The organism is Enterococcus sp. DIV1206, assembly GCF_051712485.1.
GTDB lineage: Bacteria > Bacillota > Bacilli > Lactobacillales > Enterococcaceae > Enterococcus > Enterococcus faecalis.
Window position 1 is genome coordinate 2,205,344 of record NZ_JBIOOZ010000001.1, and the last position, 55,263, is coordinate 2,260,606.

Annotated in this window: 66 protein-coding genes, 1 tRNA gene, 4 pseudogenes, 1 riboswitch and 1 other annotated feature (2 of these 73 only partly in view); of the genes and pseudogenes, 18 read left to right on the forward strand and 53 right to left on the reverse strand. The window is 36.5% G+C overall.

The genetic code is table 11. The annotated features are described in order from the left end of the window. From IGK86_RS10785 to IGK86_RS10860, 16 genes and pseudogenes are all read right to left on the reverse strand, one after another. Positions 1-321 (reverse strand): annotated as a pseudogene (locus tag IGK86_RS10785) (hypothetical protein); it reaches 436 nt to the left of the window's first position. After that, positions 318-410: pseudogene (locus IGK86_RS10790) on the reverse strand (RusA family crossover junction endodeoxyribonuclease); the annotation flags it as partial. The pseudogenes IGK86_RS10785 and IGK86_RS10790, both read right to left, overlap by 4 nt. Further along, positions 409-918: an HNH endonuclease gene (locus IGK86_RS10795; RefSeq protein ID WP_057090219.1), complete on the reverse strand. Its 510-nt coding sequence runs from the start codon at positions 916-918 to the stop codon at positions 409-411. The pseudogene IGK86_RS10790 and the gene IGK86_RS10795, both read right to left, overlap by 2 nt. Continuing rightward, a complete protein-coding gene (locus IGK86_RS10800; RefSeq protein WP_438742434.1) occupies positions 899-1,351 on the reverse strand; it encodes a RusA family crossover junction endodeoxyribonuclease in 453 nt (150 codons plus the stop codon). Before IGK86_RS10800 ends, IGK86_RS10795 begins: the two co-directional genes overlap by 20 nt. 8 nt (positions 1,352-1,359) lie before the next feature. Beyond that, positions 1,360-1,659 carry a MazG-like family protein gene (locus IGK86_RS10805; protein WP_438742436.1) on the reverse strand — a complete coding sequence of 100 codons (300 nt, stop codon included), beginning with the start codon at positions 1,657-1,659 and terminating at the stop codon, positions 1,360-1,362. Between the two features lie 4 nt (positions 1,660-1,663). Beyond that, the gene (locus IGK86_RS10810) at positions 1,664-2,635 is read right to left on the reverse strand and encodes a DnaD domain protein (RefSeq protein WP_080390248.1); all 972 of its coding nucleotides are present in this window, start codon (positions 2,633-2,635) and stop codon (positions 1,664-1,666) included. Next, positions 2,628-3,089: an HNH endonuclease gene (locus tag IGK86_RS10815; protein ID WP_057086916.1), complete on the reverse strand. Its 462-nt coding sequence runs from the start codon at positions 3,087-3,089 to the stop codon at positions 2,628-2,630. Before IGK86_RS10815 ends, IGK86_RS10810 begins: the two co-directional genes overlap by 8 nt. A gap of 18 nt (positions 3,090-3,107) precedes the next feature. Further along, positions 3,108-3,998: a recombinase RecT gene (locus tag IGK86_RS10820; protein WP_438742439.1), complete on the reverse strand. Its 891-nt coding sequence runs from the start codon at positions 3,996-3,998 to the stop codon at positions 3,108-3,110. A gap of 98 nt (positions 3,999-4,096) precedes the next feature. Then, positions 4,097-5,038 carry a YqaJ viral recombinase family protein gene (locus IGK86_RS10825; protein WP_057086915.1) on the reverse strand — a complete coding sequence of 314 codons (942 nt, stop codon included), beginning with the start codon at positions 5,036-5,038 and terminating at the stop codon, positions 4,097-4,099. 97 nt (positions 5,039-5,135) lie between these two features. Further along, entirely contained in the window at positions 5,136-5,363 is a 228-nt protein-coding gene (locus IGK86_RS10830) for a hypothetical protein (protein ID WP_057086914.1), read from the reverse strand. Beyond that, entirely contained in the window at positions 5,360-5,698 is a 339-nt protein-coding gene (locus tag IGK86_RS10835) for a hypothetical protein (protein ID WP_438742441.1), read from the reverse strand. The genes IGK86_RS10830 and IGK86_RS10835 overlap by 4 nt, the downstream gene beginning before the upstream one ends. A gap of 64 nt (positions 5,699-5,762) precedes the next feature. Continuing rightward, positions 5,763-5,945: a hypothetical protein gene (locus IGK86_RS10840; protein WP_438742443.1), complete on the reverse strand. Its 183-nt coding sequence runs from the start codon at positions 5,943-5,945 to the stop codon at positions 5,763-5,765. A 55-nt stretch (positions 5,946-6,000) separates the two neighbouring features. Further along, positions 6,001-6,123 (reverse strand): hypothetical protein, encoded by a 123-nt coding sequence (locus IGK86_RS10845; protein WP_438742626.1) that lies wholly within the window; start codon positions 6,121-6,123, stop codon positions 6,001-6,003. Between the two features lie 10 nt (positions 6,124-6,133). Further along, positions 6,134-6,844, reverse strand: coding sequence for a Rha family transcriptional regulator (locus tag IGK86_RS10850; protein ID WP_438742445.1), 711 nt, complete (start codon positions 6,842-6,844; stop codon positions 6,134-6,136). Between the two features lie 13 nt (positions 6,845-6,857). Beyond that, positions 6,858-7,142, reverse strand: coding sequence for a hypothetical protein (locus tag IGK86_RS10855; protein ID WP_016619055.1), 285 nt, complete (start codon positions 7,140-7,142; stop codon positions 6,858-6,860). Positions 7,143-7,171: 29 nt separating this feature from the next. Next, positions 7,172-7,357 carry a helix-turn-helix domain-containing protein gene (locus tag IGK86_RS10860; protein ID WP_016619056.1) on the reverse strand — a complete coding sequence of 62 codons (186 nt, stop codon included), beginning with the start codon at positions 7,355-7,357 and terminating at the stop codon, positions 7,172-7,174. A gap of 276 nt (positions 7,358-7,633) precedes the next feature. Between IGK86_RS10860 and IGK86_RS10865 the strand changes: the two genes are divergently transcribed. The 5 genes from IGK86_RS10865 to IGK86_RS10885 all read left to right on the forward strand — a co-directional run bounded on the left by IGK86_RS10865 (position 7,634) and on the right by IGK86_RS10885 (position 11,151). Further along, positions 7,634-8,059, forward strand: coding sequence for a helix-turn-helix domain-containing protein (locus IGK86_RS10865; protein ID WP_438742447.1), 426 nt, complete (start codon positions 7,634-7,636; stop codon positions 8,057-8,059). Between the two features lie 20 nt (positions 8,060-8,079). After that, complete coding sequence (locus IGK86_RS10870; RefSeq protein WP_438742449.1) at positions 8,080-8,508, forward strand: ImmA/IrrE family metallo-endopeptidase; 429 nt, start codon at positions 8,080-8,082, stop codon at positions 8,506-8,508. A gap of 65 nt (positions 8,509-8,573) precedes the next feature. Beyond that, a complete protein-coding gene (locus IGK86_RS10875; RefSeq protein WP_192411231.1) occupies positions 8,574-9,035 on the forward strand; it encodes an SHOCT domain-containing protein in 462 nt (153 codons plus the stop codon). Between the two features lie 323 nt (positions 9,036-9,358). After that, positions 9,359-9,928: a DUF3221 domain-containing protein gene (locus tag IGK86_RS10880; RefSeq protein WP_002403734.1), complete on the forward strand. Its 570-nt coding sequence runs from the start codon at positions 9,359-9,361 to the stop codon at positions 9,926-9,928. Positions 9,929-9,996: 68 nt separating this feature from the next. Continuing rightward, the gene (locus IGK86_RS10885) at positions 9,997-11,151 is read left to right on the forward strand and encodes a site-specific integrase (protein ID WP_002406960.1); all 1,155 of its coding nucleotides are present in this window, start codon (positions 9,997-9,999) and stop codon (positions 11,149-11,151) included. Positions 11,152-11,238: 87 nt separating this feature from the next. Here the strand turns inward: IGK86_RS10885 and rpmA are convergent, their stop codons facing one another. From rpmA to rplU, 3 genes are read right to left on the reverse strand one after another with little or no spacing between them, the layout of a single operon-like run. Further along, positions 11,239-11,526, reverse strand: coding sequence for a 50S ribosomal protein L27 (gene rpmA, locus IGK86_RS10890; RefSeq protein ID WP_002355868.1), 288 nt, complete (start codon positions 11,524-11,526; stop codon positions 11,239-11,241). 12 nt (positions 11,527-11,538) lie between these two features. After that, a complete protein-coding gene (locus tag IGK86_RS10895; RefSeq protein WP_002355867.1) occupies positions 11,539-11,883 on the reverse strand; it encodes a ribosomal-processing cysteine protease Prp in 345 nt (114 codons plus the stop codon). A gap of 32 nt (positions 11,884-11,915) precedes the next feature. Continuing rightward, positions 11,916-12,224, reverse strand: a complete 309-nt coding sequence (rplU, locus tag IGK86_RS10900; RefSeq protein WP_002355866.1) for a 50S ribosomal protein L21 — start codon at positions 12,222-12,224, stop codon at positions 11,916-11,918. 19 nt (positions 12,225-12,243) lie between these two features. Then, positions 12,244-12,319, reverse strand: a sequence feature (ribosomal protein L21 leader region). 172 nt (positions 12,320-12,491) lie between these two features. On the opposite strand from rplU, the gene IGK86_RS10905 reads away from it, so the two are divergent. Next, a tRNA-Arg gene (locus IGK86_RS10905) sits at positions 12,492-12,565 on the forward strand. Between the two features lie 48 nt (positions 12,566-12,613). Here IGK86_RS10905 and IGK86_RS10910 read toward each other — a convergent pair. From IGK86_RS10910 to IGK86_RS10970, 13 genes and pseudogenes are all read right to left on the reverse strand, one after another. Then, entirely contained in the window at positions 12,614-12,919 is a 306-nt protein-coding gene (locus tag IGK86_RS10910) for a hypothetical protein (protein ID WP_002388873.1), read from the reverse strand. 7 nt (positions 12,920-12,926) lie between these two features. Further along, positions 12,927-13,211, reverse strand: a complete 285-nt coding sequence (locus IGK86_RS10915; RefSeq protein WP_016617455.1) for a hypothetical protein — start codon at positions 13,209-13,211, stop codon at positions 12,927-12,929. 19 nt (positions 13,212-13,230) lie between these two features. Next, positions 13,231-14,793, reverse strand: a complete 1,563-nt coding sequence (locus IGK86_RS10920; protein ID WP_033627784.1) for a cutinase family protein — start codon at positions 14,791-14,793, stop codon at positions 13,231-13,233. A gap of 1 nt (position 14,794) precedes the next feature. After that, the gene (locus IGK86_RS10925) at positions 14,795-15,208 is read right to left on the reverse strand and encodes a hypothetical protein (protein ID WP_002364695.1); all 414 of its coding nucleotides are present in this window, start codon (positions 15,206-15,208) and stop codon (positions 14,795-14,797) included. Between the two features lie 81 nt (positions 15,209-15,289). Beyond that, positions 15,290-15,565 (reverse strand): annotated as a pseudogene (locus IGK86_RS10930) (hypothetical protein); the annotation flags it as partial. Between the two features lie 18 nt (positions 15,566-15,583). Then, entirely contained in the window at positions 15,584-15,967 is a 384-nt protein-coding gene (locus tag IGK86_RS10935) for a hypothetical protein (RefSeq protein ID WP_104877075.1), read from the reverse strand. Positions 15,968-16,236: 269 nt separating this feature from the next. Beyond that, positions 16,237-16,638: a hypothetical protein gene (locus IGK86_RS10940; protein WP_104845354.1), complete on the reverse strand. Its 402-nt coding sequence runs from the start codon at positions 16,636-16,638 to the stop codon at positions 16,237-16,239. A gap of 81 nt (positions 16,639-16,719) precedes the next feature. Beyond that, positions 16,720-16,994, reverse strand: a pseudogene (locus IGK86_RS10945) (hypothetical protein); the annotation flags it as partial. A 12-nt stretch (positions 16,995-17,006) separates the two neighbouring features. Beyond that, complete coding sequence (locus tag IGK86_RS10950; protein WP_016617463.1) at positions 17,007-17,372, reverse strand: hypothetical protein; 366 nt, start codon at positions 17,370-17,372, stop codon at positions 17,007-17,009. A gap of 452 nt (positions 17,373-17,824) precedes the next feature. After that, on the reverse strand, positions 17,825-18,256 hold the full coding sequence (locus tag IGK86_RS10955) for a VOC family protein (protein ID WP_016617465.1): 432 nt from the start codon (positions 18,254-18,256) through the stop codon (positions 17,825-17,827). Positions 18,257-18,400: 144 nt separating this feature from the next. Further along, positions 18,401-18,718, reverse strand: a complete 318-nt coding sequence (locus IGK86_RS10960; RefSeq protein ID WP_002403727.1) for a nucleotide pyrophosphohydrolase — start codon at positions 18,716-18,718, stop codon at positions 18,401-18,403. Beyond that, positions 18,711-19,010 (reverse strand): hypothetical protein, encoded by a 300-nt coding sequence (locus tag IGK86_RS10965; RefSeq protein WP_002358867.1) that lies wholly within the window; start codon positions 19,008-19,010, stop codon positions 18,711-18,713. The genes IGK86_RS10960 and IGK86_RS10965 overlap by 8 nt, the downstream gene beginning before the upstream one ends. Continuing rightward, positions 18,991-19,953, reverse strand: a complete 963-nt coding sequence (locus tag IGK86_RS10970; RefSeq protein ID WP_002378118.1) for a helix-turn-helix domain-containing protein — start codon at positions 19,951-19,953, stop codon at positions 18,991-18,993. The genes IGK86_RS10965 and IGK86_RS10970 overlap by 20 nt, the downstream gene beginning before the upstream one ends. A 126-nt stretch (positions 19,954-20,079) precedes the next feature. Here IGK86_RS10970 and proC point away from each other — a divergent pair, with 126 nt between their 5' ends. After that, positions 20,080-20,895, forward strand: a complete 816-nt coding sequence (proC, locus tag IGK86_RS10975) for a pyrroline-5-carboxylate reductase (RefSeq protein WP_002355848.1) — start codon at positions 20,080-20,082, stop codon at positions 20,893-20,895. A 59-nt stretch (positions 20,896-20,954) separates the two neighbouring features. Here proC and mapP read toward each other — a convergent pair whose 3' ends face one another. Together mapP and IGK86_RS10985 are read right to left on the reverse strand one after the other, a co-directional pair. After that, on the reverse strand, positions 20,955-21,779 hold the full coding sequence (gene mapP / locus IGK86_RS10980; protein ID WP_016617467.1) for a maltose 6'-phosphate phosphatase: 825 nt from the start codon (positions 21,777-21,779) through the stop codon (positions 20,955-20,957). Between the two features lie 214 nt (positions 21,780-21,993). Further along, positions 21,994-24,162: a PTS transporter subunit IIBC gene (locus tag IGK86_RS10985; RefSeq protein ID WP_016617468.1), complete on the reverse strand. Its 2,169-nt coding sequence runs from the start codon at positions 24,160-24,162 to the stop codon at positions 21,994-21,996. A gap of 280 nt (positions 24,163-24,442) precedes the next feature. Between IGK86_RS10985 and IGK86_RS10990 the strand changes: the two genes are divergently transcribed. Genes IGK86_RS10990 through bopD form a run of 4 tightly spaced genes read left to right on the forward strand, consistent with a single transcriptional unit; the run spans position 24,443 to position 29,429 of the window. Further along, positions 24,443-26,737, forward strand: a complete 2,295-nt coding sequence (locus tag IGK86_RS10990; RefSeq protein WP_010707761.1) for a glycoside hydrolase family 65 protein — start codon at positions 24,443-24,445, stop codon at positions 26,735-26,737. Beyond that, entirely contained in the window at positions 26,730-27,398 is a 669-nt protein-coding gene (gene pgmB / locus IGK86_RS10995) for a beta-phosphoglucomutase (RefSeq protein WP_010828628.1), read from the forward strand. Before IGK86_RS10990 ends, pgmB begins: the two co-directional genes overlap by 8 nt. Continuing rightward, positions 27,388-28,395: an aldose epimerase family protein gene (locus IGK86_RS11000; protein ID WP_016617470.1), complete on the forward strand. Its 1,008-nt coding sequence runs from the start codon at positions 27,388-27,390 to the stop codon at positions 28,393-28,395. The genes pgmB and IGK86_RS11000 overlap by 11 nt, the downstream gene beginning before the upstream one ends. A 23-nt stretch (positions 28,396-28,418) precedes the next feature. Continuing rightward, a complete protein-coding gene (bopD, locus tag IGK86_RS11005) occupies positions 28,419-29,429 on the forward strand; it encodes a LacI family transcriptional regulator BopD (protein ID WP_002388885.1) in 1,011 nt (336 codons plus the stop codon). Between the two features lie 73 nt (positions 29,430-29,502). Here bopD and IGK86_RS11010 read toward each other — a convergent pair whose 3' ends face one another. From IGK86_RS11010 to IGK86_RS11030, 5 genes are all read right to left on the reverse strand, one after another. Further along, positions 29,503-29,712 carry a hypothetical protein gene (locus IGK86_RS11010; RefSeq protein WP_010828626.1) on the reverse strand — a complete coding sequence of 70 codons (210 nt, stop codon included), beginning with the start codon at positions 29,710-29,712 and terminating at the stop codon, positions 29,503-29,505. A 169-nt stretch (positions 29,713-29,881) separates the two neighbouring features. Next, positions 29,882-30,403 (reverse strand): GNAT family N-acetyltransferase, encoded by a 522-nt coding sequence (locus IGK86_RS11015; protein ID WP_002396468.1) that lies wholly within the window; start codon positions 30,401-30,403, stop codon positions 29,882-29,884. After that, complete coding sequence (gene tsaE, locus IGK86_RS11020) at positions 30,396-30,890, reverse strand: tRNA (adenosine(37)-N6)-threonylcarbamoyltransferase complex ATPase subunit type 1 TsaE (RefSeq protein WP_002387026.1); 495 nt, start codon at positions 30,888-30,890, stop codon at positions 30,396-30,398. The genes IGK86_RS11015 and tsaE overlap by 8 nt, the downstream gene beginning before the upstream one ends. 141 nt (positions 30,891-31,031) lie before the next feature. After that, positions 31,032-32,015, reverse strand: coding sequence for a phosphate acetyltransferase (pta, locus tag IGK86_RS11025; RefSeq protein WP_002355836.1), 984 nt, complete (start codon positions 32,013-32,015; stop codon positions 31,032-31,034). Positions 32,016-32,170: 155 nt separating this feature from the next. Next, positions 32,171-32,851 (reverse strand): uracil-DNA glycosylase, encoded by a 681-nt coding sequence (locus IGK86_RS11030; RefSeq protein WP_002363309.1) that lies wholly within the window; start codon positions 32,849-32,851, stop codon positions 32,171-32,173. 133 nt (positions 32,852-32,984) lie between these two features. Here IGK86_RS11030 and IGK86_RS11035 point away from each other — a divergent pair, with 133 nt between their 5' ends. Both IGK86_RS11035 and IGK86_RS11040 read left to right on the forward strand, forming a co-directional pair. Beyond that, complete coding sequence (locus IGK86_RS11035; protein WP_002383369.1) at positions 32,985-33,854, forward strand: Cof-type HAD-IIB family hydrolase; 870 nt, start codon at positions 32,985-32,987, stop codon at positions 33,852-33,854. Positions 33,855-33,905: 51 nt separating this feature from the next. Next, on the forward strand, positions 33,906-34,430 hold the full coding sequence (locus IGK86_RS11040) for an LURP-one-related/scramblase family protein (protein WP_002355833.1): 525 nt from the start codon (positions 33,906-33,908) through the stop codon (positions 34,428-34,430). A 184-nt stretch (positions 34,431-34,614) separates the two neighbouring features. On the opposite strand, the gene IGK86_RS11045 is transcribed toward IGK86_RS11040, so the two are convergent. The 3 genes from IGK86_RS11045 to IGK86_RS11055 form a co-directional block, all read right to left on the reverse strand. After that, positions 34,615-35,178 (reverse strand): GNAT family N-acetyltransferase, encoded by a 564-nt coding sequence (locus tag IGK86_RS11045; protein ID WP_002355832.1) that lies wholly within the window; start codon positions 35,176-35,178, stop codon positions 34,615-34,617. Positions 35,179-35,274: 96 nt separating this feature from the next. Beyond that, complete coding sequence (locus IGK86_RS11050) at positions 35,275-36,495, reverse strand: 3D domain-containing protein (RefSeq protein ID WP_016617472.1); 1,221 nt, start codon at positions 36,493-36,495, stop codon at positions 35,275-35,277. A 248-nt stretch (positions 36,496-36,743) separates the two neighbouring features. After that, positions 36,744-37,511, reverse strand: a complete 768-nt coding sequence (locus IGK86_RS11055; RefSeq protein ID WP_002387023.1) for a putative ABC transporter permease — start codon at positions 37,509-37,511, stop codon at positions 36,744-36,746. 125 nt (positions 37,512-37,636) lie between these two features. Here IGK86_RS11055 and IGK86_RS11060 point away from each other — a divergent pair, with 125 nt between their 5' ends. Further along, positions 37,637-39,364: an ABC transporter ATP-binding protein gene (locus tag IGK86_RS11060; RefSeq protein ID WP_002364705.1), complete on the forward strand. Its 1,728-nt coding sequence runs from the start codon at positions 37,637-37,639 to the stop codon at positions 39,362-39,364. Beyond that, complete coding sequence (locus IGK86_RS11065; RefSeq protein ID WP_002383364.1) at positions 39,354-41,120, forward strand: ABC transporter ATP-binding protein; 1,767 nt, start codon at positions 39,354-39,356, stop codon at positions 41,118-41,120. The genes IGK86_RS11060 and IGK86_RS11065 overlap by 11 nt, the downstream gene beginning before the upstream one ends. Before the next feature lie 51 nt (positions 41,121-41,171). Here the strand turns inward: IGK86_RS11065 and IGK86_RS11070 are convergent, their stop codons facing one another. Both IGK86_RS11070 and mgsA read right to left on the reverse strand, forming a co-directional pair. Further along, positions 41,172-41,720 (reverse strand): folate family ECF transporter S component, encoded by a 549-nt coding sequence (locus tag IGK86_RS11070; RefSeq protein WP_002385065.1) that lies wholly within the window; start codon positions 41,718-41,720, stop codon positions 41,172-41,174. Between the two features lie 30 nt (positions 41,721-41,750). Further along, positions 41,751-41,918: riboswitch (THF riboswitch) on the reverse strand. A 75-nt stretch (positions 41,919-41,993) separates the two neighbouring features. Next, complete coding sequence (gene mgsA, locus IGK86_RS11075) at positions 41,994-42,416, reverse strand: methylglyoxal synthase (RefSeq protein ID WP_002355823.1); 423 nt, start codon at positions 42,414-42,416, stop codon at positions 41,994-41,996. A gap of 185 nt (positions 42,417-42,601) precedes the next feature. Here mgsA and IGK86_RS11080 point away from each other — a divergent pair, with 185 nt between their 5' ends. Beyond that, positions 42,602-43,705 carry an ABC transporter ATP-binding protein gene (locus IGK86_RS11080; protein ID WP_002355822.1) on the forward strand — a complete coding sequence of 368 codons (1,104 nt, stop codon included), beginning with the start codon at positions 42,602-42,604 and terminating at the stop codon, positions 43,703-43,705. Between the two features lie 50 nt (positions 43,706-43,755). Here the strand turns inward: IGK86_RS11080 and IGK86_RS11085 are convergent, their stop codons facing one another. The 4 genes from IGK86_RS11085 to IGK86_RS11100 all read right to left on the reverse strand — a co-directional run bounded on the left by IGK86_RS11085 (position 43,756) and on the right by IGK86_RS11100 (position 46,757). Further along, entirely contained in the window at positions 43,756-44,373 is a 618-nt protein-coding gene (locus tag IGK86_RS11085; protein WP_016617474.1) for a hypothetical protein, read from the reverse strand. A gap of 126 nt (positions 44,374-44,499) precedes the next feature. Beyond that, complete coding sequence (gene rsmA, locus IGK86_RS11090) at positions 44,500-45,387, reverse strand: 16S rRNA (adenine(1518)-N(6)/adenine(1519)-N(6))-dimethyltransferase RsmA (protein WP_002358849.1); 888 nt, start codon at positions 45,385-45,387, stop codon at positions 44,500-44,502. Between the two features lie 18 nt (positions 45,388-45,405). Beyond that, a complete protein-coding gene (gene rnmV / locus IGK86_RS11095; RefSeq protein ID WP_438742457.1) occupies positions 45,406-45,990 on the reverse strand; it encodes a ribonuclease M5 in 585 nt (194 codons plus the stop codon). After that, positions 45,987-46,757, reverse strand: coding sequence for a TatD family hydrolase (locus IGK86_RS11100; RefSeq protein WP_002358846.1), 771 nt, complete (start codon positions 46,755-46,757; stop codon positions 45,987-45,989). Before IGK86_RS11100 ends, rnmV begins: the two co-directional genes overlap by 4 nt. Positions 46,758-46,891: 134 nt before the next feature. Here IGK86_RS11100 and IGK86_RS11105 point away from each other — a divergent pair, with 134 nt between their 5' ends. Continuing rightward, on the forward strand, positions 46,892-49,114 hold the full coding sequence (locus IGK86_RS11105) for a HelD family protein (RefSeq protein ID WP_016617475.1): 2,223 nt from the start codon (positions 46,892-46,894) through the stop codon (positions 49,112-49,114). A gap of 120 nt (positions 49,115-49,234) precedes the next feature. Next, entirely contained in the window at positions 49,235-49,840 is a 606-nt protein-coding gene (locus IGK86_RS11110; protein ID WP_002383359.1) for a hypothetical protein, read from the forward strand. Positions 49,841-49,898: 58 nt separating this feature from the next. On the opposite strand, the gene IGK86_RS11115 is transcribed toward IGK86_RS11110, so the two are convergent. The 5 genes from IGK86_RS11115 to sapS form a co-directional block, all read right to left on the reverse strand. Then, on the reverse strand, positions 49,899-50,174 hold the full coding sequence (locus IGK86_RS11115) for a hypothetical protein (RefSeq protein ID WP_002361374.1): 276 nt from the start codon (positions 50,172-50,174) through the stop codon (positions 49,899-49,901). A 98-nt stretch (positions 50,175-50,272) separates the two neighbouring features. Further along, positions 50,273-52,282: a methionine--tRNA ligase gene (gene metG / locus IGK86_RS11120; protein ID WP_025193970.1), complete on the reverse strand. Its 2,010-nt coding sequence runs from the start codon at positions 52,280-52,282 to the stop codon at positions 50,273-50,275. 186 nt (positions 52,283-52,468) lie between these two features. Next, positions 52,469-53,860: an amino acid permease gene (locus IGK86_RS11125; protein ID WP_002361373.1), complete on the reverse strand. Its 1,392-nt coding sequence runs from the start codon at positions 53,858-53,860 to the stop codon at positions 52,469-52,471. Positions 53,861-53,900: 40 nt separating this feature from the next. After that, the gene (locus IGK86_RS11130) at positions 53,901-54,764 is read right to left on the reverse strand and encodes a GRP family sugar transporter (RefSeq protein WP_002355811.1); all 864 of its coding nucleotides are present in this window, start codon (positions 54,762-54,764) and stop codon (positions 53,901-53,903) included. A gap of 147 nt (positions 54,765-54,911) precedes the next feature. After that, a protein-coding gene (gene sapS, locus IGK86_RS11135; RefSeq protein WP_085406493.1) for a two-component system sensor histidine kinase SapS crosses the window boundary here: on the reverse strand, positions 54,912-55,263 show its 3' portion. 674 nt of this gene lie beyond the right edge of the window; the window shows 352 of its 1,026 coding nt (coding positions 675-1,026); the start codon falls outside the window, past its right edge; its stop codon occupies positions 54,912-54,914.

Below are 55,263 nucleotides of genomic sequence, written 5' to 3' on the forward strand. Positions count from 1 at the left end.
TCGCTTAATTATGTTTTCTATGCCGTTTGCCTTTCGCCAGTTTTGAAATGTGGTTGTTCCAAGTCCGAGAGCTTTCTTAATATCGTTTACTTGATAACCTAAGTCTAATAAGTGCTGATATTCTTCTTTCGTCAGCTTGTCAGGCTCTAATTTTGGTAATGGCCGCTTATCGTTTATAAGGTTAGAATTCAATTGCTTTGATAATCTCTGGACCTCTTCCACGATTTCTGGATTATTCATCCATGATTCATCATCACCAGTCAAAAAAAGAATTCTCTGACGAATGGCTCTTTTTGTTTCTCTGAGTTTGTTTTTCGTCATTCCTTTTCCTCCAAACTCATAATTTCAATTTCTGTTCGTGGTCGCATACTGTACAACTTTTGGCAAATCATCACAGCAATTTGACCATCATAAATATCTTAAGTTTCCTTTATGAGGTGCAAATGCCCCAAAATATTTATTTTCTGCATTTATTCTTGCTTCTTTAGCTTCTTCAAAAGTATCAAAAGTTCCTAAAGCAATCTCTTGTCTATTAACCATGATTCTTGCTCTGTATCTCTTGTTTGGCTTCTGTGAAACTCCGGGATAACCTGTAGTATTGTTTTTACGTAAACGTGCATTCCTAGAATTTTCTTTTTGAGAAACTATTCGCAAATTAGCTTTTCTGTTATCTAAAATGTCGCCGTTTATATGATCGACTACATAACCTTTTGGGGCATTTATTAAAAGTCTGTGTAACCTAACAATTTTTCCTTTTCGTCTTGAAACTAGATATCCTCCACTTTTGTTTCTACACCAAGTTGATTCCAAGACAAGTTCTAAATCTTCACGATCAAATATAAATATGTCATTTTTAAAAGTTTCCATAATGACCATATCGCCTATAATCTTATATGGATTATTTTTCTTTTTCTTCATCGCCACTCTCTCCAATTTCGTATATCTCTATTTCAATTCTAGGATTGTAGCTATATTTTTTCTCAGTAATTATTTTTGCTACTTGGCCGTCATCAGAAAAAAGTATTTTGTTACTTGCATCAAGTATTGCTTTTAGGTAATTATCCAAGTCACTTTTCTTGTCGCAATATTTCCGCTCTAATTCCACTTCTAAGCGTTTCTGTTTATTGCTTAGAGCTGATTTAGGCGGATGGATATAAAACGTCACATGTGCAAAAATTGGCCCTTTTTCAATCAACTTTGCTCTTGATTTACGCAGATAATTCTTTACTTGATTTTTGTATTCTTTCATCGCTCGATCTTCGTAGGTTTGAACATAATTTCCACGCCTTGCGAATCTCGGGCGACTTTGTGGCTTTGGTTCAATCGGTAGAATAATTCGCATCTCTTCCACCTCGAACCTTACAAATCGGCTTCTTTGACGAATACTCCGTTTACCATTTTCCCTTGGCGATTTTTGATTTCGCTATATGCTTGATTTAAGCATTCGTGTAAGTCCATGTTATTTTGCATAGCGAGAATAATTAACGTCACAACCACATCCCCAATACCATCTCTTAGGTCGTTTTCGTTGTTTCTTGCTAATGCAGCGCCAACTTCTCCGACTTCCTCAATCACTTTTAGCATTTGCTTTTCAGGCTCTGCTTTATCTAAACGTTTTTCTTTCGCCCACTCTTCCACTAAATTAACTAATTCATCCATGTTTTTATCCTCCCAACAATTCTTGCATTTGTCTTTCAAATTCAGCTTGTTCTTCTGGTGATAGTTTTTCTTCTTCACCGTTCGCTTGATTCATCCATTCAGGCACCTTTTCTTGCCGAACAGGTTTATTTTGATATTGCTTATTTTGTGTTTTTTTATCTGCTCGTTCTCTCTCGTTATTTAGATAATCAGCATATGTTTTTACACCATTTGCTCGCCAATTTTTCAAAATACCAGCAAAATAGCTATATCTTCGTTCATTATTTCTAGCACAGATATTAACAGCCTCTTTCAATAACTCGAGGTCTCCGTCAAAATCAGCAAGATCATATTGTAAATCAGTGATATTAACAGGAGTAGCAGGACTTACATTCTGTGAATAATAGCGGATTAACTCCGTTAGCTTTTCTTCACCTAACGGCTCTTCAAAGAATGCTTTTTCAACCGACGTTTCAGGTGACGACGGATTGATGCAACTTTCTGTTTCTTTTTTGTTTACTTTACTTTTATTTACTTTACTTTCCTTTTCTTTCCTTTCCTTGCTATTTTTTTCTTTAGCAATCGCATTAGCATTTTTAGCAATGCTATTTTCATCTAATGGCATTGCTATAGCTTTGCTATTTTGTTGCCATCTTTTAGCTGCACCCTTTTTTCCTGCTTCTGATCGCTTTTTTGATTTTGCATCTTTATACTCCATGCGCTTGTTGAATCCTTCGGAGTAAAAACACTCACCATCTTCGGTGAAGGTAAATAACCCAAAATCTTCAACTATAGCCTTTATTTTTGAGGTATCTACACGAAGATCAAAGGCTAACGTATTGTAATCTCTGATACTCATGTAGTTCTTCTCTTCACGGAGTCTTTCTAAAATCATAAAATAGATGCCATATCCTTCTGCGCCATACTTCATTCTTACAGGAATTAATTTATCTGAATTTCTTGCATTGCTATCGTGAGGAAAGTAACTATCATTCATGTTTTTTCCTCCATCGTTCGAATTCTTCTAAAGTCTTATCCTTTTTTTGTCTATTGCATTTTCTGCAAGCACAAACTAAATTATCTAATTCATCAGAACCACCTTTAGAAAATGGAATAACATGATCTACTTCAAGTATTCCTCCAATTTTGCCACAATATTTACATGTATAAGCATCTCTTTCAAAAACTTCCTGTGATATTTTTTTCCATTTTTTAACATTAGTTTGATACATTCGCTTAAACTTAATATTAAAAAATGTTTCATTATCAAATTCTTTTTGAAGTTGTTCAATGTCTTGCCAGCCATAGTATTGCATTACAAGGTAACAAAATCTTTTAAAACTACTATAATTAGTTGAATATTTCTCCTCTAACTCTGGATGTTCAGCTAACTTCTTTTCTACAAAAAATTTATCCATCGCATCATACCAATATCGCGGAGCTTTTTTCATAATTAAACATCTCCTTCTTTACTCTAATGGTGGATTTTTAGTATCAAATAAATCTGTTTGATTCAATGAATCTGAATCAGCTTCATTAATTACTTCTGCTGTTTTCATCGTAGTATTTTCTTCTACTTCCGTTTCGGAAATAATATTTCCATCTTCTTGCATTTGTTGAACTTTTTCATCTGAAGTTGTCGCTTCTTGCATTTCTATGGATAAAATCCCCCATTTTGATAACATATTTCTTAATACTGTTTTACGAGCCATCGCATTATAATCTGTAGCCCAGACACCGCTCAATTTTGTTTTTTCTTTGTCTTTGCTATTTGCGATTCGATGAGCTTCAATTTCTTGTTTGGTCCAATAAACAGTTTTCTTGAATCCATTTAATAGTTCAAAATATCCAACATATCCGATTACATCGTCTGATTGTCTACCATTTGGATCAAATTCAAATTCTTCCGTTAACCTGTTCCAACTCAGTAACTCTCCTTCGTAGACTTCAATAACATTTAATGCTTTATATTTACCTGACCGTTGAGCCAATTGAATATACCCTTTATATCCTAAAATAAATTGGGCTTTCCTCTCCCATTTGCCAGTCTTCTTATTTTTAGTATTAAATGGTACGAGATAGGCATAACCTAGATTTTTATCTAATCCTAAATTTAATGTAGCAGCTGTTAAAGCCCCGCTTAAAATAGACATTGGCTCGCTTTCTGCCAAGTAGCTATCATTAGAAACTAAGGTCATGACATTTGACATAAAAGCATTAGCATTGTCATGAAGAACTTCCTCAAATTTCCGCTTCATAGTAGGAGTATTCATTAATCCTTTTAAACCTAATTGATTCGCAGGAACTTGTTTTTGATTTTGTTGTGATAATTGATTTTTTAAGGTTTCGTTTGTTGCCATTATTATTTTTCCTCCTTCAATTTCAAACCACAAATGGAACAATACTTCCAATTTTTATCTCTCACTTTACTTTTACATCTTGGGCATACTTTACACATCTACTTAATCTCCTTTTCTATTAATCTTCGTGGCGTAGTAACCATATATATTTCTTCATCTTCTGCAATTTGAGGATATTTTTCAGCAAACTTTTTACTGCTCAATCTTTTAGTAGGTATTTCCTTCCATTCAACAATATGTTTTTTGGTAATACCAATGCTTGCATTTCTTTTTCCCAATTCGCTTTTTATTTCATTTTCAATTTTTCTAATAGCTACATCCAACTCTTTTTTGGTTTTCTTCATTTCATTTTTTTGATCTATCAATTCGTCAAACGAAGCAGGTAAAGTAGTTTGCGTTTCTTCTATGTCGCTATACTTATCCTTTAAAAAGTCAGCTGTTGCCTTACTTCCGTCAATAATAGGTTCAACGCCTTTGATTACGTTATTTTCCCAAAAATCAACTAATTGCTCGGTCAGTACATCGATTAATTCCTGATCACGTTCTACTCGTTTCCAAATAAATTTCTGACCACCAATTAAAACTGCAATATAACAATAGTCTTTATTCAAAACATTCATATAGTGCTGAACTTGGCAAAGATAACTTAGCGGCACTTCGTCTCTTTCCCATTCCTTCGCTAAAAATTGATTTGCAGTTTTGCATTCTAGAATGGCATTTTCTCTAACCACTTCTCTATCAATATTTGCTCTTAAAAAAGGATGGAGCGAATGTTCGAAGACTTGATTTCTACGACGAACTTTTTTTCCTGTTCTTTCTTGGAACTCTTTCGCAACAACTTCTTCTAAAACATTCCCCCAATAGGCTGGCTCGCTTTCTGTATCTTTCAGCTCAACTTGACCTGTTTTCTCTAGCCATAATTGATAAGCTGATTTATATTGATTCAAGCCTAAGATTGTTGCAACGTCTGATCCTCCAATTCCTTTACGTCTATCCTCAAGCCATTCTTGATGGCTCATGGATAAAGTAGATTGAATCATCTTTCGTCTTCCTCCTCATCGTATTCCCACGTTGGCTCTAACACTTCTTTTTCTTCGGGTGGCTCTTGTCTTGCCCCTAGCGAATCAAATTCAGGCATTACAACCCCTCCCAAAATAGTTTTATTTTTTCATCTTCCAATTCGATATAATCGACACCTTGTATTTGTAATTGATCTAAAAATGGTTTTGTAGCTCCTTTACTGCTTACCACACAACTTGTATTGCCATAAGATGCAGATGTCCGAACAGATTGGACAATGTTATTATGTGCGTTTGCTAACATTAATTCGTAAATGTCGTTACCTAAACCTCTTACTTCAATCATTTCAACTCACCTCGAAAAATCTTCGATAATATATCCATCAAATCGTTTGGATCATCTGTGACAAAAGTATGTGTATTTTTAGTCGTAGTTTCTGTTGCAATACCGTACATCTCCTTTAATAAACGATGTTTTGGACAATCACAATCTGATTGTTCCAGTTTTTCTTTTGTTAGTGTATATTGGCTATGTGCAGCAATGGCTACTATCGTGCCTTTTCCAACTTGAGATATTGCCATCTCTCCTTCTAAATCGATAGCTGCCAAAGATAAACCTACATCTTCTTTCTGGCATTCTTTTGCTAGTTTTTTAATTAATTTTTGAATTTTATCGTTCATTTTGATATACTCTCCTTAGTTCATTTTGTATGTGTCCTAATCGTTGGCAGACGATTGGGGCTTTTTATTTTGTCTTTTTTTGAAAATGCTGATACTCCGCTTCATCCCAGTTGAAAAACCAACGGATAAAGAGGGGTACACTTAATGTTGCCAAAACTGGCACTGAAAAATGGCTTTTCAATAACACCCCTAGCGCAACCATCAATAAAAATGCGCCTACTAATCGTGTTTCTCGGATTGCTTTCATGTTGTTATCCTCCTATAAATGAATTCTATTTTGAATTTCTAAACCTCTTAAAAATTCAAGCTTTATTTTCCGTTAATTGTTCAGATTGTCTGAGTGCTGCTCTATCATCTTGAAGCTGTTTACGTTCTTTTTTGATTTGATTAAGTATCCAAGCTTCTTGATCAATCGTATAAGCCATAATATTCTCCTTATATTACGTCGTTTAAGTCTAAACTCATTTGTCTTACAACTGTTTTTGTTGCTGTGGACGGTTCCCAATCGTTGATATATTCAATTACGATTTCATAATGTTTTTCTCTTAATTGAGAGCGAGACCCTACACCAGTAATTTGCTTAATGCCTGAATTAATATCTTTGTATAGCTTGCTACGCTGTTCTTTTGTGATTTTTCCAAATCCTTTCGCCACTTCTGCAACTCTCTGATGAACTCGTCGTGATAAATAGCTATAATCACCCGCATCTATTTTTTGATTGTTTTTTAAGTCAGCTACTTCTTTTTCGATTACATCTACACGTTCGTTTGTTTCTTCGTTTGCTGATAAAGCTAGTAAAGCTAATTCTCGCTTTGAGGTTGGTAATTTAGGCTGTTGAATTTCTTTTTCCATTTGGTTAAAAGCTTCAATGTATTTCAGTTTAAATTTAAGAGCTTTTTGACCAGTGAATCCCATTGCTAACAGTGTGAATCCGTCACGGTTCATAATGATTTGTCTATATTTTTGTTTATTTTGTGGATGAATATAGCTATCTTCGTAAAATAGGTCTGCGTAATTTTCCGCAACCCCCTCTTTTAAATCATCAATCGCTGCTAAAACATCACGATGATTTTTATTAAACGTTTCTGCGACTTGTAAACTAGTTGTTACTGCTTGTTGGTTTTTCATAATTACTAGATTCTCCATTTTCTTTCCCCCTTTAAATTTCAAAAGTTTCTTTTAGAAATCTTTGTAATTCAGATCGTTCAATCCGAATATCCTGATTACTCCATTGTTGAATTTTTAAACCTTTTGAAATCCAATTATTCAATTTTTCATCGCCAATCTCTAAAATCTTTCTTACTTGCGATTTGTTAGGATATGGCGGTAATTCAATGGTTTTAGTCAATAAATTCAAACGATTTTCAATTTCTTTTAATACTATGAAAGTAATGTTATTTGCTAATTCGTTTTGAACCATTTCATCAGGAATGTTTAGCTGCATAAGTTACATCTCCTAAGCTAGTTGATTTGTTACTTTTCTATTTCTAAATTAATACCCAAAATCTCTTCAATTTGTTTTAATCTTTCAATCGGTTTACGATGTTCATTTAAAATATCTTGTAGATAAGCCATTGAAATTTTCATTCGACGTGCCAATTCTCGTTGGCTCCATTTCTTTTCAATAAGGGCAATTTGTACTTGTTGTTTTAAAGTCATTAGTAGCCACCTCCTTGAAGTTGAATATTTTACAATGTTTTTTTACATTTCCATTGACTTTGAATGCAAAATATTGCATAATGTAAGCATAAGAAATACAGCACACAAAAAGTGAGCTTTACTTATGTCTGGGGAGACGATTTAGTTTTTATTTCACTTTTTGTATGCCATAAATAACTTGCTTACAAACATAGTATAATGCAAAATTTTACACAAGTCAATAAATAATCTAAAATTTTGCATCGTTTTGTTTTGTCAGCATTTCGGAGGTATAAAATGCTTTTAGATAGAGTTGATTTATTAATAAACGAGAAAAAAATGACTCGAGCAGAACTCGAAAGAAAACTAAATTTTAGTGCTGGTAGTCTAAGAAATTGGAATAAAAATATGCCATCTGTTGACAAAATTCAAAAAGTAGCTGATTTTTTCGATGTCAGCGCAGATTATCTTCTAGGTCGTACAGATAAACGTCGATATTACGATTTAACAGAAAAAGATGAAAAAGACATCCAAAGAGAATTAGAATTGATTATTGAAGATATGAAAAATTCTGAAGCAATTGCTTTCTCTAAAGATACAGAAGAACTTTCTCCCGAAGCACGTGCTGCAATTCTTTCTTCAATTGAAGAATCTTTACGTATTGGAAAAGCTCTTGCCAAGAAGAAGTTCACTCCTAAAAAATATCGTGATAATCAACAGTAACAAACAGGAGGATTTGTCATATGCTTTTATCAGAAGTGCCGTATAAAATTGAGAAACTAAAAAAACAATATGGGACCAATGATCCATTCAAAATAGCTGAAAAGAGAGGCATTACTATTCTATATGGCTATTTTGGTGATGAAGTATATGGTTTTTACACCAAAAATCATCGATGTAAATTTATCCATTTAAATGCAGAATTACCTTATCAAAAAATGCTTTTTGTTTGTGGCCATGAACTGTCTCATGCTATTTTCCATCCAAATGACAATACAGCACAAATGACTGCAGACAGTTTTTCTTCTACTTCTAAAATAGAAGCTCAAGCAAATTGCGGAGCTACACACCTTTTAATAGATGGTTCACATTTAAACGAATTATACTATCCTACTAAATTAGATATTTTAAATTACTATGGATTACCATTAGAAATGGGAATATATTTGTAAAAATAAAAATCAGTTTTGTAGATGATTTTTATATAAATATTTTTAAGAAACGAGGAATTATTTTTATGAACAAAGAAATTATTATTAAATCTCCTGGAAAAACTATTATTAAAGTTGGAAATGAGTCATTAACAATTTGTAGAAAAGGCTTTTTAAATTTTTCAAATATGGGATTAAAAGGAGATAAAACCATTTCCTTTCGTAATATTTCTGCAATTCAACTAAAAAAACCTGGTGTTACTAATGGTTATATTCAATTTACTATATTAGGCGGACGAGAAAGTCGTGCAGGTATTTTTGCAGCAACAAAAGACGAAAATACAGTGATGTTTGCCAGAAAATATTATAAAGAGATGCTTAATTTAAAAAATTATATTGAATACCAACAAAAAACAATATTTGACAATTCTGCTTCTAACCAACTTTCTCCTGCAGATGAAATTTTAAAATTAAAAACATTACTTGATTCCAATATTATTACTCAAGAAGAATTTGAAGCGAAAAAAAGAGAATTATTAAATTTATGATATTCTGTAAAAAAATTTTAACTAGAATTTGATGAATAAAAGATGGATGAGTATGGCTACGATAAAAAATATACAAAGAAAAACAAATTTCAAATAATGGATTATCTAGGTTTACCTCCTGAACTTAGAAGATATTTGTAATTAGATTTAATAATAAAAAAATATCTTCTATATTCAGACAACAAACCTATTGTTTAAACTAACACATAAACACGAATTTAGAGTCGTTGGAAAAGTGGTTTTATAAATTAGAAAAGAACCACCCAACCATTTTGGCTAGGTGGTTTTTATATAAATATTTTTTAGAAATGAGGAATTATTAAATGAAAAAAGTTTCTTTAGTATTTTTATCATTATTACTTCTTACTGCATGTTCTGGAAACAAAGAAGAGGAAAAAAATTCTAGTAGCTCATCTACTAAAATAAGTTCTGTAAAAAAAGAAGCAACTATAAAAGAAAAACATACTAGTAGCTCGAATATTAATAATACCAATATTACAAAATTCCAGGAGTACCTTCAAACAAATCCACAAGATTTTGAAAGCTTTGTGGATCAGTATTATTCAATTACTCCAACTACAGACCAATCGAAAGTATTTTCAGAATTAATTAAAGGAAAATCTTTTACATTCACAGGTACCGTAATTGAACCTATGGGCAAAAGAGTTGCCGTTATTGCTAATAATAAATTTTCTAATGAAACATGGACTAATTCAATTTCTTCTAGCCCTTTAGCTTCTTATGTAATATTTGTAAAAGATCTAAATAATACAAAAGATTTTAAAACTGGTGATAAGGTAAAATTCACTGGAATAATGAGTTCTGCTGGTGCAAATCTTAATTCTGTTCATGCTCAATGGGATATGAATAACGGAACAATGGAAAAAATATAAAGACTAGCCTCCGGGCTTTTCTTAAAAAAATAAAAACGAACGCACGTTCTTGAAAAGAGGTTTTGTAAATGGCAATGATAAAACAATATCAAAAGAAAAATGGTGAAAAAGCATGGTACTTCAAAACATATCTTGGTACCGATCCGCTAACTGGAAAAAAGAAGTATACAACTAAGAGAGGATTTCGCACTCAAAAAGAGGCTAAAATTGCATTAGCAAGGTTAGAAATGGAAATTCAAAAAAATGGCATTCCCTCTTCCACTAATATAACATTCCAAGAAGTAGCATTTATGTGGCTAGAAAATTATAAAAATACCGTAAAAGAAAGTAGCTACTCTCGAACAGAAATAATCTTCAGAAAACACATACTACCTTCATTTGGAAAAATTGAAATATCAAAAATTTCAACTGCTTATTGTCAGAAAATCGTGAATACATGGCATTCAAAAGGTAGTTCAAAACAATATCCCCTTTTTATAAATTATATTAATCAAGTCTTCAAATTTGCTATTAACATAGGAGTTACCAATCAAAACCCAGTGATTAATGTAATAGTTCCTAAAAATCAAGATATTATTACATCAGAAAAGAAAATTAAATTCTATACAAAAGATCAACTTCAAATATTTTTAAAAAGTATTGAACAAAGCGAAAGTACCTACATTACAATAAGAGATTATACATTATTCAGATTATTAGCTTTTAGTGGATGTAGGATAGGGGAGTTGTTAGCTCTTACTTGGGACGATTTAAACATTAAAACTGGTGAACTACAAATCAACAAAACAATTGCTAAATCTGACCATTATTATGTATCAAATACTCCAAAAACAAAGAAATCAAACAGAACACTAATATTAGATGCAAAAACAATAACTATCTTAAAAAAATGGAAATTAGAGCAAAAAAAATATCTTCTTAAACTTGGTTATACACAACCCTCACGTATTTTCACCAATGAAGAAAATGAATTTACAATAAATCAAGCTATTACAGATAGATACAATATTTATCGTAAAAAGGCTAACTTACCAAACATTGGGCTTCACGGATTTAGACACACGCATGCATCTTTATTATACTATGCTGGGGCAGATCATAAAGAAGTTCAGGAACGATTAGGACATGCAAACATAAAAACAACTTTAGATACTTATACACATCTAACAAATGATGGAAAAGAAAAAACTACCGAAAAACTATCGAAATACATCGGCTTTTAACTAGTATGGTCAAAAGTATGGTCAAATATTTTTCAAACCAACAAAAAAAGCCCAAACCTTTGATAAACAAAGGCTTGAGCTATTACACTAGTTAGCTACTGGATAAACTGATACTTGTTTTTTGTCGCGGCCTTTACGTTCGAAACGTACCACACCGTCAACTTTTGCAAATAACGTATCGTCGCCACCGATTCCAACGTTCACACCTGGATAAATTTTAGTTCCGCGTTGACGGTATAAAATTGAACCACCTGTAACTGTTTGGCCATCAGCACTTTTAGCGCCTAATCGTTTAGATTCAGAGTCACGGCCGTTTGATGTAGAACCGCCACCTTTTTTATGGGCAAATAATTGTAAATTCATAGTCAATAACATAGTCTGCACCTCCTATTTCTCAGTGATTGTTTTTATTTGAATAAATTCAGTATTTTCGTTCTCTATTGATTGTAAACCTAATAAAAGATTTTCTAATAGAATTTGGGCAATATTTTTTTGTTCCTGATTGACAGTTGTTAACATCTCGACATAAAGGTAGCCACCTTCTACATCGTCAACTTCGACAATCGGTTCAAAACCTGCTAAGGCATCAATCCCATTGACTGTGCTAATTGCTAAGGCAGAAACTGCCGCGCAAACCACATCGCTGCCATAAGGACCTGCTTCAGCATGCCCGGTTAATTCGAATGAAACGATTCGGCCGGAGCCTGTTCGTTTAAAAGAACCTTTAATCATTGATAGGCCTTCTTTCCTGTCAACAAGAGAGATTAAGCGTTGATTGCTTCGATCATAACTTTTGTATACGGTTGACGGTGACCTTGTTTACGGTGAGAGTGTTTTTTAGGTTTGTATTGGAAAGTCACGACTTTCTTTTGTTTGCCGTGTTTTTCAACAGTTCCTTCAACAGTTGCGCCTGCAACAGTTGGCGCACCAACTTTTGTAGATTCGCCACCTACTAAGATAACTTCGTCAAAAACAACTTTCTCGCCAGCCTCAACGTTTAATTTTTCAACGTAGATTGCTTGACCTACTTCAACTTTCACTTGTTTACCACCAGTTTTGATAATTGCGTACATGCTATACAGCACCTCCTTCTTCTAGACTTAGACTCGCCATCCCAAGTGATGATTACTCATGCTTAAAAACTTGTTCTGTGCGGTTGTAGCTGTGGAGACCACAATTACAACACTAACTATAATAACAGAACCAGAAAACCTCGTCAATATAAACTCTCTATTTTCTTCACTTTCTCTCTCCAAAAAAACTTCTTCTGTTATTTAAATTTCCGATTGACTTTCTAACACTACTTCCATTATAATTAGCTTTGTTGTGTTACAACTATTGTCATAGTAGCTCAGCAGGATAGAGCATCCGCCTTCTAAGCGGACGGTCGGGGGTTCGAATCCCTCCTGTGACGTAACAGACTGACAAAGACAGCGTTACCTTTAGAGGTGACGCTGTTTTTTTAGAGTTTATCCAATTCTTTTCGATATGTTCTCGTCCATTCACGTTCTTTTTCCTCTAATTGTTGTCTATAACGATTTCCTTCTTGACGTATCAGATGATCACTTTGTTCCATTGCATGGTAAAATTGCTGTTTGTGCCATTGATCATTTTTCGTTAAATAATTGACTTTATCTACCAATTGTCCAGTTTCTCTTCTAAAGTTTACTAATTGATTACTCAGCACTTCTTGTTGGCGGTGAATTTTATTTTTTTCTTCATAATATTGTTCTTCTAAATATTGCCGTTTTCTTCGCTGTTCATCCATTTGTCGGTCACTCTCCCTTGACAGGTGTTTTTAAATTTGGTCTCTGGCTTCCTTTTAAAAATTTTCCTGCTGATTCTGCACTTTTCCCCTGCAAAGCTCCGTTCAAGGCATTAGGTAGGGCGCTATTTGTTTGTTGAAACATGGCTTCTGAAAGTTCTGTCAAACTTGCGGTTGTGTTTTGTTTGGTTGTAGCAATTCGTGTTTTTTTAGCAGTAATTACTGTCTGGATTGCTACTCGTTCACGAGCTTTTTGTTCTATTTCTAATTTTTCTTGAAATTCTCTTTCACCCATAGGAAAACCCTTTCATTTATTATTTTTGAAATAAACTACTTCTTGCTTGTTGATCGTATGCTTGAATATTTTTAGCAACAGTTGTTAATTTTCCGCTAAAATCAGTTAATTTTTGCTTGTATTGCTTGGCTTGGTTGCTAGTATTTGTTGCTTCAGCGCTATCCCAAAGACGACTTTTTTCGTAAGGAGCAATCATTGCTTGGACTTCTGCATAGGATAGATACTGTCGGATATTCATTGCACTTTCACGAATTTCCTTTGAAACTGTCTGGACTTCATCTTCTGCTTCTTGGAGGATATTTTTCACAAGTAGTTCGTATTCTTTTCCAGCTTGCTGCGCTTGTTTTGCAACTAGTTCTGCTAATTCACTACGTAATTCAATCTTTTGACTACCTGAAGCACTGGCTAAACTTTTCTGAATACGACTCACTTTCCCTTGCCATTGGCTGGCAATTTTTGCTTCGTGAATGATTTTTTCATATTCTTTGATGATTTTCTGGCGATTTTCTTCAGATAGCAGACTTAACAAAAATTGGAGACTGTTTTTAGCTAAGGATTCACCTGAAGCATCCATGATTTTCCCTAAATATTTATCAATAAGTTTGGAAACTTTTACTCCTGCCGCAAAAATATAGCCATGTTCCTTTAGATTGGCTTCTTTGGGAGTACCATCAGGATTTAATTGATACTGACCAAAATCATGACTAGAACCGTATTTGTCCGTCAGATCAAAAGTAGTGGTGAACGTTTTCGGTAATAGATAATGCACCCGACCAATTTCATCTACCCCTTTTTTATTTCGATTCAACATGGAGACAATATCAAACGCATTCACATAATAATCGATTTTCCCTTGTTCTTCTAATTGTTGAATATTTTCCTGAGCTTGTTGAGACATTTTATTAATGCTTTCTCGCGCATCAGGCCCTTGAAACAATACTACTTTATCAATTTTAGCGAGATCTGCTTGGGGGAGATTGGCCACCGCTTGAATAGAAATCATAGTTCCTAAAGAATGACCTGTAATCGACATAGTCGCATTAGGGGCTTTAGCACTCATCTCCATTATCTTTTGATGCATGGCTTCATTGGCTAATTTTGCTTGAGGCAAATAGGCATTGAATAATGTAAAGGATCCATTATTATTGACCCAGTCATTCAAATTATTCCCTGACCAACCTTTTTTCACGTCCATTGAAACGCCGTCACTACCGCGAGTGGTAAAATATGTATGCTGCGTTTTTGGACTCAAGGTCGGCGTATCTGTTACATAATAAGAATTATAACCAGCTTTCTCATCTGTTAATAACCCTTTTTTATAAACCTTTTCCCTACCTACCCAGTTTTTTTCTTTGATTGTTTTTACAGTGTTGTCGGGTTGGAGGTAGACAGTACTGGCGTCATTTCCGTGGGCGTCTTTGGCGTTGGGGAAGGTGAATGGAACAGCCTCTTTATTTCGGTACTTATCTAATTGTTTATCATTCCATTTCTTTGCACTATACGGAAATTGTATGGATCTGCCATTATAAGTTGCCTGCGCTAAATCCGCGTATAAATTACTATATTTTTCTAAGTCTGCCATATTATCCTCCTTCTGTATAGTAATCGTAGTCAGCATTAATCGTATACAGTTCTTTTATTTTAGTAGGCTCATTCCAATTATTTGGTTTTATTGCAAGTCCAAATGAATTTATTTTATTGTTATTATTATCAATAATTTGTATTCGGATAGATAGAATATCTCCTGCTCCTTGTGGAAGACCATTTCCCACTGACTCTTGTTCTAACGATTCCCAACAAAACGCAACTTTAGCAATCTTTTCATTTTGCTGTTTTACATACTCCGTCATTTCTTCTTCATGCTCTTTTAAAAAAGCAATTTGTCTTTCTTTTTCTGTTGGTTCAGTCATCTTCTTCACTCCAATCGTTCCAATTATGGCTAATGCTATTATTGTTGCAATTAACACACCAAATTTTATTCGCATTTTATTTTTCACTTTTTCACCTCCTTAATATGTATGGGGAAGAGTTGCTATGTGATTTTTTCGATTTTGATTGTTTTTGATTGACTTTTTCTATGTTGATAATCCTTTTTTATAAACCGTTTCCCTACGTACCCAGTTTTTTTCTTTGATTGTTTTTACAGTGTTGTCGGGTTGGAGGTAGACAGTACTGGCGTCATTTCCGTGGGCGTCTTTGGCGTTGGGGAAATGGAATGTAGCATGTTCATTTAGCTTAAGCTCTTCTTTTTGAACTTGTGTCAATTTAGCAAACATAAACCCTTCTTTTCGACCGATGTATGCTCCTTGGGCTAAATCAGCATAAATATTAGTATACTTTTCTAAATTTGCCATTAAATTTCATCTCCTTAACTATTCAATATTTTTTATTTCAGTTGGATTTTTTACATTATCTGGAAGCACATATATTTCAAACCCATCTAATTTTTTACCAATACCATCAAAAATAGATACTTCAACAGCTATAGTTTTTGGGCTAAAAGCCATACTTCGAACTTCAATCACTGATTGCCAACTATAGGTTACTTCTTTAACATCATATTGTTTTAAAAGTACATATTCACTTTCATACTTTACATACTCCGTCATTTCCTCTTCATGCTTTTTCAAAAAAGCAATTTGTCTTTCTTTTTCTGTTGGTTTATTCATCTTCTTCACTCCAATCGTTCCGATTATAACTATTGCTATTATTGTTGCGATTAATATACCAAATTTTATCCGCTTTTTATTTTTCAATTTTTCACCTCCTTAATATGTATGGGGAAGAGTTACTATGTGATTTTTCTATTTTGATTGACTTTTCCTAGTTGTCGGGTTGGAGGTAGACAATTCCACTATTTGGGAGATTTTGACCTCCTTTAGTTAATTTCCCACTAATCTTCTTATCTTTTGAAAAGTCAAATTCCCTTTCTGTTTTCATCTTTTGATAATTAGGGAACGGATTAGGTCGGTTATTATAAGAACTTTCTGCCAAGTTAGCATAGATATTATTGAAATTCTCTAAATTACTCAAAAATCTCACCCCCAATATACAAAGAACTTAGCAAGCCTACCGTATCTAGCTTAGGCATTTTTTTAGTATCAAGAGCAAAGCTTACTATAAAATTAGATTCTTTTATATTATTAAATCCTCCTTTAATAGTCAGTAAATTCCCAGCTCCTATAGGTGTCCCGTTACCAATAGTTCCAACCTCTACACTTTCCCAATCATATTGAACACTGTAAATCTTTGAATTTTGAGATTTTACATACTCCGTCATTTCTTCTTCATGCTCTTTCAAAAAAGCAATTTGTCTTTCTTTTTCTGTTGGTTCGTTCATTTTTTTCACTCCAATCGTGCCGATTATGGCTATTGCTATTATTGTTGCGATTAATATACCAAATTTTATCCGCTTTTTATTTTTCACTTTTTCACCTCCTTAATATGTATGAGGAAGAGTTGCTATGTGATTTTTTCTATTTTGATTGTTTTTGATTGACTTTTCCTATGTTGATAATCCTTTTTTATAAACCGTTTCCCTACATACCCATTTTTTTCTTTGATTGTTTTTACAGTGTTGTCTGGTTGGAGGTAGACAGTACTGACGTCATTTCCGTGGGCGTCTTTGGCGTTGGGAAAATAGAATGTAGCATATTTTTTTATCTCCATTTCTTTCAATTGATTATCGTCAAGTTTAGCTAACGATTTAGACTGAGGTCGCCCTTTATACGAAGCTTGGGATAAATTGGCATAAACATTATAATAATTTACTAAATCACTCATATATATTCTCCTTTAATTTATGTTACTAATTTTCTTAGGATCTCTCACATTGTCTACAAAAATATTAATCCAAAAACCATTTATTTTTATATTTCTTCCGTCATAAATATTGGTTTTAATTGTTAAAAATTTTTTTGTAAATGCCATGCCTTTATCTGATTTAACCGTATTCCAAAGGTACTCAACACTGGCCACTTTATCTAACTCTGATTGTTTAATATACTCCGTCATTTCCTCTTCATGCTTTTCCAAAAAAGCAATTTGTCTTTCTTTTTCTGTTGGTTCATTCATTTTTTTCACTCCAATCGTGCCGATTATGGCTATTGCTATTATTGTTGCGATTAAGATACCAAATTTTATCCGCTTTTTGTTTTTCATTCATTTAGTCTCCCTTTGTATCTACATACAAGAATTAATCTTTCGCTTTCTCCTTTTATTCCATTGTTTTATCGAGATTTTTACAGCCAGTTTTTCTTTGTTTACAGTTTATCAAAAATCAATCTGGCATTTTCTCAATTTTTTTAACGTTAGAGTAATTATTAGAGAATAATGCTGTATTTCTATGACACACTGACTTTCTATCTCCAATTTTTTACTGTCTTGTTGATCACTACAGGATCATTAGTATTTTACTTCTATTGTAAAGTAAAAAAAGAGCGTGGGACAAAAATCACTTTGGATTTTTGCTCCACGCTCAAAAACTAATAAACGGCGGGAACAGAAGCAACTCCTTCGGAAATAAGCCGAAATTCTCCAAAAATTAAAGAACAATTTTCGGAAATTCCTTCTTATTTCTCGGAGTTAAACACTTCTGTCCCGACCTCTCCTTACTACATTTCTTTTTCTAAAATTTCTGTTCGCTCTTCATAATTTAGTTCTTGGTTAATTTGATGTACCATCCACATGTAACCAAATGGATCAACAAATAACGAATTTTGAATAGCTCCTTCCATCATTTCTGTAACTGGTTGCATCTCAATGCACTTATTTGCTAAGGCTTTTTTATGAGTTTGCACAATATCTGCTACCGTGATATTGAACCAAATTGTATTGGGATGTTCTGAATCTGGTGCTTTTAAACCAAATTCTTCATTAGCATCTAACATATGGAACCGAGTATCATATAAGTTAAACACTACTTCATTCCTTCCAACAGGATACTTTGTCGCTTCAACTACATGGACCTCAAAGATTTCTTTATATAAAGCTAATGCCTTTAAACTATCACTAACAATAAAATCAATTTCTGTGCCTGTAATCATTGATTGTTCCTCCTTAAAATTTTTTGCAGCAGAAAACTACTTTTTATTTCTGTTTTCCGCAAACCCTTCAGAATTTCTTAATACTGGCTATTTTCCACTTCATTATTCTTTTTTAGAAGTTCTTCGATTCATTTGTTTCAACACTTATTTTTCTGGCACTGGATATTTCACCGCATTTTTCTTCAACTTTTCTTCGATAATTTCGTCCAAATCAAACCCTAAATTATCAGCCATCATGTAGGAGTAAATGAGAACATCAGCCAATTCTTCTTTGATTCGTTCTTCTTGTTTGATGCCTTCTTCTGCTGTTTTCCATTGAAAAAGTTCTAACAATTCTGCCGCTTCTAAACAAATTGAGAGCGCCAAATCTTTTTCATTATGGTGGGGGCGCCAATTTCTTTCATCACGAAATTGATTAATTTTTGCCATTGTATCCATCTGTTCCCCTGCTTTCTTATTCATTTGATGGCAACTGAAACCCATCGAACGTTTCACCATCATAGTATTTTAATAACTGTTCTGTAGACAATAATGAGGAGGTTATTTCTTCCTCTTCAACAACTGCTTGATTCTCTTCTCTATACAACAAATAAGCCTGTAAAAGCTGTTGGTAGAGTTTTTTTCGTGAAGAGGCTTCCGCTGAAAGAAACGTTAATTCTTTTAAGTGTCCGCGATAGACAGGCAAATCATCAACGAATTCGATTGGTAATTCTACTACAGTTAACTGAAATTCTTCAAAGACTTCTTCGTACATCTGCCATTCCCTCTTTCTGTCGATATTGTTTTGGGGTCATGCCCATTTCTTCTTTAAAACGTTTATAAAAAAAGGCTTTGTCTTGATAGCCGATTCGTTCAACAATCGTTTGAATCGATAAATCTGTTTGCTTCAAGTAGTTTTTCGCCAATTGGATTCGGTAGGCTAAGACAATTTCCGTAAACGTTTTGTTTGTTTTTTCTTTTAAAAAATTCGATAAGTAATTCGGATGAAAATGAAATTTAGCGGCGACTTCTGCTAAAGTGACATGCGCAATCTGTTGCTCAATATACGCTAAAATCACCTCAACACGTTGATGATTCGACAAATAATTATCTTGCATCTTTAAAGCTTCTCTAGGCAGTTGACCTAGTTCCACCACTAGCAAAACAAAGGCCGCTTTGGTCACTTTATTATTAAAATAGGCCATTTTCACAATTTGTTTCAGTAATAATAGCGAATAGACGTGAACATCCGAATTTGGCTGGCTGGCAAAAACGAAATATCGAGGAATGTTTTCAAATTCACTGCTAGCAATTTCTGTAAAAAAACGATACATGACTGGCTCTTCCGCCAGCTGATTTAAGAGCGTATCAAGAAAATAGTGCTTTTTAAAATAAAATATAATCATAGACATTCCTTGCCCCTGATAGCTAACAGAGGTGGCCTCATTGACAATCATGACTTGGCCAGCCGAAACCGAACACCTTTGTTGATCCAAATAAGCATTGCCATCTTGCTCTAAACAATAGAGCATCCGAATAAATCCTTTCGGAACGTCAATTGTTTCCGAAGATGCCAGCATAAAGCCCGCAATTTCTCGATGCGGATTTTCCTTAAATTGCGCTACTTCATTCTCAAGAGCATTGGTAGTGGTTAAATAACAATCTAAGGTCTCTAAAAACTGATAAAATGCTGCATATTGCTCTTCTTTGCTTGCCAATTAATCACCTCATAATCCAACACTTTTTACTTTACTCCCTCTATTTTTTTCTTTGGCGTTTCCTTCTATACTAGATACATGGTAACACGAAAAAAGAGATTCAACAGTTTTTAGGAGGAATTTTTTATGAAAATTAGTTTTATCGGTGCTGGAAATATGGCATCCGCCATTGCCAAAGGTGCGCTAAAAAAGCAATTTATTGCCGCAGAAAACCTTTATTTTTATGATATTCAAGTCGAAAAAACCGCCGCTTTTGCACAAGAAATTGGTGCACACGCGGTTGCTTCACCACAAGAAGCCATTGCAGTAGCTGACTTAGTTATTTTAGCGGTGAAACCGCAATTCGTTCAAGCAGCTTTACTTGAAGCAAAAGAAGCAATTTTAGACAAGCAACCGTTAATTGTTTCCATTGCAGCAGGTACGACTATTGCAGAATTGTATCAACTGTTTGAGACTACCCAACCGCTTCGCCTTGTTCGTGTGATGCCCAATATGAATGCGTTGATTGGCGCGGGTGCAGCAGCTGTCTGTGGTAACGCTTTTGCATCCCCTGAAGACATCCAGACTGTTTTATCGTTGTTTCGAGCAGTTGGCCAAGCCTGGGAATTAGAGGAACAGTATTTTTCGATTTTTACTGCTATTGCAGGTAGCACTCCTGCGTATGCTTTCTTATTTATTGATTCGATTGCCCGAGCAGCCGTTAAAAATGGTATGAATAAAGAGTTGGCCTTAGAAATTGCCACACAAGCTGTACTAGGCAGCGCTCAAACTTTGGCAAATAGTACAGAGAATCCTTGGACTTTAATCGACCAGGTCAGTTCTCCTGGCGGAACCACGGTTGCTGGGATTGTCGAATTAGAAAACAATGCGTTTATTTCAACAGTCATCAAAGGGATTGAGGCCACCATCCTTCGGGATCAAGAATTAGCCAAACAAGACTGAGAAGAATAATTACATGAGCGAATAAATAAGAAAAAGCGCTGAAAATTCAGCGCTTTTTCTTATTTTAGTTGAATGAGTAAGCCAAAATGATCACTGACTATCGGTGTTTTCCTACCATCAAAAATTACTTCATATTTTCGTACGTGCCACTGTTTTGGAACAAATGCGTAGTCAATCCGCAAGGCTGCTTCATTTTCTTCCCAGCCATCTATTTTTTTCTCTACTGTCGCTTCACCGCTTGTCTCTTCCGCTACAACAAATGCATCTTGAATCGGCAAGTAACTATTTTCCACTAATTGATAGCCAGTTGTACCAGCTGGGTTGTTTAAATCGCCTAAAATGACTAACGGTTGTTGCCGCGTCGCTAAGTATTTCTCTAATTGTAGCCATTCATAGGCAAAACCTGTACAGGGTGTTTCCCACCAAGAAAAGTGACCAGAGACAACAGTAAGCGTACCTTTTGAACTCTCTGTCTCCGCTACTAAGATTTTTCTTGTTCGATAATTCGTTGGTTCTTGGCTTTCTGAAATAAGGAGAGCTTCACTAGTCAACGGACATTTCGAAAGTAGTGCGTTCCCTTCTTCATAAATAGCATAACCAATGTGGCTCATTTCCCAACTCCAATAATAGTTTTGGCCTTTTTCAGCTAGATATTGAACGATTAGATATGCAAAATTATCTTCATGGACCGGTGTTTGGGTCGCCACGGGACAAAAAGTAGTTAACTGTTCTAACGGCACTTTCTTGGAAGCGACTTTCTGATTCACTTCTTGTAAGGCAATTATTTCACTTTCAGAAGATAAAATCACCTTGGCAATCTCCTCTAATTTTTTTAATGGTTCTTCTTCTAACCAGCTATGAGTATTGATTGTTAAAAGATTCATCTTTTCACCTTCTCTTACATGTGATTAGGTCTGTGAGTGGGACAAAAATCACTTTGGATTTTTGCTTCACGCGCAAAACCTGATAAACGGCGGGAACAGAACCAACTCCTTCGGAAATAAGCCGAAATTATCCAAAAATTAAAAAGCAATTTCCGGAAATTCCTTCTTATTTCTCGGAGTTAAACGGTTCTGTCCCGACCTCATACCTAATCATTTAAATTTCAATCTGTCCGATCACAGTCCCCGCAGTGGTGGTTCCTAGTTGATTAATAACTACTTGTTCCACTTTGTCGCTATTTGTAAAGGCGACAATAATCGTTGTTTCTTTGCCAGCTTGTTCAATCACATCCAAGTTCATTTTAGCTAGTTTCGTCCCAGCTTTCAATGATTGTCCTTCTTTAACAAAAGATTCAAAAGCAGGAGTTGCCATTTCAACTGTATCAATCCCCATATGGACAAGTACTTCGATGCCTTCTTCTGTTTGTAGCCCAATCGCATGTTTGCTTGGGAAAACACTTAGGACTTTCCCCGAAATTGGTGCCACCACCTCTCCTTCTAGAGGCTTAACTGCAAATCCATCCCCCATCATTTTTTGTGAAAAGACAGGATCATTGACTTGCGCCATTGGAATAACTTCCCCTGTCGCCACAGCCACGAAATCTTTTTTCTTGCCTAAGAAATTCGTTGCTGGCACTCCTGTTGTACTTTCTGCTATAACTGGTTCTGGAATGTCAACGCCGGAAGCTAGTAAATCTTCAATATCGGATTTTAAAACATCGGCTTTTGGTCCATAAACGGCTTGAACGCCATTATCTTTCACAATCAAGCCCATTGCGCCTGCCCGTTTCCACGCCTCTTCCGAACCGACTTTTTCTCGATCCTTTACACTGACACGTAAGCGTGTCATACACGCATCAACTTCTTTGATATTTTGTTTACCGCCAAGTAAGTAGACAATTTGCGCGATTTGCTGATCGACGACGCCTGAACCAGCCGCGCCAGATGCGATTTCTTCGCCGTTATCATTGTCATAGTTTCCATTTCTTCCAGGTGTTGCGTAATTGAATTTTTTAATTAAGAAATTGGCTAAGAAATAAGTGACAACACCAAAAATGATGACCATTAAAACAAAATTGATTAAATCGCCACCTAAACCAGCTTTTATTGCTAGCGGTGTTCTTGTTAACAATTCAATATTTCCAAACGAATGCACACGCAATGGTAAAATATCAGCCATTGCAAAAGCAGCACCTTGGATCACCGCATAAATTACATAAAGCGGCACTGCAGCAAACATAAACATGAATTCTAGCGGCTCTGTCACACCAGTTAAGAAAACAGCTAAAGCAGCAGAAAAATACATTGATTTATATTTAGCTTTTTTATCTGCATCGACATTACGATACATCGCCAAAGCCATCCCCATTAAAATCCCTGAAGAACCAATCATTTGGCCAACTTTGAATCGAGCTGGTGTCCAATTTTCTAAGACAAACTGATACTTGCTCATATCACCAGCGCCTTTAAGATTCACTAAGTCTGTTGCCCAAGCCAACCATAAAGGATCTTGACCAAAGACTTGGGTTCCAGCTTGTGCGCCAGATAAAATTTCATACGTTCCACCTAATTGTGTATAGTTGATTGGAATCGTCAACATATGATGTAACCCAAAAGGTAATAACAAACGTTCCAACGTTCCATATAAGAATGGCGCTAAAATAGGTGCACTGTCTTGAGATTGCGCAATCCATAACCCAAAATTATTAATTCCCGCTTGAATATTTGGCCAAATAAGTGCTAATACAATTGAGACAATTGTTGACCACAAAATAACGACAAATGGGACAAACCGTTTACCATTAAAAAATGATAGCGCATCTGGTAATTTCCGATAATTGTAATACTTGTTGTAAGCCATCGCACCGACAAAACCAGCAATAATCCCTACAAAAACACCCATATTTAATGCCGGAGCTTCTAAGACACTTGTAAAGAATCCCTTCACCATAATCTTGGTGCCAAATAAGGTATGCGTGAAAGCTTGTTCATCTGCCAACATTTCATTTGTTACACCAAAAATGGCTCCAGTAATACGATTGATTAAAACAAAAGAAATCCCCGCTGCAAATGCGCCACCTGCACGATCTTTGGCCCAACTGCCACCTATTGCTAACGCAAATAGTAAATGTAAGTTGCCAATAATTGCCCAACCGATACTCTCCAGAACTCCGCCTGTTGTTACTAACAAACCTAAATTAGGATCGATTAAGGGAAGCGATTTCCCAATACTAATCATTAAACCCGCTGCGGGCATTACTGCCACAACGACCATTAAAGCTTTCCCGAATTTTTGCCAAAACTCAAAACTAAACATTTTTTTCATTCCTGCCACTCCTTACGCAATCGGTTTCGTTATGTTGCCATTATATACTCCTGTTTCCTTTTTGTAAATGCTTTAATTTCAAAAATATTGTGGAAAACAACTCCCTACTACTTAATCCTTTTTTATTTTGTCTTTTAATAAAGCAAATAAAGCTCCTTCTATCCTACCTTTGTTTCAGCTTTTATTCATAAGATTACACTTTTTAAGCATTGACTATTGACTAATGCAATCGGTTGCGTTTATGATAGACCTATCAATAAAATCACTGAGGGGGATTCTCATGAAACAAATCAAACGTTTATTCCAAATTGATCCTTGGAAAATCCGTACTACACACTTAGATAAAGAAAATTTACGTTTACAAGAATCATTAACGAGCATTGGCAATGGCTATATGGGGATGCGGGGAAATTTTGAAGAACACTATTCTGGCGACCACCATCAAGGAACCTATTTAGCAGGTGTTTGGTATCCAGACAAAACACGTGTTGGTTGGTGGAAAAATGGTTATCCTGAATATTTCGGCAAAGTGATTAACGCAATTAATTTCATCGCAATGGACTTACAAATTGATGGACAAACAATTGATTTAGCCACTACACCTTACGAAGATTTTTCTTTAGAATTAGACATGCAAAATGGGGTCCTTTCTCGGCAATTCACCATCCAAACACCGAAGAACAAAGTGCGCTTCTCTTTTGAACGTTTTTTAAGCTTAGAAAAAAAAGAAGCGGCTTACATCCACTTAACAATTGAAATGCTGGAAGGTACAGGCACAATCACTCTTCACTCAAAATTGGATGGCGATGTTCAAAATGAAGACAGCAATTATGAAGAACATTTTTGGGAAGAAATAGCTATTGAAACGCAAGAAACACTTGGCTTTGTTACGACTAAGACCATTCCTAACAACTTTGAAATAGAGCGTTTTACAGTGACTGCAGGCATGCGCCATTTCATCGATGGAGCCTCTGTTGTGCCTACATATACACAACAGCCCTTGGCTTTAACCGCAGAATTGACAGTGTCTTTAAACGAAGGCGAAACGACCGCCATCACAAAAGAAGTGCTTGTCGTTACCAGTCGTGATGTGCCAGAAACGCAACAAATCACACGAGTAAACGAATTATTTGCAGAAATGACTACCTTGTACCCTGAAGCAAAAGCTGGGCAAGCTGCCGCTTGGGCAAAACGTTGGCAATTAGCTGATGTTGTTATTGAAGGAGATGACGAAGCCCAACAAGGCATCCGTTTTAATCTTTTCCAACTTTTCTCAACCTACTATGGTGAAGACGATCGTTTAAATATCGGACCAAAAGGCTTTACTGGCGAAAAATATGGTGGTGCCACATATTGGGATACTGAAGCATATGCTGTCCCACTTTACTTGGCGTTGGCTAAGCCCGAAGTTACTAAAAATCTACTGAAATATCGCCACAATCAATTGCCTCAAGCCATTCATAATGCCCAACAACAAGGGTTAAAGGGTGCGCTTTACCCAATGGTTACTTTTACTGGTGTGGAATGTCATAACGAATGGGAAATCACTTTTGAAGAGATTCACAGAAATGGTGCGATTGCTTATGCGATTTATAATTATGTCAACTATACAGGAGACGAAGACTATCTCAAAGATGCTGGTCTAGAAGTACTTGTGGCAATCGCTCGTTTTTGGGCAGATCGGGTCCACTTCTCCCAACGTCATAAACAATATATGATTCATGGCGTAACGGGGCCAAATGAATATGAAAATAATATCAACAATAACTGGTATACCAATACCATCGCTGCGTGGGTTCTACGTTACACCCGTGAGTCTTATTTAAAATTCCAAGAAGAAACAACGCTCAAAATTGCAGACGACGAATTAGCTAAATGGGCAGACATTGTAGAAAATATGTACTTCCCAGTGGATAACGAATTAGGCATTTTTGTACAACATGACACTTTCTTAGATAAAGATTTAATGCCAGTTTCTGATTTACCACTTAGTGAGCTGCCTTTAAACCAACATTGGTCATGGGATAAAATTTTGCGGTCTTGTTTCATTAAACAAGCCGATGTTCTTCAAGGAATTTATTTCTTCAATGACGCCTTTTCTTTAGAAGAAAAACGCCGGAACTTTAATTTTTACGAACCAATGACTGTCCATGAATCTTCCCTTTCACCAAGCATTCATGCTGTATTAGCTGCTGAATTAGGCATGGAAGAAAAAGCAGTGGAAATGTATCAACGAACAGCGCGCCTTGACTTAGATAATTACAATAATGATACAGAAGATGGCTTACACATTACCTCAATGACTGGTAGTTGGCTAGCGATTGTGCAAGGTTTTGCCCAAATGAAAACGGACCATCAACAACTAAAATTTGCACCCTTTTTACCAGCGACATGGACAGCCTACTCGTTCCACATTAATTACCGGAATCGTTTACTATTTGTTGAAGTTGCAGCAGACCAAGTGGCCTTCACTTTACTCGACGGCCCTGCAATTCCATTAACTGTTTACGATCAAAAATACACATTAAAAGATCGATTAGTTTTACCGATCAGAAAGGAAGAAGTTCATGTTTAAAGGCGTTTTGTTTGATTTAGATGGCGTTATTACTGATACAGCAGAATTTCATTACCACGCTTGGAAAAAATTAGGGAACGAAATTGGAATTTCCATTGACCGTGTTTTCAACGAACAATTGAAAGGTGTAAGCCGTGAAGATTCTCTGCAGTTACTGTTAAAATACGGAAAAAAAGAAGGCACGTTTTCTTCTGAAGAATTTGCCCAGTTAGCGCAACGGAAAAACGATTATTACTTGGAAATGATCCAAGCGATTACACCTGAAGATGTCTACCCAGGAATTCTTTCTTTATTAACGGAATTACGTGAAGCCAATATTAAAATCGCCTTGGCTTCTGCAAGTAAAAATGGGCCTTTTCTTTTAGAAAAAATGCAATTGACGCCCCTTTTTGATGCCATTGCTAATCCAGCAGACGTCCAGGCAGGTAAACCCGCTCCAGATATTTTCATTTTAGCTGCGAAAGAAATTGATTTGACACCAGCAGAATGTCTTGGCATTGAAGATGCCAAAGCTGGGATTCAAGCGATTCTTGCTAGCGGAGCGCAACCTGTTGGCGTTGGCCGCAGAGAAGAGTTAGGCGAAGGGTTGCCCATCGTGCCAGAGACGAGCGCTTTAACGTTTGATTACTTAAAAAAAGTGTGGCTTGATCATGAAGGATAATCGTATCACCGTAACCGATATTCCAAACACAAACTTAAAAAAAATTACTTTGAAGAACGACTTTTTAGAAGTCGTTCTTCTCAATTATGGCGCGCGCCTCCATCAACTTTTGATGCCAAACAAAAATAATCATTGGGAAAATATCCTTTTATCGTATGATTCGTATCAAGATGTATTAAAGGATCAAAGCTTTTTTGGCGCCACTGTTGGACCAGTTGCTGGACGCATACGTAATGGCCATTGGCAAAATGGAATATTAGAACAAAACAGCGACGGTCATCATATCCATGGTGGCTCAAAGGGGTGGTCTTTTCAATATTGGACAGTCGAGCCCTTTGAAAAAAAGGATATCATTGGCGTTTCCTTTCATTTAACCGACACCCTTTCTGGCTATCCTGGACCAATTGAGGCCACCATCACCTACCAGCTAGAGGATAATCATTTACGAATGATCAGTACTGGACGGAGTAAACAGGAAACACTTTTTAATCCTACGAACCACGCCTACTTTAATTTATCTGGCGATGGAAAGTTAGACATTCTGTCACATTTGCTATCTTTGAACTGTCAAGGTATGTTAGAATTAGACGATAATAAGCTGCCTACTGGACGGATTTTACCAGCTTCTGAACTATCCATACGTTTTAATGAACTGACACCTATCGAAACAATCCTCCAACGCTATCCAACTGGGTTAGATGATGTTTTCTCCTTAGTTGGCTCTGACTTAAGACAGCCACAATTATGCTTACAAGAACCTACTTCTGGAAGAAAAATGACGATAGCAACAACGAACCAAAGTATGGTATTATTTTCTACGACTGGTTTTGAGGCTCCTTTTTCTATTAATGGACAAGCTATGCATTCAAACTATGGCTTAGCAATTGAACCACAAGAGTATCCAGACATTGTTCATCATCCTCAGTGGGGCTCTATTTTATTACCAGCTAATAAAAAGCAAACCTACCAAACGGTTTATCAATTTAACCTTCTATAATCACTAAGAAAGGCGTGGCAAAAATGGCAATTACAGTAAAAGATGTCGCTAAGAAAGCGGGGGTTGCAACTTCAACCGTTTCGCGTGTCATTAACGATCATCCAAGTATTTCTGAATCGACAAAAAAGAAAGTGCGAAAAGTCATGGATGACTTAGGCTATGTGCCAAATATGACGGCACGGAATTTGGGTAAACGAATTTCAAGTGCCATTGGCGTAATTTTACCTCCTTTAGATTCGAAAGAACGGTTAGGGAATCCATTTTATTTAGAAATTATGGAAGCCATCAACGAGGAAGCCCGTCTTTACGATATGACTACTGCTATTGCAACTGCCAAAAGTTTTGATGTACTATTGGAAAACGTTAAAAGAATGCATCTTCAAAAACAAGTGGACGGTTTTATTCTTGTGTATTCAGATAGTAAGGACCCCGTCATTGATTACTTATATGAAAACAACATTCCCTTTACTTTAATTGGTCAACCTTACCAACATGAAACGGAAATAGTTTACGTGGATAATGATAATCAATTATTAGGGAAACAAGCGACGGAATTTTTAATTGAAAACGGCCATAAAAATATTTTATTTGTGACCAATACAACGCATGAAAGTTTGTACTTTGAACGTTACTTTGGTTATCAAAAAGCAATGATGATGCAAGGATTAACTGTTTTACCAAGCGTTGCGTTAGAAAAACCTGAAGATTACATGGCTTTCGATGATATTCTTCATCAAAATAATGCCACGGCGTTGGTGGTGATTGATGATATCTTTGCTTTGCGGACGATGCAACTTGCGCAAATCTATGGTTATCAAGTTCCTGAAACGTTATCCATTATTAGTTTTAACAACTCAATCTTTTCAACATTGACACATCCTTATCTAACAAGCATTGATATCGACACGTCAGAATTAGGTCGAATGGCGATGAAAAAATTATATGAATTAATCCACGAAGAATTGACAAATGGTGTCCGTCTCGTTATTCCTCACAAATTAATTAAGCGTGAAACAGTTATTCCTGTTCATTAAAAAAGAAGCGTAAGCAGTTTAACACTGCTTACGCTTCTTTCTATGTGTACGCTCTTATTCGTATGTATTACTTTTATAAAATAACTTTTTGCGAAATTTTTTTCCAAAACGTTTCTTCTTTTGCATCAAATTGAGCTGGTTCCCCGTCAGACAATTTTTCATTTAATAATGATAATTTTTCTTGATGTTTTGTATACTCATCTTTTTTTATTAGCTCTAAACGATACGCACGATCCAAGATCGACTCTCGATAATTAACATTCATTTTCGTTGCCTTCGCCATTTCTTACATTCCTTCCCAAAATAAATTTTCATTTTTTCGTTAAATTCTTCTATAATTATAACAAAAATATCAGAAAAATAAATATGAAACAAACGATAATTGCGAAAATTTTGTTTTTTCATGCAATTATCGTTCGATTATTTAAGAAATTAAAATTATTAACCAATAATTAATCAATCAGCAAACGCATTAAATGAACATCTAAAAATTCACCTTGGTCTGTTTTGGCGCCTCGAGGCATAATTGCTTCTGTTTCAAACCCTAATTTTTTATAGACGTGAATCGCTCGTTGATTGCGATCCTGTACCGTTAATTCCAAGCGACGAATAACATGACTTTCATGCGCCCAGCGAATAAGTTCTTCCATCAGGATACTGCCCAGTCCATAGCCCCAGTACTGTTTTAAAATACTAATGCCAATTTCACCAATATGCTCCATCCGCTTTTTAGAAGAAGCAGACACAGAAGCGGTCCCAATGATTGCTTCTCCCGCTAATGCCACCAATAAAACATTATTTGGCGATTCATAGAGTGTTGCTAGATTTTCAGCCAATTCTGTTGTCGACATGGCCATTCCTCGCTCATCCATTACCAAATAGGGCGTTTCACTCCCAATTTTTGACATCACAGATAGTAATTGATCCGCATCAGTAGGCACTGCTTCTCGAATAGAAAATGTTTGTTCAGTCATATTCGCGAGCCTCCCACGTTTTCAGAATCTCTGCTATTCTTTCTTCTGCCAATGGACCAGTTCCACGGAATTCAAGAACTCTCTTGTCAGCTTCTTGAGAATCTTTATTTAAAATAATTTCTAAATAATCTTCTGGCAATTCTTCTTCAATCAAGCTGCCCCATTCTACAACGGATAGCCCATCTCCTTCAAAATACTCATCTAACCCTAATTCATCCGCACCCTCTTCAACACGGTAGACATCCATATGGTATAACGGAAGTCGTCCTTGTGGATATTCGCGGATAATCGTATAGGTGGGACTTTTAATCATTTGGGAAATGCCTAATCCTAAAGCAATCCCTTTCGTCATTGTCGTCTTACCGGCCCCTAAATCACCAGTCAGGACAATTACATCACCAGCTTGTGCCTTTTGTCCAATGATTTTAGCAATTGCTTCTGTTTCCAATGGATTATTCAGGACAATGTTCATTTTTTTGCCTCCCATCTGCAAGAATCTATGTATGAAAGTATACCGAAAATTCAATAAGTTGACTAGTGGCAGCTTCAAAAAAATAAAGTTGAGGCCCAAGTGTCCTGGGAACCTCAACTTCTACTTTGCTTATTTATCATGCTTCGACATAGTTAATTAGTCGTTCATTAATGTTTGAGCAGCTGTAATGATTGATAATTTATAAACATCTTCTTCGTTTGCACCACGTGATAAATCAGAAACTGGTTTGTTCAATCCTTGTAAGATTGGGCCAATTGCTTCAAAGTTACCTAAACGTTGAGCAATTTTGTAGCCAATATTTCCTGATTGTAAATCTGGGAATACAAAGACTGTTGCTTCTCCAGCAACTTTTGAGTTAGGCGCTTTTAATTGTGCAACAGAAGATACATAAGAAGCATCAAATTGTAATTCACCATCAATCGCATATTCAGGTGCTAATTCTTGCGCAATTTTTGTAGCTTCAGCAACTTTTGTTACTTCTGGTGCTTTTGCAGAACCTTTTGTTGAAAAACTTAACAATGAAACTTTTGGTTCAATGTCAAATAATTCAGCTGTTTTGGCACTATCAACAGCAATTTCAGCTAATTCTTGTGCAGTTGGGTTCACGTTAATCGCGCAGTCTGAGAATAAATATCTTTCTTGGTCACGACCACGAATCATTAAGAAGGCACCACTTGTACGGCTTACGCCTGGTTTTGTTTTAATGATTTGTAACGCAGGACGAACTGTATCACCTGTTGAGTGGATAGCACCACTAACCATACCATCAGCAATACCCATGTAAGTTAACATAGTACCGAAATAGTTGACATCTTTTAAGATTTTTTCAGCATCTTCTTTAGTAGCTTTTCCATTACGGCGTTCAACAAATGCTTCGACCATTTCATCCCATTTTTCATAATCATTTGGGTTGATAATAATAAAGTTTGATGTGTTGATTCCACGAGCCATAGCAGCATTTGCGATATCTGTTGGATCACCAATTAAGATTGGTTCTACTAATTCATCAGATTTTAAGCGGGCAGCAGCACCTAAGATTCTAGGATCTGTTGCTTCAGGGAAAACAATTTTGATATTACGGCGTACGACTTTAAATTTTAAGCTATCGAATAATTCCACGATAAACCCTCCAGTTTTATATTTACAAAATCCATCATACACTATTCTCAAAGAAAATAACAGTTTTTTCTAGCTGTATTAGTCAAAAAAACCAATAATCCGATAAACTTTTCACAAACTAACTCTTCTACACTATAACAGCATACACTGTTACATTACACTGTTTCAGGAAGTTGCCAATCAATCGGCGTTTCCCCTAAACGTTCTAGAGCGGCATTCGCTTGAGAAAACGGACGTGAGCCAAAAAAACCACGATGTGCTGACAATGGACTTGGGTGTGGCGATTTGATAATCACATGCCGAGTCGTATCAATCATTTTAATTTTTTCTTGAGCAGGACGTCCCCATAAAATGAAAACAACAGGTTTTTCACGCTCATTCAACTTTTCGATAATGACATCTGTCAGTTGCTCCCACCCTTTACCTCGATGGGAATAGGCTTGACCTGCCCGAACGGTCAACACAGTATTTAATAATAACACGCCTTGTTTAGCCCAGCTTTCTAAAAAGCCATGGTTGACGGGTTGGTATCCTAAATCAGCTTGTAATTCTTTGTAAATATTCGCAAGAGATGGCGGCACTTTCACACCTGGCTGGACAGAGAAACTTAGTCCGTGTGCTTGATTGGGTCCATGATATGGGTCTTGTCCCAAAATTACTACTTTTACTTCTTCAAAAGGGGTCAGTTCTAACGCTGAAAATAAATGATACATATCTGGATAAATCGTTTGTGTCTGATATTCTTTTTTCAAAAATTCCCGCAATTCTTGATAATACGGTTTTTCAAATTCAGCAGATAAAACGGTTTGCCAACTATTGTGAATAATTTCTTTCATAATGCTCACTCCTTCGCTCTCTAAGCATAACGAATTTCTCCAAACCTGACAAGAAATTTCTGGGTACTTTCTCTTGGAAAAACGTGGTAAACTATAGGTAAGCTTTAAATAGATAATGAGGTGTAGAGAATCGATGATTAAATTAATTGCTTCAGATATGGATGGAACACTTTTAGATGCAAAAATGAGCATCACAAATGATAACGCTTCAGCAATTCGCGAAGCGGAACGTTTAGGAATCGAATTTATGGTTGCTACTGGCCGCGCATATACCGAAGCGAAACCCGCGTTAGAAGAAGCTGGAATTGACTGCGCCATGATTACTTTAAACGGCGCCCAAGTGTTTGACAAAGATGGACACTCACTTTTCACGGCTGGGATCGAAAAAGAAACAGTAACAGAAGTACTAACTATTTTGAGTCAACACAATGTTTACTATGAAATCTCTACAAATAAAGGTATTTTTTCTGAACATCAAGAAAAAAGAATTGAAAACTTTGCCGCTCATATTGCAGAATCCATGCCCCATTTAACTTATAAAGTAGCGATTGCCATGGCTTCAGCACACCTATCTTTATTGCATATTACCTATGTCGATCGTTTAGACGACATTCTAAAAGATGATTCGATTGAAGTCCTTAAGATTATTGGCTTCAGTATGGATGGGCCGAAAGTATTAGGTCCTGCTGGGATGGAAGTAGAAGAACTAGATGATTTGGTTGTTACCTCTTCTGCGCTTAATAATATTGAAATTAACCACCGCCTAGCACAAAAAGGGATTGCGGTTGCGCGCGTCGCTAAAGAACGTGGGATTCCCGCTGAACAAGTCATGACTATTGGTGATAATTTAAATGACGTCAGCATGATTCAATGGGCTGGGGTAAGTTTTGCAATGGGCAATGCCGAACTGGAATTAAAAGAATACGCTAAATATGAAACAGCCACTAATTTAGAAAATGGTGTTGGCGAAGCCATCCTGCGTGCAATAAGAGAAGATTTGTAATAAGCACTACCAGTTACAGCACTCATTTATATATAGAAAGGAGATCGTGTCGTGTCTGAATTTTTTATTCAAGAACAACAGTTAGGAAAAGTTACGCGAACCATCGTGAAAGACCAAGCAGGCCGTTCACTTTTTCTATTGGTGGGGCGCTGGGGCACACGAGGAGATGCGCTTTCTTTATATGCAATGAACGGAGAAATTTTAGCCAGTATTAAACAAGTTTCTTGGACTTTTGGTACACGATTTGAGTTATATCAGCGTTTTGAAAAAGTGGGTACTCTACGAAAACTGTTCAATTTGAATGCTGATTTCTATTATGTTCAAGGCCTTCACTGGGCAGTTGTTGGTGATATCAAAGCGCATCAATATTCAATTTATCAAGTCCATAAAAAAATTATGTCAATGGATAAAACCATGCTTTGTACAGGCGACTATTTTGTTTTAACTGTTGCCAATGATGAGGACGCACCGTTGTGCATCTGTATAGCAGCTGTCCTTGACTACTGGTTATATAATAAGAAAAAACAAAAAACTTCCGATGATTTTGGATTAGATTTTGATCCTTTAACGGATTAATGAAAAATAGAGCCTGGGACAAAAATCACTTTGGATTTTTGTCCCAGGCTTAAAAATTGATAAACGGCGGGAACAGAAGCAACTCCTTCGGAAATAAGCCGAAATTATCCAAAAATTATAGAACAATTTTCGGAAATTCCTTCTTATTTCTCGGAGTTAAACGCTTCTGTCCCGACCTCTATTTTTACACTTCTTTTTGCATATGATTGTATAAGTGACCACTAATAGTCATTGTTGTGACATCTTTAAAGCCTTTGCTTGCGTATAACTTTCTCGCCCCTGGATTGTCAAAATCAACATTTAGACCCAAGGCTTGCTTCCCGCTAGCTTTGGCTACTTCAGGTAAAGCATCTAATAACTTAGAACCAATTCCCATTCCGCGGAAACGTTCATCCACAGAGATCGTGTCTAAATACCATTCATTAGGCAAGGTTTCTTCTTCAATAAATAGCCGAACATCTTCTGCTAAGCCATGTTTTTTAAAGACTTCTCTTAAAGGTTCATCAATAATCTTTTCATCTTCCGCAGGATAGCCGACAGCAATCCCTGCAACTTCACCTGCATGTTCATAAACTAAAATTCGTTGATAGCCATAGCGATAGGTTGGATACGCCGTTGCCTCTGCTAACAGGTCAATCATTTGTTCTTCTGAGACTTCTTCTAAAATTGGTAACTCCATATCTTTTAAAATAACTAAGACCAGCCGAGCAATCGCTTGACCGTCTTCTTTTGTTGCCGAGCGAATCATTGTAATTCTCCTTTACATTTAACTAAAAAAGAACTGGCTACTATCATTACTGACTTAGCCAATTCCTTTTATCTTGTCTTTAGTATAACAAATTTATTATTGAATTTCTACTGTAACCTGACGTCGTCCCCAAGCAGTACATTGCTCTACTGAATCAAAATGAACATCAACAATATTTCCTTGAATAGCGCCACCTGTATCTCCAGCAATAGCAAAGCCATAACCAGAGACTTTCACTAATGACCCCAGAGGAATTACGCTTGGATCGACTGCAACTACATTGCTTTGTTTACTTAAGTCAATACCAGTAGCACTTAGATTACTTGCACCTGGCTCACGCCAAGAATAAGCAGTTGATTCCATCTGAAGCACACGACCAGAGCCAGTTCCTGGTGTTGATGATTCGCCTGTCGATGATTCTGTCGTTGATGACGATTCGGATGAACTAGCTGAACTTGAAGATTCAGTGCTACTGCTTTCCGTACTTGTAGAAGAGCTTGATGCTTGACTGCTTGACTCTTCAGCAGCTTCGGCTTCTAGTTTAGCCGCCGCATCTGCTTGCGCTTGTTTGTCGGCAGCTGCTTGTTTCTTCGCTGCTTCTGCTTTGGCAGTTTCTGCCGCACGTTTTTTCTGTGCCTCAGCTGCTGCTTTTTCGCTGACTAAGCGTTGTTGCTCTTTTTGTTTGTCTGTCGAAATTTGAGCCAATAATTCTTCATTATTCGCCATTTTTTCTTTTAACTCAGAGACTTTATTATTCATTGAAGAAGCTTCAACTTGTAATTTCTCTTCATTTTGTTTTAAAGTTGTTTGCGTATTTTCAACTTTTTCTTGTAATGCAGCTAACTTTTCTTTTTCGCTAGTTAAGCTTTCAATCTTTTCCCGTTCAAAGTTTTGTAAAACGGTCATGGCGTAGGCCCGATTAAAGAAATCTGATAAATTTTCTGCATCTAATAAGGCTTGCCAAGTACGTTGGTCGCCATTTAATTGAATATCCTTCATACGATCGCCAACAGCTTCTTTACGACGAGAAATATTTTTTTCTGTTTTTTCTATTTCCTCTTTCGAAGTTTTCAACGTATCTTCCGCTTTTGAAATTTGCGTTTTTAAACGTTCGATTTCCGCATATTTAGCATTTACATCGTCTAAGGCTGAATTGATTTCTTTACTAATTAACTCCCCAGATTGTTTCGCTTGCGCTTCTTTTTCTTGCAACGAATCAAGTGATTCTGCTGCCGCAGCGACTGGAAGTCCAAAATTGATAAGCATCATTGTTGTTAAAAATGGTATCAACTTTTTAACCTTCACTAAATCCAACACCTTTCCTAACTTATCTAAAACACCTACTCATTATACTAGTCAGGAGGGCTTGTTTTATTTCAATCGTGTTACAATTTGTTACAATTTAAATGCAACTCTTTTTTTATCCTGCGTTTATTCATTAGTCCATTTCTATCTCAATTCTTTAAGAATTTCTTAAGACGGCTTAAAAACTAGCTTTTGACGATTTTTCTTTTTTTCATCCCATTAGACCATTGATTGAAATATTTTGTAATATTTTTTGTTAATTATTGGCCCTTTTTCTTCAAATCTTCTAAGAGATGCCGAACTTCTTTGGAATTTTTAATGTTTTTTAAAGTTAGTTTTGGGTAATTGTTAATAAAACGACGTTGTTGGAAATTTAACCGATTTTGGAAATGCTCTTTTTTGGTTCGTTCTTTTAACTTCTGCCAATCAGCTGTAGCGATTTCCATTTTTGTGTTCAGCCGTTGCTTAAATTCTTGTTGGTTCGTTTCCAACGTTTGGCCCATCTCGGTAATAAGTTTTTTGAAACCTTGCATGTTCAGCAACGTATAAATTAAGTCAAGCCCCATTACAATCACTATGCAAAGGGCTAAGTAGTTGCCAAAGGTTGCTTGTAAAAAGCTGACAACTTTGGCGATTTCTGGTTGAATAACTTTGACAATCAAGACACACCCCAATCCCCAAAAAAGAGAAACCGGTAAAGCCACGCGACCGTTTAAATTAAAAGGTACATCATGATAATCCCACCAAGAGGCATGGAACAATTTTTCCAAGCCATAACTAGTGACATATTCTAAAATCGTCACTAAAACAGCCGATCCGACATACAATACCAAGAGATTGTTCTCAAAGGGTTCCACAAAATAGAGAACGCTTAAGACCCCAAATCCATAAATAGGACAATAGGGCCCTACTAAAAATCCTCGATAAACAAATTTTTTGGCTTTTAATGAACAATACACCGTTTCCCATAACCAGCCGATAAAGGAATAAATAAAAAATAACAAAATAACCTGACTCATTTTTTCCACGTTTCTGTCACACTCCACTTCTTTGCTCTTTTCTTCTATTTTAACAGAAGTTGAGAAAATGTAGCGAACAACTTTCTTTCATTGAAAGATTAGGCTACAATGAGAGCAGCAAAGGGAGGAATCTTATGTTTGGTTTATTGAAATACGCAAAAAATTATCGAAAACAAATTATCCTCGGTCCAGTCTTCAAATTTTTAGAAGCTTGTTTCGAGTTAGTCTTGCCCTTATTCATGGCTCACTTAGTCGATGTCGGTATTCGTCAAAACGACCGACAGACTGTCATAGAAATGGCCCTCTGGATGCTTGTTATGTCGTTAGTTGGTTTATTTTTTGTCATGATTTGTCAATATTATGCTTCAGTCGCTTCGCAAGGTTTTGGGACGGAGCTAAGAAATCAATTAATGAAGAAAATTAATCAGCTTTCACACAAAGAATTAAATAGTTTTGGTACAGATACCCTCATCACCCGGATCACAAACGATATCAACCAGCTTCAATTGGCTTTAGCGATGTTTATTCGGTTGGTCATTCGGACACCTTTTTTAAGTATCGGTTCTGTGGTCATGGCTTTTTACATTGACGTGCAGATGGGCTTTCTTTTCCTATTACTTTTACCAATTTTTAGCCTTATTCTCTTTATTATCATTAAAGTGACTGTGCCTTTATATCAAAAAGTCCAAGAATATTTGGATCGGTTAAACCGTCAAATTAGTCAAAATTTAAGCGGTGTCCGTGTGATCCGTGCGTTTGCTAGAAAGGAAACAGAGCAACGACATGTTGATAAAGCTTCAGATGATTTAGGCGATATTTACATTCGTGTATCGAATGTCTCTGCTTTATTAACGCCTTTAACCACTTTGATTATGAATGTTGGAATTTTATTTTTACTTTATTTTAGTGGCTTAAAAGTTTCTTTTGGTTCCTTGCAACAAGGGGAAGTTTTAGCATTGATCAATTATATGAATCAAATGATGCTCGCTTTAATTGTTGCTTCTAATCTCGTGGTAATTTTTACGCGAGCCGCCGCTTCCGCAAACCGTGTCAATGAGGTTTTAACTGTAGAAAGCCAGTTAACAGATACACCAGAATCAGCAAAAACATCTCCACAATTTGGTGATATTACCTTTGACCATGTAGATTTTCGCTATGAACCAGAGGCCGGTTTGGCTTTGGAAAATATCAATTTTACGATTCCTAAAGGCTCAATTCTCGGCATCACGGGACCTACCGGCAGCGGGAAAAGTACCTTAACCCAACTCATTCCCAGATTTTATGATGTGAGTGCAGGAAACCTTTTTATTAATGGTGTAAATGTGCGCGATTGGCCGCTCTTTACTTTACGCCAACAAGTTGCAAGTGTTCCACAAACTGCCGTCTTATTTACAGGGACTATTCGAGAAAACTTACAATGGGGCAAACCAAATGCAACTGATGAAGACTGTTGGGAAGCATTAGCTATCGCCCAATGTAAAGAATTTGTTGAACAATTAGACCAAGGGTTAGACACGCCTGTTAACGAAGGCGGAAAAAACTTTTCTGGTGGACAAAGACAACGGTTGACCATTGCCCGTGCCTTGATTAGGAAACCGCATTTACTTATTTTAGATGATTCCTTGAGTGCCCTCGACTATCAAACAGATTTGAATCTGCGCCGTGCTTTACAAAAAGAACGAGCAGAGACAACCGTTATTTTAATTTCACAACGCGTGAGTTCGATTGCTACGGCGAATCAAATTTTAGTCCTAGATAGTGGAAAAGTCGCTGGCCTTGGCACCCACGAAGAATTACTTACTTCTTCTAAAGAGTATCAAGAAATCGTTGCGTCACAGGAGGAGGATACCCATGCAAACTAAAAAAATTCATTTTGGTGCCTTCTCACGTTTTAAGCCGTATTTACTACGCTATCCAAAAGAAATTATCGGCGCCTTAATTCTAGGAATTCTCAGTGGTTTTTCGACTGTCCTCATGACTTATTATATAGGTAAATCCGTTGATACAATGGTTGGTAAAGGACAAGTCAATGCTGCGCAACTCATCAAAATTTTAGGTTTATTAGCAGGAATTTTACTCGTAACCGTTCTAAGTCAATGGCTGATTCAACGTCTCGGTAATCGCGTGTCTTATTTATCGACCACACAGCTGAGAAAAGACGCCTTTGCCCATTTAAATCAATTACCGTTAAGTTATTATGACCAAACGTCACACGGAAATATCGTCAGTCGCTTTACCAACGATATTGACAATATTTCAATGGCTTGCTCGGCTGTCTTCAACCAATTATTTTCTGGCATGGCCACCGTCGTTGTTGCTTTGCTCTTTATGATTCGGCTAAGTCCCCTGCTCACATTAGTGGTTCTTATCAGTACGCCGATTATTTTTATTGTAAACTGGCTTGTTGCAAAAGCTTCACAAAAAAACTTTGCTGCACAACAAACGATTGTTGGTGAAATTTCCGGCTTCGTTTCAGAAATGGTTGGCAACCAAAAAATTGTTAAAGCCTTTCAACAAGAACAAGCTACGCAAGAAACATTTGAAGCATTGAATCAAACGTTGTATGAAAAAGGACAGAAGGCTCAGTTTTCTTCCTCCTTAACCAACCCACTTTCTCGATTTATCGACCATTTATCTTATTTATCGATTGGATTAGTCGGTGGCTTGTTAGTTTTAAGTGGCAATCCTTTAGTCACAGTTGGTGTTATTTCCAGTTTCACCATTTACTCTAGTCAGTTTTCTAAACCTTTTATTGAACTCTCAGGAATCACCAACCAAATCCAAGCCGCCTTAGCTGGATTGGAACGTACTTTTGATATGATGGATCAACCAGTTGAACGTCCTGATGCCCCGAACGCAATTGTTTTGAAAGAAGCGCGAGGCCGTGTTGAATTTAAAGACGTTGATTTTTCTTACACGCCGACGCGACCTTTAATCGAAAACTTTAATTTAATTGCTGAACCAGGAGAAACAATTGCCATTGTTGGGCGAACTGGTGCGGGTAAATCAACATTAGTGAATTTGTTAATGCGCTTTTACGAGGTCGACCGTGGCCAAATTACGGTTGATACTCACGACATTACTCAAATTACTCGGGATAGCTTGCGAAAAAGTTTTGGTATGGTTCTCCAAGATACTTGGCTATTCGATAGTTCCATTCGGGAAAATTTAACGTACGGAAATCCTGAAGCCTCTGACGAAGAAATTATAGAAGCCATGAAAAAAGCCCATATTTTTGATTTCGTCATGCGTTTACCTCAAGGACTAGATACTCAGATTGGTTCCCAAGGCGTTAAAATTTCTGAAGGACAACGACAATTAATGACTATTGCACGCACGATGATTAGTAATCCGCCGATGCTTATTTTAGATGAAGCGACCAGTTCAGTTGATACATTGACCGAGCAAAAAATTCAGGATGCTTTTTTACAAATGATGACTGGCCGGACCAGTTTTGTTATTGCCCATCGCTTAGCAACAATCAAAAGTGCTGAAAAAATTCTAGTTATGGACAATGGTCAAGTAGTTGAAATTGGCACCCATGACGAATTATTGCAAAAAGAACAGGGTTATTATCGTGACCTTTACGAAGCACAGTTTAATCAAAAAGCACAATAAAAAAGAGTCACTTTTCTGGGATGATGAAAAGTGACTCTTTTAATTTTAAATTTATTGATCTAATTCAGATAATGGTTTTCCAAATAAACGTTTAAAGGGAATTTTATTGCCTAAATAATAAGTGGCAATTACTTGAATAGGAAAGAAAATAACTGTTTTAATTAAGCGTGGCACCCACCAAGCAAAATTTGCTAGATTGACGCCATACATTAAACTTAACCACAAAGGAGTTAAAATGATATTAATTAAAACGGTGACCAACAATGTCGCCAAAATCACTCGTTGCCATGTCATTTCTTTCTTATAATAGAAATAACCATAAATAGCACCAGCCAAAAAGGCATTTAAAGTAAACCCAGGAAAATAGCCTGCTTTTGGAAAAAGCAGCATTCCTACTACATCAGCCACCGCCGTGCCGATTCCAGCCCAAAAAGGTCCGAAAATCATCCCAATCAATGATTCTGGGATAAACGTGAAACTGATTTTTAAAAACGTTGTTTCATACGCAAAAAAGCGTGAAAAGACAACGACCACCGCAATGAGTACGCCCATTAACGCAATGGATTTTGTGCCAAATTTTTTCTTTGTCATTTTTAGCATCTCCTCTAAGAGCTGCTACATGACGAACCATGCAGCGAATGCGAAAACAAAACCGCGAACATTAAAAAGCTGAACGTGTTGTTCTGATGATAAGCAAAGTAAGAACCTTTGCTTTCTAGCAACACACTGTTTATGTTCTTCGTCCAAAAGGCAACATCCCATCCTTTTAGCACTTAACGCTTTGTCTCCTACTCTGTTATTTTATTTGGACAAAAGTCCTCATAAAATATACCACAAAATAGTCAAAATAGTCAAAATAACCATTAAGGTTCTCTAAAAAGCTAACGGTCGACGATCCCCTTCATGGATAACCTCACGGAAGTCCGCAAACCCCGCCTCGACACCTCTCAAAAGAATTTCAGCACTGCCGATATTGGTCGCTAAAGGAATTTCATAGACATCACTTAGACGAATCAAAGCCGTCACATCTGGTTCATGCGGTTGCGCGGAAAGAGGATCTCTTAAAAAAATAACTAAATCAATGTTGTCTTCTGATATCATTGCGCCAATCTGTTGATCCCCACCTAATGGCCCCGATTTAAAGCAATGCACGGGTAAGCCAGTTGCTTCCATCACTTTCATGCCTGTCGTCCCTGTTGCATACAATTCATGTTTTTCTAAAATATGTTTATAAGCGGTTGCTAGTTTGATCATTAATGTTTTTTTACGATCATGAGCGATTAAAGCGATTTTCATGTTATCTAACTCCTGTCTTTGTTATATTATAACAAAAGTTTAGCGATAAATCCGCTGAGAGTGTTTGCCCTTTGTCACCTTGACGAAAAAGTCTTCTTTTTCTTGTGCAACTCTCCCTTGCTGAAAGATAGCGTTTTCATTTAAACTATGAGTAACAAATCAAAAAGAAAAGAGTGACGTATCAAATGGTGGAAATGGCGCTTAGAAATGTGTATAAAAAATATGACAATGCAGAACATTATTCTGTTACAGATTTTAACTTAGAAATTACAGACCGTGAATTTATCGTCTTTGTCGGACCTTCTGGTTGCGGTAAATCAACAACATTGCGAATGATTGCTGGCTTAGAAGATATTACTGAAGGTGAATTATCAATTGGGGACAAAGTCATGAATGACGTTGCACCGAAAGATCGTGATATTGCCATGGTTTTCCAAAACTATGCGCTTTATCCGCATATGACTGTTTTTGATAACATGGCTTTTGGTTTAAAACTAAGAAAATATGATAAAGCTGAAATTAAAAAACGGGTGGAAAATGCTGCGGATATTCTGGGCTTAACAGAGTACTTACAACGTAAACCTGCGGCGCTTTCTGGTGGACAACGCCAACGTGTTGCACTTGGCCGGGCAATTGTCCGTGATGCCAAAGTCTTTTTAATGGATGAACCTTTATCAAACTTGGATGCAAAATTACGTGTAGCCATGCGTGCTGAAATCGCTAAACTACACCAACGTTTAGAAACTACGACAATTTATGTGACACATGACCAAACCGAAGCGATGACCATGGCTGATCGAATCGTAATTATGAAAGATGGCTTTATTCAACAAATTGGTTCACCAAAAGAAGTTTACAATACACCAAAAAATATGTTCGTAGCTGGGTTCATCGGCTCACCTGCCATGAATTTCTTCAAAGTTACCTTAAACAATGGGGTTATTTCTAACCAACATGGCTTAAAACTAGCAATTCCTGAAGGAAGAAACAAAGAGCTTGTTGAACATGGTTATGAAGGCAAAGAATTAATTTTCGGTATTCGTCCAGAAGATATTCATAGCGAACAAGTGGCTTTAACGGCAATGAAAGATGCGGTGATTAAATCTGAAGTCGTTGTTTCTGAATTATTAGGGGCTGAATCCATGCTTTATACAAAAATTGGTGATACAGAGTTTATCTCAAAAGTAGATGCTCGTGACTTCCACCATCCTGGTGAAATGATTGACTTAGCTTTTGATATTAACAAAGGACATTTCTTCGACCCTCAAACAGAAGAAGTCATTAAATAAAAAAATCTCGAGGCATCCGTCGCAATGACGGATGCCTCGATTGCTTCTCTTTATGCTAATTTAACCTTATTCTTTATCACTTTGGGTTGTTTCGCTTCTGTAAAAGTTGGAATATCTACATGTTTACTTAAGGTACTTGCTAAAAAGTAAGCAATACTGAAATCCACCAAACTATGAATTAATCCACCAACGCCCATCAAAAGAAAAATAGAATACATGAAGCCGGCTGTATAATAAGTTCCTGGCAAGTTGCCCATTGTGTAAAATACAGAAACAACCACTAGCTCGGCAGCGGAATGAATCACTCCAATTCCCACGTTAAACAACTGTAATTTCCCATTTAATAAAGTGAATTTCCCCTCTTTATTGATTAAAATTTCTGGATGCTTTTGTAAAATCACTGCGCCAATGACTGCAAAAATCAAATGAGATAAGGCCCGCAAAGCAATAATCGGTGTTGCGGATAAGAAAAAACCAAAACCTGTTCCTAGACTAACCGCAATTGCCACCACTGGAGAAATAAACATGGCAATAAAAACTGGGACGTGACTTGCTAACGTAAAACTGGCTGGACCAATGGTAATTCTTGGCATAACCATTGGAATGATAATCCCCATTGCAATTAAAAGTGCTGAAATTGTTAAACGTTTTACTGAGTTTGTTTTCATTAAAACTGCCTCCTGAAGGTGTCATGACACCTTTTGTTTTTCTCAAGTGTAGCTGAACAGCCGCAATGTGTCAAGACACATAAAAGAACTTTCTGTTATTTCTCATAAATAACAGAAAGTTCTTTTTTATACTGGTTTATTTTTTTCTAAAGCATTACTTAGACGAGCGAATTCTTCTAAAGACAATGTTTCACCACGTCTAGAAGGATCAATTTCTGCTTCAGCTAGGCTCTCTTTTAGCCAAGCTACCGTTTGTTCATCTTTCCCATAAAAATGCGTTAAGTTATTCCACAATGTTTTGCGTCTTAATTGGAAACTGGCTTTGGTTAATTTGAAAAATTCTTTTTCATTGGTCACTGTCACCGCTGGTGTAGCACGGCGCGTCAATTTAATAATCGCCGAGTCAACATTGGGTTGCGGCACAAAAACTGTTTTTGGCACAATAAAGGCGACACTTGCTTCCATAAAATATTGGACAGCAATTGATAATGAGCCATAAGCTTTCGTTCCTGGTTTAGCAGCAATTCGATCAGCGACCTCTTTTTGCATCATCACAACCATTTCGGCTACATCTAAAGAAGATTCTAAAAAATGCATCATAATTGGCGTAGTAATATAGTAAGGTAGGTTAGCTACCACTTTAATCGGATACTTCTCTTGAAAAACTTGGTTGGTTGTCTCGACCAAATCAGCTTTTAAAACATCCTGATGAACCACTGTCACATTATCATAGCGACTTAAGGTATCCGCTAAGACAGGAATCAAGCGATCATCAATCTCAAAAGCCACAACTTGTGCCGCGTTCATCGCTAATTGCTCTGTTAATGCACCAATTCCAGGCCCGACTTCGACAACATTTGTCTGCTGATTAATTCCCGCTGTTTCTACAATTTTTCTTAAAATATTAGGCTCTGTCAAAAAATTTTGACCTAAACTCTTTTTAAATGAAAATCCATGTTTTTTTAGTATTTCTTTGGTTCTGGATGGTGTGGCAATTTCTTTATAGTCCGTCACGCTTGTTCCTCCATGTAGTTATTCTTCGTTTGCAAGTTCTTTTAAAATACGTGTCATGCTTTCTTTCAATTCTGCTTCTGTAATCCGAAACATGCTTAACCGTTTGACTAACTGTTTGCTATTTGTATAGCCAATTCTTAGGTCATCTCCTAATAATTCACGGTATTTTTTGGCATTTGCTCCCGCTATTAAACCATATTCAATTAGTGTTTGTCTAGGAATTTCTTGATAGTCTTCATCAGCTTGAACAGGTGTTACGACTTTTTTTAAGGCTTCAATAATTGCTTCATCACTAGCATGTTCAACCCCTAGGCTACCGCCATTTTTTTTAGGCACTGCAACTTTTCTTGATAAAAAAGCATGCTTTGCATCAGGAACGACTTCCATTATTGTTTTACGAATTTTTTCGCCCGAATAGTCTGGATCTGTAAAAATAATCACGCCTCTCGTTTCTTGTGCGTGTTCAATTTGTGTCAAAATTTCATCATTGATAGCAGAACCAATCGTTTCAATCGTATCCGCTTCAACTACCTCTTGAATGCGGCGTGTGTCGTCTTTTCCTTCAACGACAATGATTTCTGCAACTTTCATTTTTTCCTTCATTTATCTATCCGAAACAAGCGATGAGCGTTGACTCTCGTTTGTTCTGCCACTTCTTCAAAGGTTAGTTGACGCAATTCAGCAATTTTTTCCACTACGTATCGTGTATAGCCTGGTTCATTCCGTTTACCACGATAAGGAACGGGAGCTAAATAGGGTGCATCTGTTTCCACCAACATTCGTTCGAGTGGTACCGCCATCGCCGCTTCTTGAACATCCAATGCCTTTTTAAACGTTACGACTCCACTAAAAGAAATATGCAAACCTAAATCTAAAAATTTCTTCATCCACTCAGCATCGCCACTGAAACTATGCATGATTCCACCAATATCTGAAATTTTTTCATCTTTTAAAATTCGATAGGTATCTTCTAATGCCTCTCTCGTATGCACACTAAACGGTAAATTCATTTCCCGAGCAATCGCAATTTGACGGCGAAAAACTTTTTCTTGCACCTCTTTAGGATCCTCCATCCAGTAATAATCAAGACCGATTTCACCTAATGCGACAATTTTTGGCAACGTTAATTGTTCTTGTAATCGTCGTTCAACCTCTGGCGTATAGCTACCCGCTTCTGTTGGATGCCAACCAATGATACTATAAATATTGGCATATTCCTGACTAAGTAAAAGAGATTTTTCAATCGTTGGTTCATCAAAACCGACCACGGCCATCTCTGTAACACCCAATTCTTGGGCATGTGCAATCGTTTCTGGAATATCATCATTAAATTGTTCTGCATTCAAATGTGTATGTGTATCAAAAATCATTATGATTGCCTCCTTTATCTCCTCTCTACTTTATCATATTTCTTGAAAAATCTGAATGACTAGGCGATAAGATTCGCCATTTCCTCATAAACAGCGCTTGCATTTATGCTAAAAGTAACGTATACTATTCAGTCATGTTATTAAAAGGAGGAATCTCCATGACCGATGAAAAAATTTATGAACAACAGCATTTAACAACGGTTTATCATGAGCTGCAAGCGGCTAAAAAAGTTTACGAAGAGCAATTGGCGAACACAATGAAAGATGGCAAACATATGCTAGAAGAATTTGGTCGCGATTCTAAGCTGAATTTTGATAGTTATGCCGATAATCTAGAAACGTTTGCCATGTTGGAAATGAAGAACCGTGAAATTGATCAATGGAACTTAAAAAATGAAGCAACGGCTAAAAATTTAGACAAAGTGAAACGCCTATTACAAGTTCCTTATTTCGGCAAAATTGGCGTGACTTTTGAAGACAGCCCTGAAGAGCCAGAAAATTTTTATATTGGCGTAAACGATTTTACTTCTTTAGAAGAAGAAACGCGCATTCACGATTGGCGCTCACCGATTGCTTCGTTATTTTATGACAATGTTTTAGGGAAAACAGCCTACATGGCACATCAACAAACCATTCCTGTACAACTTGATTTGAAAAGACAGTTAATTATTGAAAAAGATCAATTAATCAACTATTTTGACACAACCATTGCGATTCAAGATGATGTGTTATTGCATTCTTTAGAAGAAGATGCGTCTCCTTATATGAAGGACATTACGACAACCATTCAACAAGAACAAAATCAAATAATTCGTGACGAAACGCAGCCACTCCTACTAGTCAACGGGATTGCTGGTAGTGGGAAAACGTCTGCGATTATGCAACGGATTGCTTATTTACTTTATCAACATCGAGCAGAAATTACAGCGGATAATATTTTATTACTTTCACCAAATTCAACATTTATTGATTATATTTCTCAAGTTTTACCGAATTTAGGCGAACGAAATCCCTTGAATTTGACTCTTTTACAATTTTTGCGCTTCACTACCAAAGAAGCATGGCCAATGGAAGAAGAAACGGACTATTTCGAACGCATTACTCGCTCTGAGGCAACGGAGCAAGAGCACGTTATTCGTTCAAAAGAATTTGCAACGTTTCTTTTAAGCAATCCTGAAAAAGCAGTTGTGCAGCCACATTTTTTCCGTCCTTTAACTTTTAAAAAGCAGACCTTATTTACTTCAGAAACAATTTTTAAACTTTATCAAGAAACACCAGCTGACTTGAGTATTCGCCAACGAATTTCAGCCACAAAAGAAAAATTAACCAGTCTTTGGACACGGTACTTATTAAAACAAGCCCATTCTAAAAAAATGTTGGATCAATTCCAAGATTTAACAGAAGCTGAACAAATTCGTTATTTTGGCACAGTGATTACCGAAGATAATGAAAAACATCTGGCTGATTTTGCTTTAAAACGTTTGAAGAAAAAATATCGCTCTATCACTGCCGCTATTAAAAATGATGCTTGGCTAGATCAATGGGCCTTTTTTGAAACGTTTTATTCTTTATTCACTGAAAAATCGTATCAAAAAGAGACAGCTGTTTTCACAGCCGATGAAATTGTGGCCCTTATTTTGGTGAAACATGCATTTATTGAAAACCTCGCCAACCAGCAAATGGCTTTTATCCTAGTCGATGAAGTCCAAGATTATACAGAAGCCCAATTATTATTACTGCTGACACTTTTCCCTAAAGCTAGTTTTACTTTAGCTGGTGATGAAAATCAAGCCATTTTTAATACAGCCATTGAATTTTCTGAAGCCCATGATTTATTGGTTAACGAAACTAGCCGTTCTGTTGGAACCTATCAATTATTAAACAGCTATCGTTCAAGTAAAGAAATTACACGACTCTTCCAAACATTAGGCACTCAACCAGAGCAATTAACCATTGTGCCCATCCGGCATGATGGAGAAAAGCCGACATTTATTCCTTGTGACTCTGCGTCTGACTATCTTAAAGCAATCGTCACTTCCATTGCAACTTTTGATCCGAAAGAAAGCACCGCCATTATTACTAAAACTTTTGCAGAAAAAGAACAATTAACAAAAGAACTTAGTGCTTCTCTTTCATTGGAAGAACATCCGTCACTGCAAGTTTTATCAATTGATATGGCAAAAGGTCTAGAATTTGATAATGTAATTCTTCATAACCCAAATGTTAATAGTTATTCCGACAATAAACGAGATAAAAAAATCCTGTATACTGCTATTTCTCGTGGAATGAAACGGGTCGTTTTACCTTATACCGGCACACTTTCTGAATGGTTTACACTTTACTTGGCAGCCCAGTGACTGAGACTTAAGGCGGATTTTATTTTTAGAAAAACCACTTATAATAGACGAGTAGGTACTGCTTTTTAATTAGCAGACCTACTCGTTTGTTGTCTCTTAAGTTGAGAGGAGCGTGATAAGGTGAAACAATCACCTGATTTAGAAAATTTTTTAAAAACCTCTATCCAAAAAAATGTAACTATTGAGCGAAAACAACAAAACCAAACCATTTGGCACTGGCTACTGCTTATTTTATTTGGCTTGCTAACCTTTGGCTCACTGACACAGCAGTTACTCCTAATTGGCTTGTTTACACTTATTGCCGCTATTGTTAAAGGTCCCTTAATGCTCGTCTGGGGAACCATCTATTCGGCGTTAGTGGCTTTGTTTCCACCTTTTGCTTTAGTCCTATCTTTACTTTTTTTTATAATTAATTTAGGCACCGTTATGAAAAGTTGGCGTATTACTTTAACAAGTGCTTACTTTTATCTAATTCCTTTAGGTTTTAGTCTCTTGAAAACGACCGACTGGGTATCAACGCCTTATTTCCTGACAGGCTTGGCTTTGTTAAGTATTTTAGGGCTGCATTTTATATTAGAGTGGCTCTATAAAAATAATAGCTTAGGCCGCTTACTCACGTGGCAAATTATCAGTGTCCCTTTTTCACTCTTACTGATCATTTTACCAAGTCGCCTAACGAAAGGCCGTTTTGGTAAAAAACGAATACCTAAAAAAGTGAAACTCTAAAATAGAAAAGCCTAGGAAAAATCGCAAATGATTTTTTCTAGGCTTTTCTTCGATTGTTTTAATTTAAAAATTCGTTGATTTTTGATTTTAGGACGTCGATAAAACTGGAGAAAGAGAGTTCATTTGTTTGTGAATATGTCCAATGAGCCAATAACAGAAAAACTAAAATAACCAGTATCGCAACCACTAAAAAGGTTCTAATTCTTGCCCTTCTTTTTCTACGTTGAACTGTTAGCCGTGCTTGTTCCCTTACTCTCATAGCTTCTAAATAATACGGACGCCATTTAGGATCATTTTTTCGTTGCTCATAAAATTTAAATTTATGATAAGCCATCAAACTTCCCCCACATCAAATCACTTTTCTTCTAGTATACAAAAAAAGTAGTAAAGATAAAAGGTTACAATTCCCTTTTATCTTTACTACTTATGCTTTTATGCGATTCCTGCACCATTTGGCATTTCTTTTGGTGCTTCAACAATTTGAAGTTTACCTTCTGGTGATTCAGCTGAAAGAATCATTCCTTGGCTAATTTGACCACGCATTTTTCTTGGTTTTAAGTTAGCCACAATGACTATTTTTTTGCCAATTAGCGCAGCTGGATCTGGATAAAATTCAGCAATACCTGAAAGAATTTGACGATGGTTTTCATCTCCAGCATCTAAACGGAATTGCAATAATTTATCTGCTCCTTTGACTTTTTTACAGTCAATAACTTCGGCAACTTTTAATTCCACTTTATCGAAATCATCGTACTTAATTTGTTTTTCTTTCGTTGAAACTAACGTTGTTTCTTCTGGATTCCATTTAATATCCTCTTCTGTAGCACTTTCGCTTTGGGACATTTTCTTTTGAATATACGTTACTTCTGTTTCAATTTCTAAACGTGGGAAAATAGGTGTTCCTTTACTTGTTACTGTTACGTCTGTTGGGAACTCACCAAAATGAATATTTTCCATGTTCATTGTTTCTGGATCTAAGCCTAATTGTTCGAAAATTTTCCCTGGTGTTTCTGTCATGACTGGTTGCAATAAGATTGCCACAATTCGTAAGCTTTCCGCTAAATGAATCATGACACTTTCTAATTCGTTGCGTTTCTCTTCTTCTTTAGCCAATACCCAAGGCGCTGTTTCATCAATATATTTATTGGCACGAGAAACTAGCGTCCAGATTTCTGCAATGGCCGTATTAAATTCCATTTTTTCCATTGCTTCATGATATTTTCCAATAACATTCGCCGCAGTTGTCGATAGTTCACTATCAAATGGGGTAACTTTTGAAGCATAGGCTGGTACTTTGCCATCACAATATTTATTAATCATCGCAATTGTTCGATTCAACAAGTTTCCTAAGTCATTAGCTAAATCATAATTTAAGCGAGAAACGAAATCTTCTGGTGTAAAGACGCCATCACTACCAAATGGAATTGCTCGTAATAAATAGTAACGTAACGCATCTAGACCGTAGCGCTCTACTAACATTTCAGGGTAAACAACATTTCCTTTAGATTTAGACATTTTTCCGTCTTTCATCAATAACCAACCATGTCCAAAGACTTTTTTCGGTAATGGTAAATCCAAGGCCATTAACATAATTGGCCAATAAATCGTATGGAAACGCACGATTTCTTTCCCAACCATTTGCACGTTCGCAGGCCAATATTTTTGGAATAATGAATCATCTTCTGAGCCATAACCTAGTGCTGTAATATAGTTTGATAACGCATCAATCCATACGTAAACCACATGTTTTGGATCATTTTTTAATGGAATTCCCCAAGAGAAAGTCGTTCTTGAAACGGCTAAATCTTCCAATCCTGGTTTGATGAAGTTATTTAGCATCTCATTTTTACGAGATTCTGGTTGAATAAATTCTGGATGTTCTTCGTAATATTGTACCAAGCGATCCGCATATTTACTCATGCGGAAGAAATAGGATTCTTCTTTAACTAATTCGACTTCGTGACCACTTGGTGCTTTCCCACCAATGACATTGCCTTCATCGTCACGATATACTTCAGCTAATTGTGTTTCAGTGAAAAATTCTTCATCAGAAACTGAATACCAACCTTCATATTCTCCAAGGTAGATATCTCCTTGTTCTACTAAACGATCAAAAATTTGTTGCACGGCTGCCATGTGATAATCATCCGTTGTCCGAATAAATTTATCATAGCTGATATCTAATGTTTTCCATAATTTTTGAACATCTGCTGCCATTTTATCAACGTACTCTTTTGGTGTCACATTCAACTCAGCAGCTTTTTTTTCAATTTTTTGGCCATGTTCATCCACACCTGTTAAATAAAATACATCAAAACCCATTAAACGCTTGTAACGGGCCATAGCATCGCAGGCGATTGTTGTATATGAATTCCCAATATGTAACTTCCCACTTGGGTAATAAATTGGGGTGGTAATATAAAATGTTTCTTTCTGTGACATACAGAAAAAACCTCCTTTAGTCATTTTCCTAAACCCTCAGGATTTACTCCTAAACAGTATACCATAATTAGACATTATTAAACTATATTTCTTGTCGGTTTTCTCTTGAAAATGAAGAAAATGCCAGAAAGAAAAGAGAGAAACACCTGTCTATTTGACAAGTATTCTCTCTTTTTTCGTTCATTTTTATTCTTTTGTCTCGAAACGAACGATACTATGGTGTCGTCCATAAAAGAAATAAATAGCCAAACCAATCACTACGGCTACGCCAAATACTTGCCAAGTAGCTAAAGACAATTGGAACATTAGAGCCGCGCAAACCACGATTGAAATTAATGGTAGAACCGGCACAAGCGGCACTTTAAATTCACCTGCTTGCGGTTCTCCTTTCATTGTCCGTAATTTGATAATTCCTAAAGCGAGAAACATCAGATAAAAGAGTGTCACGATATTTGTAAGTTCAGCCAACATCTCCATTGGAACAACACCAGCAAAAACCATTGCTAAAAATCCAGCTACATAGGTTGCATTCTTAGGTGTGTGCCGCTTCTCATCAATTTTGCTCATAAACTGCGGCAGTAATCCATCTTTACTAATCGCATAAATCACACGGGCTAAACTGTACATCATCGCAATCGTCACTGTTAATAAGGTTAAAATAGCGCCAACTGAAATGATTGTCGCAATTGCGCCATGATTAATGAAGCGCATCGCAAAAGCCACCGGATCTTTGACCCCTAAATCCGTAAATGGAACAATTCCAGTTAAAACTAACGTAACAACAATATATAACAATGTTGAAATAATAATGGAACCAATAATCCCTTTTGGAATATCTTTTTTCGGATTCTTCACTTCCTCCGCGGCCATGCTGACCGCATCAAACCCTAGAAAGGCAAAGAAAACTAAAGCAGCACCACTGAAAACGCCTGAAAAACCATAAGGAATAAATGGTTGCCAGTTCGTTGGTTTCACATAAAAGATCCCAACGAGAACAAATAATAAAATAATCCCAAACTTCACGAAAACCATTAAGTTATTTAAACGTAACGCTGTTTTCGCTTCTAAAGATACCCAAAAAGTTACGGCTACAACGACCAACATGGCAATCAAATCAATATATGTACCATTTGTTGGATTATAAGCGCCACTTAACGCTTGCGGTAAAGAAAAACCTAAGCTATCCAAAAAGCCATGGACATAGCCTGACCAACCTGAAGCAACGGATGAAACCGCCAAGAAAAACTCACAAATAATCATCCAACCAGTCATCCAAGCCACAATTTCTCCAAAGACCACATACATGTAGGCATACGGCCCACCAATGACCGGAATACGTGATGCAAATTCTGCATAGCATAAACCAGATAAAATAATCGCGGCTGCTGCTACCAGAAATGATAAGACGAGCCCTGGACCTGCATAGCGTTCCGCTGCGACACCTGTCACAACAAAAATCCCTGTTCCTACTACAGCCCCAATTCCTAGAAAAATTAAGTCCATCGTCTTAAGATTTTTTTTCATCCCACCACTGTCATTGACAGGCACAGTGATTTCTTTTTTTCTGAAAATAGACATGTGTTTACCCCCGTAAAAAAAATAAGCGTAAATAAACTATTTACGCTTTCATATACCCTAAAAGAATACCACCTAGAATAACAAAAATGCAACCAAAAATAACATAAAACATTTCTTTTTTTGATTTTCTTTCCCCTAAAAGGAAGATGCCCCCAAGAGTCGAAATAATAATCCCCATTTGTGATAAAGAGAAGCTAATAGCTAAGCCAATTTCACGCATGGTTAATAACATACAAATATTTCCTAAGCCCCAAAGCAGACCCGTCGTCATATTCATCCAAACAAAACGATCAACTTTGACTTTTTTGAAGGCAAAGAAACTAGCCCCCACCAACATACCAATACTTTGTGGCAAAATAATTCCCCACGGATCTAAACCAGTGGCATTAATAATGATGGTATAGACACCATACCCAACTGTTGAAAAAATCAACGCCCGAATCCCTTTATTAAAATCTAACATACTGTTTGAGGTTTTCGGTTGACTATCATCATCTTGTCGAGCTGTTAAATACACCCCAAAAACTAAAAAGGCTAAAGCGATAAAGCCCACAACAAAGTCTTTTGTTTTTGTCCATTCATGGAAAAAAACAGCCCCTGCAACGGTATTAACAACTAACTGCATCCCAGTTGAAATTGGTAAGCCAACTGAAACGCCCATATATTTCATGCTATGAAATTGTTGATTCTGTCCCAAACTCCAGAATAAACCAGATATAAATCCAACAATTAATGTGGCTGTCGTCAACGTAGGCTGGATGACAAAAAAGACAACAATTGAAAATAGTAATGCGCCGATTGTCATACCTAACGTTTGTTGATTGGCGCTTCCACCAATTTTACCGCTGACTAAACCAATACTGCCCCACGCAATCATGGGCACTAAAGCGATAAGTAAACTCATAATATTCTCCTAACAAATTTATTTCATTTCATTCTAACAATAAAAACGTTTTCTAAACAACTAAGAAGAGTAAGAGAAGTTAGCAAGAAAGTTTTAATAAATAAAAAAAGGCCTATCACCTCTTTAGTTTGCTGATAGACCTACTTTTTATTTCACTTCATTATAATAACTGAGGGAAGGGAAAAACAATGTCATCGTCGTACCTTGCCCTTCTGTCGATTCGACTGTTAAATCATGACCTAACTTTTTCGCTAAGCTATGGGCCAAATACAGGCCAAGACCAGTCGAATGCTGTTCACTTTTCCGCCCATTTTCACCAGTAAATCCTTTATCAAAAATGCGTCGTTGATCTTGCATCGGAATGCCAATCCCAGAATCTTTTAAAGATAAATAAATACCTTGTTTATTTTTGGAAATTATGACCGTAATCGTGCCGCCTTCTGGCGTATACTTGACTGCATTACTTAATAATTGGCGGAAAATAAAAATGACCCATTTT

Excerpts from the sequence above, each read along its gene's own strand:
- IGK86_RS10795 (WP_057090219.1), bottom strand. The coding sequence starts at position 918 with ATGAAGAAAAAGAAAAATAATCCATATAAGATTATAGGCGATATGGTC.
- IGK86_RS10805 (WP_438742436.1), bottom strand. The coding sequence starts at position 1,659 with ATGGATGAATTAGTTAATTTAGTGGAAGAGTGGGCGAAAGAAAAACGT.
- IGK86_RS10810 (WP_080390248.1), bottom strand. The coding sequence starts at position 2,635 with ATGAATGATAGTTACTTTCCTCACGATAGCAATGCAAGAAATTCAGAT.
- IGK86_RS10815 (WP_057086916.1), bottom strand. The coding sequence starts at position 3,089 with ATGAAAAAAGCTCCGCGATATTGGTATGATGCGATGGATAAATTTTTT.
- IGK86_RS10820 (WP_438742439.1), bottom strand. The coding sequence starts at position 3,998 with ATGGCAACAAACGAAACCTTAAAAAATCAATTATCACAACAAAATCAA.
- IGK86_RS10825 (WP_057086915.1), bottom strand. The coding sequence starts at position 5,038 with ATGATTCAATCTACTTTATCCATGAGCCATCAAGAATGGCTTGAGGAT.
- IGK86_RS10830 (WP_057086914.1), bottom strand. The coding sequence starts at position 5,363 with ATGATTGAAGTAAGAGGTTTAGGTAACGACATTTACGAATTAATGTTA.
- IGK86_RS10835 (WP_438742441.1), bottom strand. The coding sequence starts at position 5,698 with ATGAACGATAAAATTCAAAAATTAATTAAAAAACTAGCAAAAGAATGC.
- IGK86_RS10840 (WP_438742443.1), bottom strand. The coding sequence starts at position 5,945 with ATGAAAGCAATCCGAGAAACACGATTAGTAGGCGCATTTTTATTGATG.
- IGK86_RS10845 (WP_438742626.1), bottom strand. The coding sequence starts at position 6,123 with ATGGCTTATACGATTGATCAAGAAGCTTGGATACTTAATCAAATCAAA.
- IGK86_RS10850 (WP_438742445.1), bottom strand. The coding sequence starts at position 6,844 with ATGGAGAATCTAGTAATTATGAAAAACCAACAAGCAGTAACAACTAGT.
- IGK86_RS10855 (WP_016619055.1), bottom strand. The coding sequence starts at position 7,142 with ATGCAGCTAAACATTCCTGATGAAATGGTTCAAAACGAATTAGCAAAT.
- IGK86_RS10860 (WP_016619056.1), bottom strand. The coding sequence starts at position 7,357 with ATGACTTTAAAACAACAAGTACAAATTGCCCTTATTGAAAAGAAATGG.
- IGK86_RS10865 (WP_438742447.1), top strand. The coding sequence starts at position 7,634 with ATGCTTTTAGATAGAGTTGATTTATTAATAAACGAGAAAAAAATGACT.
- IGK86_RS10870 (WP_438742449.1), top strand. The coding sequence starts at position 8,080 with ATGCTTTTATCAGAAGTGCCGTATAAAATTGAGAAACTAAAAAAACAA.
- IGK86_RS10875 (WP_192411231.1), top strand. The coding sequence starts at position 8,574 with ATGAACAAAGAAATTATTATTAAATCTCCTGGAAAAACTATTATTAAA.
- IGK86_RS10880 (WP_002403734.1), top strand. The coding sequence starts at position 9,359 with ATGAAAAAAGTTTCTTTAGTATTTTTATCATTATTACTTCTTACTGCA.
- IGK86_RS10885 (WP_002406960.1), top strand. The coding sequence starts at position 9,997 with ATGGCAATGATAAAACAATATCAAAAGAAAAATGGTGAAAAAGCATGG.
- rpmA (WP_002355868.1), bottom strand. The coding sequence starts at position 11,526 with ATGTTATTGACTATGAATTTACAATTATTTGCCCATAAAAAAGGTGGC.
- IGK86_RS10895 (WP_002355867.1), bottom strand. The coding sequence starts at position 11,883 with ATGATTAAAGGTTCTTTTAAACGAACAGGCTCCGGCCGAATCGTTTCA.
- rplU (WP_002355866.1), bottom strand. The coding sequence starts at position 12,224 with ATGTACGCAATTATCAAAACTGGTGGTAAACAAGTGAAAGTTGAAGTA.
- IGK86_RS10910 (WP_002388873.1), bottom strand. The coding sequence starts at position 12,919 with ATGGATGAACAGCGAAGAAAACGGCAATATTTAGAAGAACAATATTAT.
- IGK86_RS10915 (WP_016617455.1), bottom strand. The coding sequence starts at position 13,211 with ATGGGTGAAAGAGAATTTCAAGAAAAATTAGAAATAGAACAAAAAGCT.
- IGK86_RS10920 (WP_033627784.1), bottom strand. The coding sequence starts at position 14,793 with ATGGCAGACTTAGAAAAATATAGTAATTTATACGCGGATTTAGCGCAG.
- IGK86_RS10950 (WP_016617463.1), bottom strand. The coding sequence starts at position 17,372 with ATGAAAAACAAAAAGCGGATAAAATTTGGTATCTTAATCGCAACAATA.
- IGK86_RS10955 (WP_016617465.1), bottom strand. The coding sequence starts at position 18,256 with ATGATTACAGGCACAGAAATTGATTTTATTGTTAGTGATAGTTTAAAG.
- IGK86_RS10960 (WP_002403727.1), bottom strand. The coding sequence starts at position 18,718 with ATGAATAAGAAAGCAGGGGAACAGATGGATACAATGGCAAAAATTAAT.
- IGK86_RS10965 (WP_002358867.1), bottom strand. The coding sequence starts at position 19,010 with ATGTACGAAGAAGTCTTTGAAGAATTTCAGTTAACTGTAGTAGAATTA.
- proC (WP_002355848.1), top strand. The coding sequence starts at position 20,080 with ATGAAAATTAGTTTTATCGGTGCTGGAAATATGGCATCCGCCATTGCC.
- mapP (WP_016617467.1), bottom strand. The coding sequence starts at position 21,779 with ATGAATCTTTTAACAATCAATACTCATAGCTGGTTAGAAGAAGAACCA.
- IGK86_RS10985 (WP_016617468.1), bottom strand. The coding sequence starts at position 24,162 with ATGAAAAAAATGTTTAGTTTTGAGTTTTGGCAAAAATTCGGGAAAGCT.
- IGK86_RS10990 (WP_010707761.1), top strand. The coding sequence starts at position 24,443 with ATGAAACAAATCAAACGTTTATTCCAAATTGATCCTTGGAAAATCCGT.
- pgmB (WP_010828628.1), top strand. The coding sequence starts at position 26,730 with ATGTTTAAAGGCGTTTTGTTTGATTTAGATGGCGTTATTACTGATACA.
- IGK86_RS11000 (WP_016617470.1), top strand. The coding sequence starts at position 27,388 with ATGAAGGATAATCGTATCACCGTAACCGATATTCCAAACACAAACTTA.
- bopD (WP_002388885.1), top strand. The coding sequence starts at position 28,419 with ATGGCAATTACAGTAAAAGATGTCGCTAAGAAAGCGGGGGTTGCAACT.
- IGK86_RS11010 (WP_010828626.1), bottom strand. The coding sequence starts at position 29,712 with ATGGCGAAGGCAACGAAAATGAATGTTAATTATCGAGAGTCGATCTTG.
- IGK86_RS11015 (WP_002396468.1), bottom strand. The coding sequence starts at position 30,403 with ATGACTGAACAAACATTTTCTATTCGAGAAGCAGTGCCTACTGATGCG.
- tsaE (WP_002387026.1), bottom strand. The coding sequence starts at position 30,890 with ATGGGAGGCAAAAAAATGAACATTGTCCTGAATAATCCATTGGAAACA.
- IGK86_RS11030 (WP_002363309.1), bottom strand. The coding sequence starts at position 32,851 with ATGAAAGAAATTATTCACAATAGTTGGCAAACCGTTTTATCTGCTGAA.
- IGK86_RS11035 (WP_002383369.1), top strand. The coding sequence starts at position 32,985 with ATGATTAAATTAATTGCTTCAGATATGGATGGAACACTTTTAGATGCA.
- IGK86_RS11045 (WP_002355832.1), bottom strand. The coding sequence starts at position 35,178 with ATGATTCGCTCGGCAACAAAAGAAGACGGTCAAGCGATTGCTCGGCTG.
- IGK86_RS11060 (WP_002364705.1), top strand. The coding sequence starts at position 37,637 with ATGTTTGGTTTATTGAAATACGCAAAAAATTATCGAAAACAAATTATC.
- IGK86_RS11065 (WP_002383364.1), top strand. The coding sequence starts at position 39,354 with ATGCAAACTAAAAAAATTCATTTTGGTGCCTTCTCACGTTTTAAGCCG.
- IGK86_RS11070 (WP_002385065.1), bottom strand. The coding sequence starts at position 41,720 with ATGCTAAAAATGACAAAGAAAAAATTTGGCACAAAATCCATTGCGTTA.
- mgsA (WP_002355823.1), bottom strand. The coding sequence starts at position 42,416 with ATGAAAATCGCTTTAATCGCTCATGATCGTAAAAAAACATTAATGATC.
- IGK86_RS11080 (WP_002355822.1), top strand. The coding sequence starts at position 42,602 with ATGGTGGAAATGGCGCTTAGAAATGTGTATAAAAAATATGACAATGCA.
- IGK86_RS11085 (WP_016617474.1), bottom strand. The coding sequence starts at position 44,373 with ATGAAAACAAACTCAGTAAAACGTTTAACAATTTCAGCACTTTTAATT.
- rnmV (WP_438742457.1), bottom strand. The coding sequence starts at position 45,990 with ATGAAGGAAAAAATGAAAGTTGCAGAAATCATTGTCGTTGAAGGAAAA.
- IGK86_RS11100 (WP_002358846.1), bottom strand. The coding sequence starts at position 46,757 with ATGATTTTTGATACACATACACATTTGAATGCAGAACAATTTAATGAT.
- IGK86_RS11105 (WP_016617475.1), top strand. The coding sequence starts at position 46,892 with ATGTTATTAAAAGGAGGAATCTCCATGACCGATGAAAAAATTTATGAA.
- IGK86_RS11115 (WP_002361374.1), bottom strand. The coding sequence starts at position 50,174 with ATGGCTTATCATAAATTTAAATTTTATGAGCAACGAAAAAATGATCCT.
- metG (WP_025193970.1), bottom strand. The coding sequence starts at position 52,282 with ATGTCACAGAAAGAAACATTTTATATTACCACCCCAATTTATTACCCA.
- IGK86_RS11125 (WP_002361373.1), bottom strand. The coding sequence starts at position 53,860 with ATGTCTATTTTCAGAAAAAAAGAAATCACTGTGCCTGTCAATGACAGT.
- IGK86_RS11130 (WP_002355811.1), bottom strand. The coding sequence starts at position 54,764 with ATGAGTTTACTTATCGCTTTAGTGCCCATGATTGCGTGGGGCAGTATT.